The sequence below is a fragment of the Variovorax sp. WS11 genome, from assembly GCF_010499245.1.
GTDB lineage: Bacteria > Pseudomonadota > Gammaproteobacteria > Burkholderiales > Burkholderiaceae_C > Variovorax.
Genome location: NZ_JAAGOW010000001.1, coordinates 1,320,956 through 1,377,340, shown reverse-complemented (window position 1 = coordinate 1,377,340; position 56,385 = coordinate 1,320,956). Strand labels below are relative to the sequence as shown.

Annotated in this window: 49 protein-coding genes, 3 tRNA genes and 3 rRNA genes (1 of these 55 running past the window's edge); 39 read left to right on the top strand and 16 right to left on the bottom strand. The window is 65.6% G+C overall.

Features of this window, described 5'->3' with window-relative positions:
* Positions 1-325: 325 nt before the first annotated feature.
* Positions 326-571 (bottom strand): DUF1653 domain-containing protein, encoded by a 246-nt coding sequence (locus tag GXN78_RS07005; protein WP_106557866.1) that lies wholly within the window; start codon positions 569-571, stop codon positions 326-328.
* A 26-nt stretch (positions 572-597) separates the two neighbouring features.
* Here GXN78_RS07005 and GXN78_RS07000 point away from each other — a divergent pair, with 26 nt between their 5' ends.
* The 3 genes from GXN78_RS07000 (at position 598) to GXN78_RS06990 (ending at position 5,084) form a co-directional block, all read left to right on the top strand.
* Positions 598-2,454 (top strand): M48 family metallopeptidase, encoded by a 1,857-nt coding sequence (locus GXN78_RS07000; RefSeq protein ID WP_106557865.1) that lies wholly within the window; start codon positions 598-600, stop codon positions 2,452-2,454.
* Positions 2,455-2,466: 12 nt separating this feature from the next.
* The gene (locus GXN78_RS06995; RefSeq protein WP_106557864.1) at positions 2,467-3,738 is read left to right on the top strand and encodes an RsmB/NOP family class I SAM-dependent RNA methyltransferase; all 1,272 of its coding nucleotides are present in this window, start codon (positions 2,467-2,469) and stop codon (positions 3,736-3,738) included.
* 131 nt (positions 3,739-3,869) lie between these two features.
* Positions 3,870-5,084: a fatty acid desaturase gene (locus tag GXN78_RS06990; RefSeq protein WP_106557863.1), complete on the top strand. Its 1,215-nt coding sequence runs from the start codon at positions 3,870-3,872 to the stop codon at positions 5,082-5,084.
* 142 nt (positions 5,085-5,226) lie between these two features.
* Here the strand turns inward: GXN78_RS06990 and rpmG are convergent, their stop codons facing one another.
* The 3 genes from rpmG to trxB all read right to left on the bottom strand — a co-directional run bounded on the left by rpmG (position 5,227) and on the right by trxB (position 6,784).
* The gene (rpmG, locus tag GXN78_RS06985; protein ID WP_007830291.1) at positions 5,227-5,400 is read right to left on the bottom strand and encodes a 50S ribosomal protein L33; all 174 of its coding nucleotides are present in this window, start codon (positions 5,398-5,400) and stop codon (positions 5,227-5,229) included.
* Between the two features lie 11 nt (positions 5,401-5,411).
* Positions 5,412-5,645: a 50S ribosomal protein L28 gene (gene rpmB / locus GXN78_RS06980; RefSeq protein WP_086925294.1), complete on the bottom strand. Its 234-nt coding sequence runs from the start codon at positions 5,643-5,645 to the stop codon at positions 5,412-5,414.
* A 176-nt stretch (positions 5,646-5,821) separates the two neighbouring features.
* Entirely contained in the window at positions 5,822-6,784 is a 963-nt protein-coding gene (gene trxB / locus GXN78_RS06975; RefSeq protein ID WP_106557862.1) for a thioredoxin-disulfide reductase, read from the bottom strand.
* A gap of 163 nt (positions 6,785-6,947) precedes the next feature.
* Here trxB and GXN78_RS06970 point away from each other — a divergent pair, with 163 nt between their 5' ends.
* The 8 genes from GXN78_RS06970 (at position 6,948) to GXN78_RS06935 (ending at position 16,043) form a co-directional block, all read left to right on the top strand.
* Positions 6,948-7,622, top strand: coding sequence for a Crp/Fnr family transcriptional regulator (locus GXN78_RS06970; RefSeq protein ID WP_068681431.1), 675 nt, complete (start codon positions 6,948-6,950; stop codon positions 7,620-7,622).
* Between the two features lie 133 nt (positions 7,623-7,755).
* Positions 7,756-10,140, top strand: coding sequence for a DNA translocase FtsK (locus GXN78_RS06965; RefSeq protein ID WP_106557861.1), 2,385 nt, complete (start codon positions 7,756-7,758; stop codon positions 10,138-10,140).
* 16 nt (positions 10,141-10,156) lie between these two features.
* The gene (gene lolA, locus GXN78_RS06960; protein ID WP_106557922.1) at positions 10,157-10,795 is read left to right on the top strand and encodes an outer membrane lipoprotein chaperone LolA; all 639 of its coding nucleotides are present in this window, start codon (positions 10,157-10,159) and stop codon (positions 10,793-10,795) included.
* A gap of 81 nt (positions 10,796-10,876) precedes the next feature.
* Positions 10,877-12,172: a replication-associated recombination protein A gene (locus GXN78_RS06955; RefSeq protein WP_106557860.1), complete on the top strand. Its 1,296-nt coding sequence runs from the start codon at positions 10,877-10,879 to the stop codon at positions 12,170-12,172.
* Between the two features lie 232 nt (positions 12,173-12,404).
* Positions 12,405-13,334 carry a branched-chain amino acid ABC transporter permease gene (locus GXN78_RS06950; protein WP_106557859.1) on the top strand — a complete coding sequence of 310 codons (930 nt, stop codon included), beginning with the start codon at positions 12,405-12,407 and terminating at the stop codon, positions 13,332-13,334.
* A gap of 13 nt (positions 13,335-13,347) precedes the next feature.
* Positions 13,348-14,538, top strand: coding sequence for an ABC transporter ATP-binding protein (locus GXN78_RS06945; protein ID WP_106557858.1), 1,191 nt, complete (start codon positions 13,348-13,350; stop codon positions 14,536-14,538).
* Positions 14,539-14,554: 16 nt separating this feature from the next.
* A complete protein-coding gene (locus GXN78_RS06940) occupies positions 14,555-15,325 on the top strand; it encodes an ABC transporter ATP-binding protein (protein WP_106557857.1) in 771 nt (256 codons plus the stop codon).
* 1 nt (position 15,326) lies between these two features.
* The gene (locus GXN78_RS06935) at positions 15,327-16,043 is read left to right on the top strand and encodes an ABC transporter ATP-binding protein (RefSeq protein WP_106557856.1); all 717 of its coding nucleotides are present in this window, start codon (positions 15,327-15,329) and stop codon (positions 16,041-16,043) included.
* Positions 16,044-16,070: 27 nt separating this feature from the next.
* On the opposite strand, the gene GXN78_RS06930 is transcribed toward GXN78_RS06935, so the two are convergent.
* A complete protein-coding gene (locus tag GXN78_RS06930) occupies positions 16,071-17,048 on the bottom strand; it encodes a tripartite tricarboxylate transporter substrate binding protein (RefSeq protein WP_106557855.1) in 978 nt (325 codons plus the stop codon).
* A 35-nt stretch (positions 17,049-17,083) separates the two neighbouring features.
* Entirely contained in the window at positions 17,084-18,148 is a 1,065-nt protein-coding gene (locus GXN78_RS06925; protein WP_106557854.1) for a CDP-6-deoxy-delta-3,4-glucoseen reductase, read from the bottom strand.
* A 41-nt stretch (positions 18,149-18,189) separates the two neighbouring features.
* Here GXN78_RS06925 and GXN78_RS06920 point away from each other — a divergent pair, with 41 nt between their 5' ends.
* The gene (locus GXN78_RS06920; protein ID WP_106557853.1) at positions 18,190-19,113 is read left to right on the top strand and encodes an SDR family oxidoreductase; all 924 of its coding nucleotides are present in this window, start codon (positions 18,190-18,192) and stop codon (positions 19,111-19,113) included.
* Positions 19,114-19,155: 42 nt separating this feature from the next.
* Positions 19,156-19,716, top strand: a complete 561-nt coding sequence (locus GXN78_RS06915) for a GNAT family N-acetyltransferase (protein WP_239142633.1) — start codon at positions 19,156-19,158, stop codon at positions 19,714-19,716.
* Positions 19,717-19,774: 58 nt separating this feature from the next.
* Here GXN78_RS06915 and GXN78_RS06910 read toward each other — a convergent pair whose 3' ends face one another.
* Complete coding sequence (locus GXN78_RS06910; protein ID WP_106557851.1) at positions 19,775-20,125, bottom strand: alpha/beta hydrolase; 351 nt, start codon at positions 20,123-20,125, stop codon at positions 19,775-19,777.
* 193 nt (positions 20,126-20,318) lie between these two features.
* Between GXN78_RS06910 and GXN78_RS06905 the strand changes: the two genes are divergently transcribed.
* The 3 genes from GXN78_RS06905 to GXN78_RS06895 are packed head-to-tail and all read left to right on the top strand — an operon-like array spanning position 20,319 to position 22,084.
* On the top strand, positions 20,319-21,206 hold the full coding sequence (locus GXN78_RS06905) for a S1C family serine protease (RefSeq protein WP_106557850.1): 888 nt from the start codon (positions 20,319-20,321) through the stop codon (positions 21,204-21,206).
* 20 nt (positions 21,207-21,226) lie between these two features.
* A complete protein-coding gene (locus tag GXN78_RS06900; protein WP_106557921.1) occupies positions 21,227-21,589 on the top strand; it encodes a helix-turn-helix transcriptional regulator in 363 nt (120 codons plus the stop codon).
* Between the two features lie 24 nt (positions 21,590-21,613).
* Complete coding sequence (locus GXN78_RS06895) at positions 21,614-22,084, top strand: group II truncated hemoglobin (RefSeq protein WP_106557849.1); 471 nt, start codon at positions 21,614-21,616, stop codon at positions 22,082-22,084.
* A gap of 176 nt (positions 22,085-22,260) precedes the next feature.
* Here the strand turns inward: GXN78_RS06895 and GXN78_RS06890 are convergent, their stop codons facing one another.
* Both GXN78_RS06890 and GXN78_RS06885 read right to left on the bottom strand, forming a co-directional pair.
* Positions 22,261-22,416: a hypothetical protein gene (locus GXN78_RS06890; protein ID WP_164255379.1), complete on the bottom strand. Its 156-nt coding sequence runs from the start codon at positions 22,414-22,416 to the stop codon at positions 22,261-22,263.
* Positions 22,417-22,561: 145 nt separating this feature from the next.
* Positions 22,562-24,046, bottom strand: coding sequence for a PLP-dependent aminotransferase family protein (locus tag GXN78_RS06885; protein WP_106557848.1), 1,485 nt, complete (start codon positions 24,044-24,046; stop codon positions 22,562-22,564).
* Between the two features lie 98 nt (positions 24,047-24,144).
* On the opposite strand from GXN78_RS06885, the gene gabT reads away from it, so the two are divergent.
* The 10 genes from gabT to GXN78_RS06835 all read left to right on the top strand — a co-directional run bounded on the left by gabT (position 24,145) and on the right by GXN78_RS06835 (position 36,746).
* Positions 24,145-25,449, top strand: coding sequence for a 4-aminobutyrate--2-oxoglutarate transaminase (gabT, locus tag GXN78_RS06880; RefSeq protein ID WP_106557847.1), 1,305 nt, complete (start codon positions 24,145-24,147; stop codon positions 25,447-25,449).
* A gap of 21 nt (positions 25,450-25,470) precedes the next feature.
* Positions 25,471-26,934: an NAD-dependent succinate-semialdehyde dehydrogenase gene (locus GXN78_RS06875; RefSeq protein WP_106557846.1), complete on the top strand. Its 1,464-nt coding sequence runs from the start codon at positions 25,471-25,473 to the stop codon at positions 26,932-26,934.
* Entirely contained in the window at positions 26,931-27,824 is an 894-nt protein-coding gene (locus GXN78_RS06870) for a carbon-nitrogen hydrolase family protein (protein WP_106557845.1), read from the top strand. The genes GXN78_RS06875 and GXN78_RS06870 overlap by 4 nt, the downstream gene beginning before the upstream one ends.
* A gap of 73 nt (positions 27,825-27,897) precedes the next feature.
* Positions 27,898-30,786, top strand: a complete 2,889-nt coding sequence (locus GXN78_RS06865; RefSeq protein ID WP_239142632.1) for an aminotransferase class I/II-fold pyridoxal phosphate-dependent enzyme — start codon at positions 27,898-27,900, stop codon at positions 30,784-30,786.
* Positions 30,783-32,240, top strand: a complete 1,458-nt coding sequence (locus tag GXN78_RS06860; RefSeq protein WP_106557844.1) for a biotin carboxylase — start codon at positions 30,783-30,785, stop codon at positions 32,238-32,240. The genes GXN78_RS06865 and GXN78_RS06860 overlap by 4 nt, the downstream gene beginning before the upstream one ends.
* Positions 32,237-33,310 carry a C45 family peptidase gene (locus GXN78_RS06855; protein WP_239142631.1) on the top strand — a complete coding sequence of 358 codons (1,074 nt, stop codon included), beginning with the start codon at positions 32,237-32,239 and terminating at the stop codon, positions 33,308-33,310. The genes GXN78_RS06860 and GXN78_RS06855 overlap by 4 nt, the downstream gene beginning before the upstream one ends.
* Before the next feature lie 37 nt (positions 33,311-33,347).
* Positions 33,348-34,670: a dicarboxylate/amino acid:cation symporter gene (locus tag GXN78_RS06850; RefSeq protein ID WP_106557843.1), complete on the top strand. Its 1,323-nt coding sequence runs from the start codon at positions 33,348-33,350 to the stop codon at positions 34,668-34,670.
* Positions 34,671-34,683: 13 nt separating this feature from the next.
* Positions 34,684-35,613: an amino acid ABC transporter substrate-binding protein gene (locus GXN78_RS06845; protein ID WP_106557842.1), complete on the top strand. Its 930-nt coding sequence runs from the start codon at positions 34,684-34,686 to the stop codon at positions 35,611-35,613.
* 147 nt (positions 35,614-35,760) lie between these two features.
* Positions 35,761-36,039: a hypothetical protein gene (locus GXN78_RS06840; protein ID WP_106557841.1), complete on the top strand. Its 279-nt coding sequence runs from the start codon at positions 35,761-35,763 to the stop codon at positions 36,037-36,039.
* 224 nt (positions 36,040-36,263) lie between these two features.
* Positions 36,264-36,746, top strand: coding sequence for an RNA-binding protein (locus GXN78_RS06835; RefSeq protein WP_164255378.1), 483 nt, complete (start codon positions 36,264-36,266; stop codon positions 36,744-36,746).
* Here the strand turns inward: GXN78_RS06835 and GXN78_RS06830 are convergent.
* The 3 genes from GXN78_RS06830 to GXN78_RS06825 form a co-directional block, all read right to left on the bottom strand.
* The gene (locus GXN78_RS06830) at positions 36,725-37,330 is read right to left on the bottom strand and encodes a transposase (protein WP_275407560.1); all 606 of its coding nucleotides are present in this window, start codon (positions 37,328-37,330) and stop codon (positions 36,725-36,727) included. The two genes, GXN78_RS06835 and GXN78_RS06830, sit on opposite strands and share 22 nt — an antisense overlap.
* A 127-nt stretch (positions 37,331-37,457) precedes the next feature.
* Positions 37,458-37,964: a hypothetical protein gene (locus tag GXN78_RS41075; protein ID WP_239142630.1), complete on the bottom strand. Its 507-nt coding sequence runs from the start codon at positions 37,962-37,964 to the stop codon at positions 37,458-37,460.
* A gap of 115 nt (positions 37,965-38,079) precedes the next feature.
* Positions 38,080-38,164: transfer RNA gene (locus GXN78_RS06825), tRNA-Leu, on the bottom strand.
* A gap of 51 nt (positions 38,165-38,215) precedes the next feature.
* Here GXN78_RS06825 and cysM point away from each other — a divergent pair.
* The 4 genes from cysM to GXN78_RS06805 are packed head-to-tail and all read left to right on the top strand — an operon-like array spanning position 38,216 to position 41,078.
* Positions 38,216-39,118 carry a cysteine synthase CysM gene (cysM, locus tag GXN78_RS06820; protein WP_106558652.1) on the top strand — a complete coding sequence of 301 codons (903 nt, stop codon included), beginning with the start codon at positions 38,216-38,218 and terminating at the stop codon, positions 39,116-39,118.
* A gap of 5 nt (positions 39,119-39,123) precedes the next feature.
* Positions 39,124-39,681: an NUDIX hydrolase gene (locus GXN78_RS06815; protein ID WP_106558653.1), complete on the top strand. Its 558-nt coding sequence runs from the start codon at positions 39,124-39,126 to the stop codon at positions 39,679-39,681.
* A gap of 40 nt (positions 39,682-39,721) precedes the next feature.
* A complete protein-coding gene (locus GXN78_RS06810; RefSeq protein ID WP_106558597.1) occupies positions 39,722-39,949 on the top strand; it encodes a sulfurtransferase TusA family protein in 228 nt (75 codons plus the stop codon).
* A 10-nt stretch (positions 39,950-39,959) separates the two neighbouring features.
* Positions 39,960-41,078, top strand: a complete 1,119-nt coding sequence (locus GXN78_RS06805) for an SGNH/GDSL hydrolase family protein (RefSeq protein ID WP_106558598.1) — start codon at positions 39,960-39,962, stop codon at positions 41,076-41,078.
* Here the strand turns inward: GXN78_RS06805 and galU are convergent.
* From galU to GXN78_RS06790, 3 genes are all read right to left on the bottom strand, one after another.
* On the bottom strand, positions 41,059-41,949 hold the full coding sequence (gene galU / locus GXN78_RS06800) for a UTP--glucose-1-phosphate uridylyltransferase GalU (RefSeq protein WP_106558599.1): 891 nt from the start codon (positions 41,947-41,949) through the stop codon (positions 41,059-41,061). The two genes, GXN78_RS06805 and galU, sit on opposite strands and share 20 nt — an antisense overlap.
* 89 nt (positions 41,950-42,038) lie before the next feature.
* On the bottom strand, positions 42,039-44,945 hold the full coding sequence (locus GXN78_RS06795; protein ID WP_106558600.1) for a valine--tRNA ligase: 2,907 nt from the start codon (positions 44,943-44,945) through the stop codon (positions 42,039-42,041).
* 93 nt (positions 44,946-45,038) lie between these two features.
* Positions 45,039-46,013, bottom strand: a complete 975-nt coding sequence (locus tag GXN78_RS06790) for an MBL fold metallo-hydrolase (RefSeq protein WP_106558601.1) — start codon at positions 46,011-46,013, stop codon at positions 45,039-45,041.
* A gap of 87 nt (positions 46,014-46,100) precedes the next feature.
* Here GXN78_RS06790 and yaaA point away from each other — a divergent pair, with 87 nt between their 5' ends.
* From yaaA to rrf, 9 genes are all read left to right on the top strand, one after another.
* Entirely contained in the window at positions 46,101-46,886 is a 786-nt protein-coding gene (yaaA, locus tag GXN78_RS06785; protein WP_106558602.1) for a peroxide stress protein YaaA, read from the top strand.
* Positions 46,883-47,725 (top strand): 2OG-Fe(II) oxygenase, encoded by an 843-nt coding sequence (locus tag GXN78_RS06780; RefSeq protein ID WP_106558603.1) that lies wholly within the window; start codon positions 46,883-46,885, stop codon positions 47,723-47,725. Before yaaA ends, GXN78_RS06780 begins: the two co-directional genes overlap by 4 nt.
* A 37-nt stretch (positions 47,726-47,762) precedes the next feature.
* Entirely contained in the window at positions 47,763-48,656 is an 894-nt protein-coding gene (locus tag GXN78_RS06775; protein ID WP_106558604.1) for an alpha/beta fold hydrolase, read from the top strand.
* Entirely contained in the window at positions 48,653-49,510 is an 858-nt protein-coding gene (gene queF, locus GXN78_RS06770) for an NADPH-dependent 7-cyano-7-deazaguanine reductase QueF (protein ID WP_106558605.1), read from the top strand. Before GXN78_RS06775 ends, queF begins: the two co-directional genes overlap by 4 nt.
* Positions 49,511-50,011: 501 nt before the next feature.
* A 16S ribosomal RNA gene (locus tag GXN78_RS06765) occupies positions 50,012-51,546 on the top strand.
* Positions 51,547-51,619: 73 nt separating this feature from the next.
* Positions 51,620-51,696: transfer RNA gene (locus GXN78_RS06760), tRNA-Ile, on the top strand.
* 28 nt (positions 51,697-51,724) lie between these two features.
* Positions 51,725-51,800 (top strand) — tRNA-Ala (locus GXN78_RS06755).
* 319 nt (positions 51,801-52,119) lie between these two features.
* A 23S ribosomal RNA gene (locus tag GXN78_RS06750) occupies positions 52,120-54,990 on the top strand.
* Positions 54,991-55,108: 118 nt separating this feature from the next.
* Positions 55,109-55,221, top strand: a 5S ribosomal RNA gene (rrf, locus tag GXN78_RS06745).
* Together the 16S, 23S and 5S rRNA genes with 2 tRNA genes alongside form the textbook arrangement of a ribosomal RNA operon.
* Positions 55,222-55,296: 75 nt before the next feature.
* Here the strand turns inward: rrf and GXN78_RS06740 are convergent.
* Positions 55,297-56,385, bottom strand: the 3' portion of a protein-coding gene (locus tag GXN78_RS06740) for a DNA topoisomerase IB (protein ID WP_239142629.1). It continues 57 nt past the right edge of the window; the window shows 1,089 of its 1,146 coding nt (coding positions 58-1,146); its start codon lies beyond the right edge, outside the window; it ends in the stop codon at positions 55,297-55,299.

Sequence of the window (56,385 nt, the reverse complement as noted above, 5' to 3'; positions counted from 1 at the left end):
ATTGTTATCTGGCTGCGCTGCCCCTGCGACCGCGCCAGCGCCGGTCCCGGCTCCCGCTCCCGTGGCAGTCGCCCCGGCACCCGAGCCGCCGCCGCTATGCCGCGCCGACGATGCCAGGTTCGCGGTCGGCCAGCCGGCCGCACCGCAACTCGAGGCCGCGGCCCGCGTCCGCGCCGGGGCTCAGAGCGTGCGCACGCTGAAGCCCAACAGGCGGTCACGATGGCGTTCAACGGCGGCCGACTCAACCTCGTTGTCGATGCCCGCAACCGTGTGACGGCCGTGCGCTGCGGCTGAAGAAAGTCCGCGTTGCGCTGCCCCTCTGGCCCTATCCGATCCGTGCGAAGCGCGGCTGAGGCCGGCCGTCGATTTCAACCATCTCGCCGAACATGGCTGCGGGGCGCACCCACAGGCCCTGCGCGCCATAGAGCGCGCGATAAAGCGTCATCGGCTCCAGGGTCTCGCTGTGGCGAACGGTGCCCAGCACTTCGTATTCGCCGCCCTTGTAGTGGCGATAGCGGCCGGGCGGGGTCTCGATCAAGGGCGGCAGGTCGTCGTCGGTCGGGCTGGTCATGGGCTTCAAGCTTCTGAGGAGTCGGGATGGATCGCGCCGATTTTGTTCACCTCGTGCGCTTGAGCGAGCATGCCAGCGCGGACGACAGCCAGGGCTATCGCCGCGGGGTCGCGGTGTTCGCCGCGCTGGGCTACTTGTGGGTGATCGCGTGCATGGCGCTCGCGGTCGGCATCATCGCCTGGGTGCTGCTTTCGCTGGGGCATGGGCGCTTCAATTTCACGCGGGGCTGGCTGCTGCTATTCGCGCTCGGCCTGCTATGGGCCACGCTGCGGGCGCTCTGGGTTCGGCTGGACGAACCGCAGGGCGTGCGGCTGGCGCCCGAAGATGCGCCCCAGCTCTTCGAAGGACTGGACCGCATCCGCCGGAAGATCGACGGACCGCCGGTTCACCATGTCTACCTCGACGGCGAGTTCAACGCCAGCATCCGCCAGCTGCCGCGCTTCGGCCTCTTCGGCGGCGCGGTCAATTACCTGAGCGTGGGGCTGCCGCTGCTGATGGCGCTGGACCGGCGCCGGCTGCTGTCGGTGCTGGCCCATGAGTACGGTCACCTGCGCGGGAACCACGGCAAGCTGAGCGCCTGGATCTACCGCACGCGCCTGTCCTGGCTCAAGCTCGACGCCAACCTGCAGAACGACAGCGGCGTCATGGCGCTGGCCTCGCAGGCCTTCTTCCGCTGGTACTTCCCGCGCTTCGCCGCCAAGACCTTCGCGCTGGCGCGGCAGGACGAGTACGAGGCCGACCGCATCTCGGCCCGACTGCTCGGGCCGGACGTGGCGGCCGCCGCGCTGGCCGAGATTGCCGTCAAGAGCAGTTGGTACGCGAACGAATTCTGGCCCGCGCACTGGGCGCGCGCAGCCACGGAGGCGCTGCCGGCCGGCCCTTTCGCGGCGATGGAGGTGCAGTTGATCGCGCCCGTCGCGCCTGAGCTGGCGCGCGAGGCCTTGCGCGGCGCGCTGCGGCGCGTGAGCGATGTCGACGATACCCACCCGGTGCTGCGGGACCGGCTCGATGCTCTCGACGAGAAGGCGGTGCTGCCGGCTTGGTCGGCCAAGTCGGCACTCGGCCTGCTGGCCGACCGGGCGCGCTGGATCGGTCATTTCGATGCGGAATGGCGCCGCACTCACGCCAGCGACTGGAAGCAGCACCATGCCTACCTCCTGCGGGTGCGGCAACGGGCCACGGCCCTGGCCGCCGGCGCAGGGCGCAACAGCGCGGACGAAATGGTCGAATGGGCTGATTGCGAGCGCCGCCTGGATGCAAGGGCCGATGTGCGCGGGCACTACGAGCGTGCCTTGCAGGTCACGCCCGACCACGCTGGCGCACTGCGGGGCCTGGCGCAGACGCTGCCGGCGAAGGACCGCCCGGCCCGCCTCGCGGTGCTGGACCGGCTGCACGAGTCCAGCACCGCCACCCGCTGGTGGGCGGCCCGGAATGCGGTCGCGCTGCTCGAGGACACCGATGCCGGGCCGCACGACGAGGCCGCCCTCAAGCGCTGGCGGGAGCGGATGAAGACCGCGGAAGAGGCCGAGCAGCGCGCCTGGGAGGAGATCACGAGCACGCCCTTCTTCAGCCAGATCGCCCACCACGACCTGAACGACTTCGAGCTGGGCGAGCTGCGGGCGGACCTGGTGCGCTGCAAGGCCGTCGCGCGGGCTTGGCTGGTGCGCAAGAACCTGCGCGAGTTTCCGTGGCGCCGCGCCTACGTGGTGTTCCTCGAGCTGCCGGGCCTGTCCGACGAGGAGCGCTGGAACCTGTGTCGCGAGCTGGAGCAGACGCTGAGCCTGCCGGGCGCCGCCCTGGTGCTGTGGGCCGGGCATTCGCCGACGCTGGCGGAGATCGAGCAGCAGGCCTTCGCGCTGATCTGGGCTCGCACGGCAGGCTGAGACAATCGGGGCATGCATCCCCGAGCCCTCCTCGATTCCTGCGCCGAACTGGTCGGCCTGGCCCTCAAATTCGATCATCCGGCCGACCAGGTCGTCTCCCGTTACTTTCGCGAGCACCGCGAGCTGGGGCCGCGCGAGCGCGCCACGCTGGCCGAGACGGTCTACACCGTGCTGCGCAAGAAGCTGCTGTTCGACCACATGTCGCCATCCGGCAGCGGGCCGAAGGAGCGGCGCATGGCCATCCTCGGCTTCCACGGTCCGCGCGATTTCCTCAAGAGCGCGCTCAGCGACATAGAGAAGCGCTGGCTTGACCAGTGCGATGCGGTCAAGTCCGAAGACCTGCTGGAACGCCATCGCCACAACCTGCCTGAATGGCTGGTGGCGCCGCTGAAGGCGCAGCTGGGCGAGGGTTTCTGGCCACTGGTGCAAAGCCTGCAGCAGCCCGCGCCGCTCGATCTGCGGGTCAACGCGCTGACCGACAAGCGCCCGGATGTGCAAAAGGAGCTGGGCCTCGCGGGCATCCCGGCCGCCCCCACGCCTTTCTCTCCCTGGGGCCTGCGCGTCGATGGAAAGCCGGCGCTCGCCAGGCTCGACGCCTTCGCCCGCGGCGCGGTCGAGGTGCAGGACGAAGGCTCGCAGCTGCTGGCCCTGCTGCTCGACGCCAAACGTGGCGAGATGGTGGTCGATTTCTGCGCCGGCGCGGGCGGCAAGACGCTCGCGATCGGTGCCACCATGCGCAACACAGGGCGGCTCTATGCCTTCGACACCTCGGCGCACCGGCTCGATGCCCTCAAGCCGCGGTTGGCGCGCAGCAAGCTGTCGAACGTGCATCCGGCGGCCATCGCTCACGAGCGCGACGAGCGCATCAAGCGCCTGGCGGGCAAGATCGACCGCGTGCTGGTGGACGCGCCGTGTTCGGGCCTGGGCACGCTGCGCCGCAATCCGGACCTCAAGTGGCGGCAGTCGCCCAAGGCCATCGAGGAACTGATCGCCAAGCAGGCTGCGATCCTGCAGAGCGCCGCGCGCCTGGTGAAGCCGGGAGGGCGCTTGGTCTATGCCACCTGCAGCGTGCTGCCGGAGGAGAACGAAGCCATTGCCGAGGCCTTTGGCGCGGCCCATCCGGATTTCGAGGTCCTGGATGTCGCGCCGCTGCTGGGCGCCCTGAAGGTGGCCGGTCCCGAAAACCTCTGCGCGGGCGGCGACGCCGGGGCGCGGTATCTGCGGCTTTGGCCGCACCGTCATTCCACCGACGGCTTCTTTGCCGCGGTTTGGCAGAAGAAATAGGGCGAAACCCTCAAAGAAGGGCGATTACTTGTTACAGATCAAGGATTTAGCCCCTTTTTGAGGAGCCGCCCTTTAAAATCGCTGGTTACCTGAAGGCTGCACCTTCGTGCGGCCATGGAGTACCGAATTCAATGTTGCTTCCTGACTCTGCCATCCTGAGCGCGGCCATCGACTGGCTCGGGAACGGCCTGTGGGATCTCACGTGGTGGCAGGTCGTGCTGTACACGCTGGTCACCACGCACATCACGATCGCTGCGGTCACGATCTTCCTGCACCGCACCCAGACGCATCGGGCCATGGATCTGGGCCCGATCCCTTCTCACTTCTTCCGCTTCTGGCTCTGGCTCGGCACCGGCATGGTGACCAAGGAGTGGGTGGCGATCCATCGCAAGCACCACGCCAAATGCGAGACCGAGGAAGACCCGCACAGCCCGCAGGTCAAGGGCATCGACGAGGTGCTGTGGCGCGGCGCCGAGCTCTACCGCGCCGAGTCGAAGAACAAGGAGACGATGGAGCGCTACGGCCACGGCACGCCGGACGACTGGCTCGAGCGCAACCTCTATTCGCGCTACAGCTGGCAGGGCGTGGGCCTCATGCTGGTAATCAACCTGGCGCTCTTCGGCACGCTCGGCATGGCGGTCTGGGCGGTCCAGATGCTGTGGATCCCGATCACTGCGGCCGGCGTCATCAACGGCATCGGCCACTACTGGGGCTATCGCAACTTCGAGGCGCCCGACGCCAGCCGCAACATCATGCCCTGGGGCCTGATCATCGGCGGTGAGGAGCTGCACAACAACCACCATACCTACCCGACCTCGGCCAAGTTCTCGGTCAAGAAGTACGAGTTCGACATCGGCTGGATCTACATCAGCCTGATGCAGAAGATCGGCTGGGCCAAGGTCAAGAAGGTGCCGCCGAAGATGCTGTTGGGCGACATCCAGCCGGTGGCCGACCAGAAAACGCTGGAAGCCGTCATCGCCAACCGCTACGAAGTGATGGCGGGCTACGCCCGCGAGATGCGCCGCGCCACCAAGCAGGAACTGGCGCAGCTCAAGGCCAAGGGGGCCGACCTGTCGGCGTTGAAGGCTGCCAAGCGCTGGCTGCATCGCGACGAGGACAAGGTGCCGGCCACCATGCGTTCGAACCTGGTGCAGGCCCGTGCGGCCCACCCGGTGCTCGACAAGATGGTGACGATGCGCGAGGAGTTGCGCCAGCTCTGGCTCAACACCTCGCAGTCGCGCGAGCAGCTGGCCGCCGATCTGGCCGCCTGGTGCCATCGCGCGGAGGCCAGCGGGATCGCGGGGCTGCGTGACTTCTCCACGCGCCTACGCGCTGCGCGCGCCTGACGGATTCATCGGGGCCTTGAGTGAGCCCCCCCAATAAAAAGCCGGCCTTCGAGCCGGCTTTTTATTTGCCCGCATTGGGCGAATAAAGGGCAATAAAAAACCCGCTGGATCACAGCGGGTTTTCATCCAGAAATCGGCCGAATCACTTCAGCTTGATTTCCTTGTATTCGACGTGCTTGCGTGCCTTCGGGTCGAACTTCATGATCGACATCTTTTCGGGCATCGTCTTCTTGTTCTTGCTGGTGGTGTAGAAATGGCCGGTACCCGCGGTGGATTCCAGCTTGATCTTCTCGCGTCCGCCTTTGCTCGTTGCCATGATTCAGCTCCTTAGGCTTGGCCGCGCGCACGCAGGTCTGCGAGCACGGCATCGATGCCCTTCTTGTCGATCAGGCGCAGCGCGGCGCCCGAAACACGCAGGCGCACCCAGCGGTTTTCGCTCTCGACAAAGAAACGGCGGTATTGCAGGTTCGGCAGGAACCGGCGCTTGGTTTTGTTGTTGGCGTGGGAAACGTTGTTTCCGACCATCGGGCCCTTGCCCGTGACTTCGCATACGCGTGCCATGTGGAACTCTTTCTTGAACAGCTGGCACCCGGCGCAAGGATTGCGGGGGTGGGTTGCAGCTTGACCTCGCCAGAAACGGGTGGCGGTATCCCGGCTTGCCGACCAGGCTCTGCCCCTTGAAGAGGGCGCCGAATTCGGCAAAGCCTTGGATTATAGCCCCAACACCCGCTCCTGGCTCAAAGCGTGCCGTCTTGCTCCAGGAAGCGCTGAGCATCCAGCGCCGCCATGCAGCCGGTGCCGGCGCTGGTGATGGCCTGGCGGTACACGTGGTCCTGCACGTCGCCGGCCGCGAAGACGCCCGGAATGCTGGTCATGGTCGCGAAGCCCTGAAGGCCCGAACGGGTGAGGATGTAGCCGTCCTTCATCTCCAACTGGCCCTGGAAGATGTCGGTATTTGGATGGTGGCCGATCGCGATGAAACAGCCCTTGAGGTCCACCTGCTCGGTCGCCCCGGTCTGGGTGTTCTTCAGGCGGACGCCGGTCACGCCCGAATCGTCTCCCAGCACCTGGTCCAGCGTGCTGTGCAGCTTGAGCTCGATCTTGCCTTCCTTGACCTTCTCGTGGAGCTTGTCGATCAGGATCGGCTCGGCGCGGAACTTGTCGCGGCGGTGCACCAGCGTGACCTTGCTCGCGATGTTCGAGAGGTAGAGCGCCTCCTCGACCGCGGTGTTGCCGCCGCCGATCACGCAGACCTCCTGTTCGCGATAGAAGAAGCCGTCGCAGGTCGCGCAGCCGGAGACGCCGCGCCCCATGAAGTGCTGCTCGGACTCCAGCCCCAGGTACTTGGCCGAGGCGCCGGTGGCGATCACCAGTGAGTCGCAGGTGTAGGTGCCGCTGTCGCCGGTCAGCGTGAACGGGCGCTTGCTCAGGTCCACCTTGTTGATGTGATCGAACACGATCTCGGTTTTGAAGCGCTCTGCGTGTTCCAGGAAGCGCTGCATCAGATCGGGCCCCTGGACGCCATGCACGTCGGCCGGCCAGTTGTCGACGTCGGTGGTCGTCATCAGTTGGCCGCCCTGGGCGATGCCGGTGATGAGCATGGGCTGCAAATTGGCGCGCGCCGCATAGACGGCAGCGGTATATCCGGCAGGGCCGGAGCCCAGAATGAGTACCTTGGCGTGGCGTGGAGAGGACGACATGAGTAGAAAACCTAGGTTTGACGCTGCATCAGCGTGTACATTTTCAAGGGTAGATATGGAGTATCACCGTTCGGTTCAAGACCGGGCGTGGGGTGTTTTCAATGCGTGCGATTGTATTAATGCATGGGCTTTTCAATCGCGCGGTAGATCCGGGGATTGATGAATGTCGATGCTGTCCAATCTTGAATTGCTCCGCCGCGTGCCGCTGTTCGCCGCGCTCACGCCGGCCCAGTCGGCGAGCATCGCCGATGCGATCGTCAAGAAGCGTTTCAAGCGCGCCGAGGTGGTGGTCGAGCAGGGCAAGAAGTCGGATGCGCTCTACATCATCCTGACCGGGCGCGCCCGCGTGATGAGTACCGATAGCCGTGGCCGCGAGGTCATCCTGGCGACGCTGCATCCGGGCGACTACATCGGCGAGATGAGCATGATCGACGACGAGCCGCACTCAGCCACGGTGCGCACCGAGGTCCAGACCGACGTTTTGATGCTCGGCCGCGAGGCCTTCGCACGCTGCCTGCCCGAGAACTCCTCGATGTCCTATAACATCATGCGCGGCCTGGTCTCGCGGCTGCGCCACGCCGACCGCAAGATCGAATCGCTGGCGCTGATGGACGTCTATGGCCGCGTGGCGCGCTCGCTGCTCGAGTTCGCGGTGGACGATGGCGCAGGCAACCTCAAGGTGCGCGACAAGATCTCGCGGCAAGACCTGGCCAAGATGGTCGGGGCCTCGCGCGAGATGGTCAGCCGCGTCATGAAGGACCTCGAGGAGCGCGGCTTCGTCCAGACGCAGCCCGATGGCTCCATGATCGTCAAGGAACGGCTCTCATCGCTCGCCTGACCTTCCGGCCGGCGGCCTCGCGGCCGGCCGGCCTTCGCATCGCCGGCCCCGATGACAACGCGGCCGCGATGGTGTTCGTTGTAGTTTCCGTGCGTTGCTCGCCCGCTTACGCGGGCCGGCGGCCGTGCCTTCCATGACCTATTCGCTCAATACCCTTCAATCCTCCGCGTCGGGCGATGCGCAGCCCGTGCGGGCCCGCGCGATGCGCTTCGCGCACGAGATCACGCTGATCGCCGGTTTCGTCGCGTTGCTGTTCTGGCTGCTTGCCATGCTGAGCTTCACGCCCTCGGACGCCGCTTGGTCCACCTCGGGCACCGGTGGCGAGATCAAGAACTGGGGTGGCCGCATCGGCGCCTGGCTGGCTGATGCCAGCTATTTTCTGGCCGGCTACTCCGTCTGGTGGTGCCTCGCGGCCGGGCTGCGCGTGTGGCTGTCCTCGCTGGCCGGCTGGATGCGCGGCGGCGAAGCGGCCGCGGCCGAACAACCTCCACGCGGTCGCTTCAACCGCAGCCGCCTGGCCTTCTGGTTCGGCCTGGTGCTGCTGTTGTGCGCCAGCGTGGTGCTCGAGTGGTCGCGCCTCTACCGGCTCGAAGCGCACCTGCCGGGCCATGGCGGCGGCGTGCTCGGCTACCTGGTGGGGCCTGCGAGCGTCAAGTGGATGGGCTTTACCGGCTCGGCGCTCATCGCCATCGCCGCCGGCGTGATCGGCTCGGCCCTGGTGTTTCGCTTCTCCTGGAGCCAGATCGCCGAGCGCATCGGCGCGCGCCTCTATTCGCTGTTCGAATCGCGCCGCGAGAAGCGCGAGATCGCCGAGGACATCGCGATGGGCAAGAAGGCCATGCGCGAGCGTGAGGAGCTGGCGTCGGTGGAGCAGGGCGACGAGCCCGATTCGCCCGAAGAGGAATTGCGCATCGTGCCGCGCCCCAAGCGCCGGCCGCCTGCGCCGCCGGTGCAGATCGAGCCCGCCCTGACCGAGGTGCCCAAGAGCGACCGCGTCGCCAAGGAGCGCCAGAAGCCGCTGTTCCGCGAACTGCCCGACAGCAAGCTGCCGCAGGTGGATTTGCTCGATGCCGCGCAGGGACGCCAGGAAACGGTGTCGGCCGACACGCTGGAGATGACCTCACGCCTGATCGAGAAGAAGCTCAAGGACTTCGGCGTGGAGGTCCGCGTGGTGCTGGCCTCGCCCGGCCCGGTGATCACGCGCTACGAGATCGAGCCGGCCACCGGCGTCAAGGGCTCGCAGATCGTCAACCTCGCCAAGGACCTCGCGCGCTCGCTGTCGCTGGTCTCCATCCGCGTGGTCGAGACCATCCCCGGCAAGAACTACATGGCGCTCGAGCTGCCGAACGCCAAGCGGCAGTCGATCAAGCTCAGCGAGATCCTGGGCTCGCAGGTCTACAACGAGGGCAAGTCCATGCTCACCATGGGCCTGGGCAAGGACATCATCGGCAACCCCGTGGTCGCCGACCTCGCGAAGATGCCGCACGTGCTGGTGGCCGGTACCACCGGCTCTGGCAAGTCGGTGGGTATCAACGCGATGATCCTGAGCCTGCTCTACAAGGCCGAGGCCCGCGACGTGCGGCTGCTCATGATCGACCCGAAGATGCTCGAGATGTCGGTCTACGAGGGCATCCCGCATCTGCTTGCGCCGGTGGTCACCGACATGCGCCAGGCCGCCCACGGCCTCAACTGGTGCGTCGCCGAGATGGAGCGCCGCTACAAGCTGATGAGCAAGCTGGGCGTGCGCAACCTCGCGGGCTACAACACCAAGATCGACGAGGCCAAGGCGCGCGAAGAGTTCATCTACAACCCCTTCAGCCTGACGCCGGACGACCCCGAACCGCTCAAGCGCGAGCCGCACATCGTGGTGGTCATCGACGAGCTCGCCGACCTGATGATGGTGGTGGGCAAGAAGATCGAGGAGCTGATCGCCCGGCTGGCGCAGAAGGCGCGCGCCGCCGGCATCCACCTGATCCTCGCCACGCAGCGGCCCAGCGTGGACGTGATCACGGGCCTGATCAAGGCCAACATTCCCACCCGCATCGCCTTCCAAGTGTCGAGCAAGATCGACTCGCGCACCATCCTCGACCAGATGGGCGCCGAGGCGCTGCTGGGCATGGGCGACATGCTTTACATGGCGAGCGGCACCGGCCTGCCGGTGCGCGTGCACGGCGCCTTCGTGAGCGACGATGAGGTGCACCGTGTCGTCGCCTACCTCAAGTCACAAGGGGAACCGGACTACATCGAAGGGGTGCTCGAAGGTGGAACCGTCGACGGTGAAGGCGATCTACTCGGTGAAGGCGGCGGCGAAGGCGGCGAGAAGGACCCGATGTACGACCAGGCGGTCGAAGTCGTGCTCAAGAACCGCAAGGCCAGCATCTCGCTGGTGCAGCGCCACCTGAAGATCGGCTACAACCGCGCCGCGCGGCTGGTCGAGGACATGGAACAGGCGGGGCTGGTCAGCGCGATGAGCGGCAGCGGCCAGCGCGAGATTCTGGTGCCAGCGCGCGCCGAATGACGGAACACAAGGGATGATGCTGTTGAAGAAATTGTTTGCAACCCTCGGCCTCGCCGCCTTCGCGAGCGGCGCCTGGGCCGGCGGCATGGAAAGCCTCGAGGCCTTCGTGAAGAACACGAAGTCGGGCCGCGCGGAGTTCACCCAGACCGTGACTGCACCCGCCAAGGAGGGGCAGCCTTCGCGCGCCAAGGTGTCGAGCGGCACCTTCGAATTCCAGCGCCCGGGCAAGTTCAAGTTCGACTACAAGAAGCCCTTCGCCCAGAGCATCGTGGCCGACGGCGAGACGCTCTGGCTCTACGACACCGACCTGAACCAGGTCACCCAGCGCAAGCAATCGCAGGCCCTGGGCTCGACGCCCGCCGCGCTGATCGCCTCCGCGGCCGACTTGCGCGCCCTGAAGGCCGATTTCACGCTCGAGGGAGCCCCAGAACGCGATGGCCTGCAATGGGTCAAGGCCAGTCCGAAGAGCAAGGACGGGCAACTGCAGAACGTGCAGGTCGGCTTCCAGGGCGAGGCCCTGGCATCGCTGGAGATCCTCGACAGCTTCGGCCAGCGCTCGGTGCTGAAGTTCAGCAAGGTCGAGGTCAACCCGGCCCTGCCTGCGAGCACTTTCCAGTTCAAGGCGCCGGCCGGCGCGGACGTGATCCGCCAATAGCGCGGCGGCGCGGCCGCCGCCCCTCGATGCCCCGGCTTCCCGCCGGGGGGCGCGCGACGCATGCGCGACACTACGCCTTCCATGGCCCCTACCTCCCATCAACCCCTGGCCGAGCGCCTGCGCCCCAAGACCCTGGGCGAGGTCATCGGCCAGCAGCATCTGCTCGGCCCGGGCATGCCGCTGCGCATCGCGTTCGAGTCTGGCCAGCCGCATTCCTGCATTCTTTGGGGCCCGCCCGGCACCGGCAAGACCACCATCGCGCGGCTGATGGCCGATGCCTTCGACGCCCAGTTCCTCAGCATCAGCGCGGTGCTCGGCGGCGTGAAGGACATCCGCGAAGCGGTCGAGCGCGCGACCACCGCGCGCGACGGGTTGGAGCAGCGCCGCACCATCGTTTTCGTCGACGAGGTGCACCGCTTCAACAAGAGCCAGCAGGACGCCTTCCTGCCGCATGTGGAGTCGGGCCTGTTCACCTTCATCGGCGCCACCACGGAGAACCCCTCCTTCGAGGTGAACTCGGCGCTGCTGTCGCGCGCCGCCGTGTACGTGCTGAAGTCGCTGACCGAGGACGACCTGCGCCAGATCGTCACGCGGGCCCAGGACATCCAGGCCGTGCCCGCCATCGAGGCGAAGGCTGTGGAGCGCCTCGTGGCCTATGCCGACGGCGACGCGCGCCGGCTGCTCAACACGCTCGAGACCCTTTCCGTCGCGGCCACCGCCGAGAAGCGCGGCGACATCGGCGACGAGTGGCTCCTGCGCGTGCTCGGCGAGCGCATGCGCCGCTACGACAAGGGCGGCGAGCAGTTCTACGACACCATCTCCGCGCTCCACAAGTCGGTGCGCGGCAGCGATCCCGACGCCGCGCTCTACTGGTTCGTGCGCATGCTCGATGGTGGCGCCGACCCGCGCTACATGGCGCGCCGCCTGGTGCGCATGGCCAGCGAGGACATCGGCCTGGCCGACCCGCGCGCGCTGCGCCTGGCCCTCGACGCGGCCGAGGTCTACGAGCGCCTGGGCTCGCCCGAGGGCGAACTGGCGCTGGCCGAATGCGTGGTCTACCTCGCGATCGCGCCCAAGTCGAACGCGGTCTACCAGGCCTACAACGAGGTCCGCGCTTTGGTCCAGCAGGACAGTACGCGCCCGGTGCCCCTGCACCTGCGCAACGCGCCGACGCGGCTCATGAAGCAGCTCGACTACGGCAAGGGCTACCGCTACGCGCATGACGAGGAGGGCGGCTTCGCTGCCGGCGAGCGCTACCTGCCCGACGGCGTCGAGCCGCCGCAGCCCTTTTATCGGCCGGTGGAGCGTGGCCTGGAAATCCGCATCGCGGAGAAGCTGCGGGAGCTGCGCAAGCGCAACGAGGGCGCGGATCGCTGATACGCGATGTATCGCCGCTGATACGGCCTGGCCCCGGATACGCCGCACCAGCGGGAAAACCCCGGTCGCCGCGCACCGAAATGGCGATCCGGCGTGACTACAATCCCGGCCACAAACCCGCCGTCGATACATGCTGGCGGGTTTTTTGCTAAGCGAAGCCAGGGCGCCGAACCGGTGCATCTGGTACGTCGGGCGCCAACCAAGGGCGTCTAATACAAAAAAGGGATCCGCTATGGACATCTTGCTGCAACAGATCATCAACGGTCTGGTCCTCGGCAGCATGTACGCCTTGATAGCCTTGGGCTATACCATGGTGTACGGCATCATCAACCTCATCAATTTCGCGCACGGCGAGGTCCTCATGGTCGGGGCGCTGACCAGCTGGACCATCATCGGCTGGATGCAGACCGCGATGCCCGGCACCCCCGGGTGGATCATCCTCATCATCGCGCTCATCATTGCCTGCGTGGTCGCCGCCACGCTCAACTTCACGATCGAGAAAGTGGCCTACCGGCCGCTGCGCAACAGCCCCAAGCTGGCGCCGCTGATCACCGCCATCGGCATGTCGATCCTGCTGCAGACCATCGCGATGATCATCTGGAAGCCCACCAACAAGGCTTATCCCACGCTGCTGCCCAGCACACCCATCAATGTCGGCGGCGCGGTGATCTCGCCGACCCAGGTCATGATCCTCAGCGTCACCGCCTTCTGCCTGGTGGTGCTGATGTGGCTGGTCAACTACACCAAGCTCGGCCGCGCGATGCGCGCCACCGCCGAAAACCCGCGGGTCGCGGCGCTGATGGGCATCCGCCCCGACATGGTGATCTCGGCCACCTTCATCATCGGCGCGGTGCTGGCGGCGGTCGCCGGCGTGATGTACGCCTCCAACTACGGCATCGCGCAGCATGCGATGGGCTTCATCCCGGGCCTCAAGGCCTTCACCGCGGCGGTGTTCGGGGGCATCGGCAACCTCGCGGGCGCGGTGGTCGGCGGCATCCTGCTGGGGCTGATCGAGGCCATCGGCTCGGGCTACATCGGGGCGCTCACCGGCGACATCCTCGGCAGCCACTACAGCGACATCTTCGCGTTCATCGTGCTGATCATCATGCTCACGCTGCGGCCCTCGGGCCTGCTCGGCGAGCGGGTGGCGGACCGGGCCTGAAGGAGGACGCGCCATGAAAGACACCAAAAAGATCGTCTACATCGCGATCGCCGCCATCGGCCTGCTGGTGCTGCCGCTGCTGCTGCAGAGCCAGGGCAACGCCTGGGTGCGCATCGCCGACATCGCACTGCTCTACGTGCTGCTGGCACTGGGCCTGAACATCGTGGTCGGCTATGCCGGCCTGCTGGACCTGGGCTACGTCGCCTTCTTCGCCATCGGCGCCTACATGTTCGCGCTGCTGGGGTCGCCGCACCTGACCGACACCTTCCCGGCGATGAAGGCCATGTTCCCCAACGGGATGCACAGCTCGCTGCTGCTCATCATCCCCGCGGCCTTCGGGATCGCCGCCCTTTTCGGCGTGCTTCTCGGCGCGCCCACGCTGAAGCTGCGCGGCGACTACCTCGCGATCGTGACCCTCGGCTTCGGGGAGATCATCCGCGTGTTCCTCAACAACCTGGACCACCCCTTCAACCTCACGAACGGGCCCAAGGGCATCACCGCCATCGACCCGGTGCATTTCTGGGGCCTCAACCTCGGCAAGGCGCTCAAGCTCGGCGACTACACGATCTCCTCGGTCTCGCTGTACTACTACCTCTTCCTCGCGCTGGTGCTCATCACCATCCTGATCTCGCACCGGCTGCAGCTCTCGCGCATCGGCCGCGCCTGGATGGCGATCCGCGAGGACGAGATCGCCGCCAAGGCCATGGGCATCAACACCCGCAACATGAAGCTGCTGGCCTTCGGCATGGGCGCGAGCTTCGGCGGCGTCTCCGGCGCCATGTTCGCGGCCTTCCAGGGCTTCGTCTCGCCCGAGTCCTTCAGCCTGATGGAGTCGGTGATGATCGTCGCCATGGTGGTGCTGGGCGGCATCGGGCATCTGCCGGGCGTGATCCTGGGCGCGGTGCTGCTGGCGGCGCTGCCCGAGGTGCTGCGCTACGTGGCCGCGCCGCTGCAGGCCATGACCGACGGCCGGCTGGATGCTTCCATCCTGCGCCAGCTCTTCATCGCGCTGGCCATGATCATCATCATGCTGGTGCGCCCGCGCGGCCTCTGGCCCACGCCGGAGCACGGCAAGTCGCTGCAGCGCAAGGGCGTGCCGCCTTCGCCGGTGCCGGGCTCGACGCAGGCCCACGCACCCGGCGTGCCGACGCCGGCCGACGAGATGCCGGGCGAAGCCTCGCGTCCGATGTCCATCAATCCGTGAACGAGGGAGTACCAGCATGACTGAAACCGTCCTCGACGTTCGCGGCATTTCCAAGCGCTTCGGCGGCCTGCAGGCGCTGTCCGACGTGGGCATCAAGATCACCCGCGGCCAGGTCTACGGCCTGATCGGCCCCAACGGCGCCGGCAAGACTACCTTCTTCAACGTCATTACCGGCCTCTACACACCCGACAGCGGCAGCTTCGAGCTGGGCGGCAAGCCCTACCAGCCCACCGCTGTGCACGAAGTGGCCAAGGCGGGCATCGCGCGCACCTTCCAGAACATCCGGCTGTTCGCGGAAATGACCGCGCTGGAAAACGTGATGGTGGGCCGCCACGTGCGCACGCATTCTGGCGTGCTGGGCGCCATGTTCCGCACCGGCGGCTTCAAGGCCGAGGAGGAGGCGATCGCCAAGCGCGCGCAGGAACTGCTCGACTACGTGGGCATCGGCAAGTACGCTGACTACAAGGCGCGCACCTTGAGCTACGGCGACCAGCGCCGGCTCGAGATCGCCCGCGCGCTCGCCACCGACCCCCAGCTGATCGCGCTCGACGAGCCCGCGGCCGGCATGAACGCCACCGAGAAGGTGCTCCTGCGGGAACTGATCGACCGCATCCGCAAGGACGACCGCACCATCCTGCTGATCGAGCACGACGTGAAGCTGGTGATGGGCCTGTGCGACCGCGTGACGGTGCTCGATTACGGCAAGCAGATCGCCGAAGGCACGCCGGCGGACGTTCAGAAAAACGAGAAGGTGATCGAGGCCTACCTCGGCACGGGAGGACATTGAGATGGCACAAACTCTTTTGAAGGTGAGCGGCCTGAAGGTCGCCTACGGCGGCATCCAGGCGGTGAAGGGCATCGACTTCGAGGTGCGCGAAGGGGAGCTGGTCTCGCTGATCGGCTCCAACGGCGCCGGCAAGACCACCACCATGAAGGCCATCACCGGCACCTTGCCCTTTGCCGCCGGGAGCATCGAGTTCCTCGGCAAGAGCATCAAGGGTCGCGGCGCCTGGGACCTGGTGGGCGAGGGCCTGGTGATGGTGCCCGAGGGGCGCGGCGTGTTCACGCGCATGACCATCACCGAGAACCTGCAGATCGGCGCCTACATCCGCAAGGACAAGGCCGAGATCGCGAAGGACATGGACCGCGTGTTCGCCACCTTCCCGCGCCTGAAGGAACGCGCCACGCAGCTGGCCGGCACCATGTCGGGCGGCGAGCAGCAGATGCTGGCGATGGGCCGCGCGCTGATGGCGCGCCCCAAAGTGCTGCTGCTCGACGAGCCCTCAATGGGCCTGTCGCCGATCATGGTCGACAAGATCTTCGAGGTGGTGAAGCAGGTCTACGGCCAGGGCGTCACCGTGCTGCTGGTGGAGCAGAACGCCAGCCGCGCGCTGCAGCTGGCCGATCGCGGCTACGTGATGGAGTCGGGGCTGATCACCATGAGCGGGGACGCCAAGGTGATGCTGAGCGATCCGAAGGTGCGCGCGGCCTACCTGGGCGAATGAACACAGCGGCCGTCGCGGCCGCTGCCCTCAATCGACTTTTGCGCCGGTGGCCTTGACCACCTTCTCGTACTTCGCCAGCTCGCTCTTCATGAACGCGCCGAACTGATCCGGCGTGTTGGCGACCGGCTCCGCCAGCAGCGTGGCAAACCGGGTCTTCGTTTCCGGCGCGTTCAGCGCGGCGACGAAGGCGCGGTTGAGCTTGTCCAGCACCGGCGCGGGCGTGCCTGCAGGTGCCACCAGGCCCCACCAGGTATCGATCGAGAAGCCCTTGAGCGTGCCGGCCACCGTCGGCACCTCGGGCAGTGCGCTGCTGCGCTCGGCCGTGGTCACGGCGATCGCCTTGAGCTTGCCCGAGCGGATGTTCGGCGCCGCGGTCGCGAGGTTGTCGAAGTTGAAGTCCACCTGGCCCGACAGCAGCGCCAGCTGCGCCGGGTTGCCGCCGTTGTAGGGGATGTGCACGGCGAAGATGCCCGCTTCCTTCTTGAACATCTCGCCCGCCAGGTGGCCGGCGCTGCCGTTGCCGCCGCTGCCGTAGTTGAGCTTGCCGGGGTTGGCCTTGGCATAGGCGATCAGGTCGCGCAGGTTGGCGATCTTCAGGCGCTGCGCTGATTCGGCATTCATCACCAGCACGTTGGGCACGCGCACCATCTGCGTGATGGGCGCGAAGGCGGTGGCGGCGTCGAAAGGCATCTTGCTGTAGAGCCATGGATTGACCGCATTGGTGGCAGTCGCCGCGATGCCGATCGTGAGGCCGTCGGGCGCGGCCTTCGCCACCGCGTCGGCGCCGATGTTGCCGCCCGCGCCGGGCTTGTTGTCGATGATGACCGGGCCCAGCGAATCCTTCACGCGCTCGGCCAGCACGCGCGCCGTGACGTCGATCGGGCCGCCGGCGGCGTAGGGGACGACGAGGCGGATGGAATGCTGTGCGGATTGCGCGGAGGCCTGCGTTGTAGCGAGGAGGGCGGTGGAAGCGAGGAGGGTGAGGAGGAAGTCTCTGGTTTTCATGGTTTCGATTGTGCGTGGAGGCGAATCGCAAGACATCAGGGCACGGCCTTGTCGGCCTCGGTCGTGAACGCATCCGCGAAGAACTCGTCTTCCGGCAGTCCACGCTTCGCCACATAGTCGTGCTTCGCCGAGTCGACCACGATCGGCGCGCCGCAGGCATACACCTGGTGGCCGGACAGGTCCGCGAAGTCTTCCATCACCGCCCGATGCACGAAGCCCGTGCGCCCGCGCCAGTTGTCCTCGGGCACCGCGTTCGAGATCACCGGCACATAGCGCAGGTTCGGCATCTCGGCCATTGCAGAGCGCACCCAGCCGTCCATGTACAGGTCCTCCGGCCGGCGCCCGCCCCAGTACAGGGTCGCAGGCCGATCGATGCCCTTGAACTTCATGTGCTCCAAGAGCGCCTTGATCGGCGCGAAGCCCGTGCCGGATGCCAGCAGCACCATCGGCTTGGGGGAATCGTCGCGCAGGAAGAAGCTGCCGTAGGGCCCCTCGATGCGCAGGATCTCCTTCTCCTTCATCGCGCCGAACACATGGTCGGTGAACTTTCCCCCCGGCAGGTGTCGGATGTGCAGTTCGATGCCGGTGCCGGGCTCGCCCAGGGTGTGCGGCGCATTGGCCATGGAGTAGCTGCGCCTCGTGCCGTCGCGCAGGATGAATTCGATGTACTGCCCGGCATGGAACTGCAGCGGCTCGCCCGCCGGCAGCTGCAGGCGCAGCATCACCACGTCGTGCGACTTCTTCGAGATGGACTGCACGCGCACCGGCATCTTGCGGATCGGGAAGGCATTGGCGTCGGTGACCTGGCGCGATTCGAGCACCACGTCGCTCTGCGGCGTTGCGCAGCAGGTCAGCACGTAGCCGGCCGCTTCCTCCTCGGCGCTCAGCGCCTTGCTCTGATGCAGGCGCAGCGTGACCTCGCCCGAGAGCTTCTTGCACTTGCAGGAGCCGCAGGCCCCGTCCTTGCAGCCGTAGGGCAGGCCGATGCCCTGGCGGATTCCGGCCGCGAGGATGGTCTCGTCGGCATGCGCGGTGAAATGCCGTCCACTCGGCTCGACCGTGATGTGGAAGCCCGCCTCGTCAGGCGCTGCGCTCGTCATGGGTATTCTTCGACTCTTGTTCAGCAAAAAGGACACCGATTTTGCCCGGATTCAACAGCCCGTTCGGCAGCAGGCCTACACGCTTTCGTCGCGAGCGGGTGCTCGTGGTCGGCTGCGGCGACGTCGGCCTCCGGGCGGCGCGCGCGCTGCGCGGCCGCGTGCGCCTCATCGCGCTGACCTCCTCGCCCGAGCGGGTGGCTGCCCTGCGGCAGGCCGGCCTCACGCCGATCGTGGCCGATCTCGACGATGCCGCCACGCTGCGCCGCCTCTCCGGCCTGGCCACGCGCGTGCTGCACCTCGCACCGCCCGCGCGCGCGGAAGGTGCGCGCTGGTGGCGCGATGAGCGCACCGCCGCGCTGGTGCGCGCCCTGCGTCTGCGCACGCTGCCGGCCGCGCTGGTCTACGGCTCGACCAGCGGCGTCTATGGGGACTGCGGCGGCGCGCGCATCGACGAGACGCGCGCCGTGCGGCCCGACACGCCCCGCGCACATCGCCGCGTCGATGCCGAGCGCGCCGTGCGCTGGCTGGGACGCGGCGGCGTGGCGACGCGCATCCTGCGCATTCCCGGCATTTATGCGCCCGACCGCGAAGGCGGCACTCCGCGGGAGCGGCTGCACAAGCGCACGCCGGTGCTGCGTGCCGAGGACGACGTCTACACCAACCACATCCATGCCGACGACCTGGCACGCGCCTGCGTGGCCGCGCTGTGGCGCGGCGGGCCGCAGCGCGTCTTCCATGTGAGCGACGACAGCGAGCTCAGGATCGGCGACTACATCGACCTCGCGGCCGATCTCTACGGCCTGCCGCGCCCGCCGCGCATTTCGCGCGAGGAGGCCCAGGCGCAGCTGCCCGTGGCGCAGATGAGCTTCATGGGCGAGTCTCGGCGGCTGGACAATACGCGGCTCAAGCGCGAGTTGCGCGTGCGCCTGCTTCATCCGACCGTCGCCACGGGGCTGGTGCCCTGATCTGCTTCGAGGCACACCATGTGGACCCCATCGGCGCCGCGTTTGAGCACTTCGCGACTGATCCTGCGTCCCTGGCGTGAAGAAGACCTCGAGCCTTTCGCCCGCCTGAATGCGGACGAGCGCGCGACGCAGTACCTGCTGCATCGGTTGAACCGTGAGCAGAGCGACGCGCTGGTCGCGCGCATCGGCGCGCATTTCGAGCGCGAGGGCTTCGGGCTGTGGGCGGTGGAAGCGCCGGGTGTCGCGCCCTTCATCGGCGCGGTGGGCCTGGTGGTCCCGGGTTTCTCGGCGGCATTCACGCCCTGCGTCGAGATCGGCTGGCGCCTGGCGCCGGACTTCTGGGGACGCGGCTTCGCGAGCGAGGCGGCACGTGCGGCGCTGGCCTTCGGTTTCGAGACGGCCGGCCTCGACGAGATCGTCTCCTTCACGGTGCCGGCCAACACGCGCTCGCAAGCTGTGGTGCAGCGGCTCGGCATGACGCACTCACCCGCTGACGACTTCGATCATCCGCTGGTGCCCGCGGGCCATCCCCTTCTACGGCATGTGCTCTACAGGTTGTCGAAGGATGCGTGGCCGGCCTCCACGGCGACAGCAGACGACTGATCAAAGAAAAACGGGCCGCGAGGCCCGTCTTTCTTCTTGCTTTTGTCTTGTCCGGAACTCAGAGCCCGGCTTGGCGCGTGAACGACATCTTGGGCTTCTTGTACGCCTCGGGCACCTGGTCGCGATAGAAGGCGCGGCGGTCCAGGCTTGCGAACGGATCGTGCGCCTTCGCGACGGCTTCCTGGTACACCTGTGCACGATCGACCGTCGAGTTGATGGCGACGGCGCCGGCGCCGGCCACATCGCTGTAGGCATTGCCGGCACGCGCGGCCGCGACGGCTTCGCTGGCGACTTCGGCCCGGGTGGCGCCGGAGGTCAGGGGATGCACGCCTTCATAGGTTTCGGCCTGTGCCCCGGCGACAGCCAGAAGCGAGAAGGCAGCTGCGGTAAGGATCTTCGAGGCTTTCATTTCGGGTTCCTTGAAAGGGGTTGATCGATGAAATCAAGTCTGATTGCAAACGCCTCCTTCAAACCGCTGCTGTTGGAACCACGGTGTTTTCAGGCTGGAAACAATCGAGCGCTGTGAACGCAGCCCTGCCCAACCGGGCAGTAGCCGAGCGCGCGCGGCCTTTCGACAATGCAAGCCAAGCCCAGGAGTTGCGATGTCGAACACTTCTTCTTCTTTCTCTGCCTTCGAACAGTTCTCGGCCGCGATGGCTGATGCGGTGAGCGCCGCAGCGCCCGGCGTGCTCGCCATCCAGACGCGCCATGCGCGCGCCAGCGGATTCGTCTGGCAGCCCGGATGGATCGTGAGTTCCGATGAAGGACTGCCGGAGGACGAGGAGGCTGAGCTCGTGCTGCCCGGCGGCACGACCGTCGCGGCCAAGGTGGCGGGCCGCGATCCCACCACCGACGTGCTGCTGCTGCGCTGCGAAGGCGCGACCGCTGCGCCGGTGGTCTTCGATGCCGCACCGCTGCGTGCCGGCGAGATGGTGATCGCGCTCGGCGCACGCGAAGGCCTGCCGCTGGTGGCGGGCGGGCTGGTCTCGCTGGCCGGGCCGGCATGGCGCAGCCTGCGCGGCGGCGAGATCGACGCACGCATCGAGCTCGACCTGCGGCTGCGGCTCGGCGCCGAGGGCGGCATCGTGCTCAACGCGAGGGGCCGGGCCGCGGGCATGGCGGTGTTCGGCCCCAGGCGGCGTGTGCTGGTCATCCCCGCGGCCACGATCGAGCGCGTGGCGACGCAGCTCATGAAGCACGGCCGCATGCCGCGCGGCTACCTGGGCCTGAGCCTGCAGCCGGTGCGCGTGGATGCGTGCAGCGTCGGCGCAATGGTGATGGGCGTGGCGGAGCAGGGGCCCGGCGCGGCGGCCGGCATTCGCCAGGGCGACATCATCGTGGCGATGAACGGCCAGCCCATCCGCAGCGTGCCGCTGCTGCTGCGCGCACTGGGTCCGGCGAGCGTGGGCACGGTGCTCGCGCTCTCGCTGCGGCGCGCCGGCGAAGCAGTGGAAGTGCAGCTCACGGTGGGCGAGAGGCCGGCCGATTGAGCGCGGTCCACAATGGCGCGATGAAGCCGATCGTGGTCGCGCTGGAGATCGAGGACGAGGCCTTGTCGCAGCGCCTCTTCGCCGCGCTGGCTGCGGCGCCGGACATCCGCGTGGCCGAGCGCGGCGAAGCCGCCGACGTGGCCCTGGTCCTGCCCGAGGCGGCGCAGCATGCCGAGGCGACGGACTCGACCCTGACCCGGCGCGAGCTGGAGGTGCTGGCCCTGGTTGCCGAGGGCGCATCGAACAAGCTCATCGCGCGGCGCCTGGGCATCTCGGTGCACACGGCGAAGTTCCATGTGGGCTCGCTCATCGACAAGCTCGACGCGACGGGCCGCACTGATGCCGTCGCGCAGGCGGCGCGGCTCGGCGTCATCCATCTTTGAACGAACGAGAACGAAAGGAAGCCCATGGCCTCACCCCCCGTTCCCAGCCTTTACGAATGGGTCGGCGGCATCGATGCGCTGGAGCGCCTCACCGCGCGCTTCTACGAGCAGGTGCGCGCCGACGAGCTGCTGGCGCCGGTGTTCGCGCACATGGGCGGCGACCATCCGGCGCATGTGGCGGCCTTCCTGGGCGAGGTGCTGGGCGGACCGGCTGCATATTCGCAGCGGCACGGCGGCCATCCGCACATGATCCGACAGCACCTGGGCCGCCAGCTCACGCAGGCGCAGCGGCGGCGCTGGGTGGGCCTGTTGCTGGAAACGGCCGACGCGCTGGACATGCCCGAGGATCCCGAGTTCCGCTCGTCGCTGGTGGGTTACCTGGAATGGGGCTCGCGCCTCGCGGTCATCAATTCACAGCCCGGTGCCACGGTCGACGCCGAGGCGCAGATGCCGAAGTGGGGCTGGGGCGAGGTCAAGGGGCCGTACACAGGCTGATGCACGGCCGGCCGCGCTCATTCCTGCCGCAGCGGGCAGAAGGGGCGGCCTTCGACGGCTGCCCAGATGCAGGCACGGATGCAAGCGATCACCAAGCGCGCGTCCTGCGCGCGGGGCACGGTTCTCATGACGATAAGCATGGCTTGTTCTCTTTCTTGAAAGCGATGCGCGTCGCTTCACGCCGCCCAATGCGAATAGTGGAGCACCACGTAGCCGAGCGAATGCCAGAAGCAGGCCTCCGCGTGGCTGCGGGTCAGGATGCGCGAGCCGTTCAGTCCTAGGCATTCATAGCCGCGGCCATCGCCCGCTGAATCCAGAATGATCTTGTCCATGACGCGTCTCCTATGTTGCAGGTATAGGCGCGAGCGGCTTCCGGGGCCAGCGGCTGGCGGCGCGGTGCTTCGTCGGCTGCCGGGCGCAGCGCTTGTCCGCCGCATCCGGGCGGCGGGCGTCGGCATTGACTGACAGGACCGCCGTTCAGAGGTGCGCGCGCAGCACGCCGGCCAGGCGCGCGAAGCTGGGGCCGATCTCCTCTTCGCGCACCGCGCCATAGCCGAGCAACAGGCCGCTTTCGGCGGCTGCCGGGCGCACGTAGTACATCGACAGCGGCCGCGTCGCGATGCCGGCGCGCTCGGCGTCCTGCGCGACGGCCTGGTCGTCCACGCCCTGCGGCAGGCCCAGCACCAGATGCAGGCCGGCATCGCCACCAATCACCGGCAGCGCATCGCCGAACTGCTGCCGGATGGCATGGATCAATGCATCGTGGCGCGCGCCGTACACCGCCCGCATGCGGCGGATGTGGCTCGCATAGTGGCCCTCGGCCAGGAAGCGCGCGAGCACCGCCTGCTGCAAGGTCTGGCCTTCGCGGAACAGCTCGTTGAGCGCGCGCGCGAAGCGCTCCACCAGGTCCGGCGGCAGCACCAGGTAGGCCACGCGCAGGGAGGGGAACAGCGTCTTCGAGAAGGTGCCCAGGTAAATCACGCGCCCCTGCTCGTCGAGGCCCTGGAGCGCCGGGAGCGGCCGGGTGCCGTAGCGGAATTCGCTGTCGTAGTCGTCCTCCACCACCCACACGCCCTGCGCCGCCGCATAGTCGAGCAACTGGCGGCGCCGCCGCTGGCTCATCAACGCGCCGGTGGGGTACTGGTGCGAGGGCGACACGAACATCAGCCGCGGCGGCCGGCGCAGCTGCTGGGACGTGGGCGCGAGGCCCTCGGCATCCACCCCCACGGGCAGCAGCTTCAGGCCCATCGCGCGGAACATGCTGCGTGCCCCCCAGTAGCCGGGGTCCTCGAGCCAGACGGTGTCGCCCGGGTCGGCCAGCAGCTGTGCCACCAGCAGCAGCGACTGCTGCGTGCCGTTGGTGATCACCACCTGCTCGCTCGTGCAGGCCACGCCGCGCGTGCCCTGCAGGTACTCGGCGATGGCCTGGCGCAGGCCGGCATCGCCGGGACCGGTCGCGTAGGTCAGCTGCTCGGGCGCCGCCCGGCGCCAAAGCCCGCTCTGCAGGCGGTTCCAGACTTGCGCGGGAAACAGCCGCACCTCGGGCACGCCGGGCGCGAAGGCGCCCCATTGCAGGCGCGCGGCGCCCGCATGCTCGACCAGGTCCTCGCCGCGCCGCGAGAGCAGCACGCGGCGCGCCGCACGCGGCGCCGGGTCGGCCGGTCGCAGGCCCAGCTGCGCCACGTAGGTGCCGCGGCCCACGCCGGCCTGCACGTAGCCCTCCAGCGCCAGCTGCTCGTAGACATGGACCACGGTGTTGCGCGCGATGCCGAGCGAGCGCGCCATCTCCCGCGTGGGCGGCAACTTCAGCCCGGCCTGCAGCGCCGACTGGCGGATGCCGGTCTGCAGGATGCGGTAGAGCTGCAGGTGGTCGTAGTCGTCGGACTGCCGGTCGAAGTGGCGCAGCACGAAGTCGGGCAGGGCCGAGGTTCCGAGCTGCGGAGCACCTTGGTTTGGTTCCATGAGATCGAGATTACTTGGTTCTGTTTATAGGATCAATACTTGCATAGACTGGCGCGGTCCACAGCTACGCGGGCCTTCCAGCGCTCGCACGGAACGCCATGAGCACTGTCACTGTCGCCCCTTCCGCCGCCGCCGCCCGGCCCAGCAATGCCAGGATCGACGAGCGCCGCGTCGCCGCCACGCCGCGCGGCGTCGGCATCGGCTTTCCCTTCTATGCCGAGCGCGCCCGCAACGCCGAGCTGTGGGACGTGGAAGGGCGCCGGTTCATCGACTTCGGCTCGGGCATCGCGGTGCTCAACACCGGCCACTGTCATCCGCGCGTGATGGAGGCGGTGCGCAGCCAGCTCGATCGCTTCACCCACACCGCCTACCAGGTCGTGCCCTATGAGAGCGCGGTCGCGCTGGCCGAGCGGCTCAACCGCATCACCCCCGGCAACCATCCCAAGAAAACCGCCTTCTTCACCACCGGTGCCGAGGCGGTGGAGAACGCGATCAAGATCGCGCGCTGCGCCACGCGCCGCCCGGGCGTGATCGCGCTCAGCGGCGCCTTCCATGGCCGCACCTTCATGGGCATGGCACTCACCGGCAAGGTCGCGCCCTACAAGAGCGGCTTCGGTCCCTTCCCGGGCAGCATCTACCATGTGCCGGCACCGGTGGCGCTGCACGGCGTCTCGGTCGAGGATTCGCTGGCTGCGATCGACCGGCTCTTCAAGGCCGACATCGATCCCGAGCAGGTCGCGGCGATCATCCTCGAGCCGGTGCAGGGGGAGGGCGGCTTCTACGTCCAGCCGCCGGAGTTCATGCGCGGGGTGCGCGAGATCTGCGACCGCCACGGCATCCTGATGATCGCCGACGAGATCCAGACCGGCTTCGGCCGCACCGGCAGCCTGTTTGCGATGGACCACTACGACGTGGTGCCCGACCTCATGACCGTCGCCAAGAGCCTGGCCGGCGGCCTGCCGCTGTCGGGCGTGGTGGGCCGCGCCGAGATCATGGACGCGCCGGCGCCCGGCGGCCTGGGCGGCACCTATGCCGGCAATGCGCTGGCGATCGCCGCCGCGCATGCGGTGCTCGACGTGATCGAAGACGAGCAGCTCGCACCACGCGCCGAGCGCCTGGGCCAGCGCCTGAAGGCGCGGCTGGGCGCCCTGCGTGCGAGCGTGCCGCAGATTTCCGACGTGCGCGGCCTGGGCGCCATGGTGGCCGTGGAGTTCGTCGGCAAGGACGGCAAGCCCGACCCCGATTTCACCAAGCAGGTCCAGGCCCGCGCCCGCGATGCCGGCCTGCTGCTGCTGACCTGCGGCGTGTACGCCAACGTGATCCGCTTCCTGTTCCCGCTGACCATCGAGGAATCGGTGCTCGAGGAGGGCCTCGACATCCTGGCCGCCGCGATGCAAGCTTGAGACAGGAGGCATTCGACCGATATGACACTCAATCTGAAAGACCCCTCCCTCCTGCGCCAGCAGGTCTTCCTGGCCGGCGAATGGATCGACGCGGATACGCGCGAGACCGTCCCTGTCATCAACCCGGCCAACGGCGAGCGGATCGGCACCGTGCCGATGTGCGGCGCCGAAGAGACGCAGCGCGCCATTGCCGCGGCCGAAGCCGCGCAGCGCGACTGGGCCCGGCGCCCCGCCAAGGAGCGCACTGCGATCCTGCGCCGGCTCAACGACCTGATGCTGGCCAACCAGGACGACCTGGCGCTCATCATGACCACCGAGCAAGGCAAGCCGCTGGCGGAGAGCAAGGGCGAGATCGCCTATGCGGCCTCCTTCATCGACTGGTTCGCCGACGAGGCGCGGCGCGTCTACGGCGACACCATCCCCGCGCCCTCGGCCGACCGCCGCATCCTCGCGCTCAAGCAGCCGATCGGCGTGACGGCGGCGATCACGCCCTGGAATTTCCCGACCGCCATGCTGACGCGCAAGGCCGGCCCGGCACTGGCCGCCGGCTGCGCGATGGTGGTCAAGCCTGCGACGCAGACGCCTTTCTCGGCGCTGGCCTTCGCGGAGCTGGCCCAGCGCGCAGGGCTGCCCAAGGGGCTGCTGTCGGTGCTCACCGGCTCGGCCTCGAAGATCGGCGGCGAGATGACGCGCAACCCCGTCGTGCGCAAGCTCACCTTCACCGGCTCCACCGAGGTCGGGCGCATGCTGATGAAGCAGTCGGCCGACACCATCAAGAAGCTCTCGCTCGAGCTCGGCGGCAACGCGCCCTTCATCGTGTTCGACGATGCCGACCTCGACGCAGCAGTCGAAGGCGCGATGGTCTCCAAGTACCGCAACACCGGCCAGACCTGCGTCTGCGCCAACCGCATCTACGTGCAGAAGGGCGTGCTGGCCGCCTTCACCGACAAGCTGGTGGAGCGGGTGCGCGCGCTCAAGGTCGGCAATGGCGTGGAGCCGGGCGTCACCCAGGGCCCGCTGATCGACGACAAGGCGGTGGCCAAGATCGAGGAGCATGTGGCCGATGCCGTGGCCAAGGGCGGCAAGGTGCTCACCGGCGGCAAGCGCCATGCGCTGGGCGGCCGCTTCTACGAGCCCACCGTGGTGGCCGGCGCCACGCCCGACATGCTGGTCGCGCACGAAGAAACCTTCGGGCCGCTGGCGCCCGTCTTTGCCTTCGACACAGAGGCCGAGGCCATCGCGCTGGCGAACGACACCGAGTTCGGCCTGGCCTCGTACTTCTACAGCCGCGACATCGGCCGCATCATGCGCGTGGCCGAGCAGCTCGAATCCGGCATGGTGGGCGTGAACACCGGGCTGATCTCCACCGCCGAGGCGCCCTTCGGCGGCGTCAAGCAGTCGGGGCTGGGGCGCGAGGGCTCGAAGTACGGGCTCGACGAGTTCCTCGAGATCAAGTACGTCTGTCTGGCGGGGCTGGACAAATGAATCTTGCCTCCGCGCCCGGGTCTGCCGCCACCACCTTCGGCGTGGCCGGCGTGCAGATGAACGTCTCGGCCTTCGAGAGCAATGTGGAGCGCATGGGCAACTACCTGCGCCACATCCGCACGCGCTTTCCCTGGGTGCGCATGGTGCTGTTCTCCGAGCTCGCCGCGCTGGGTCCCAAGCACGACAAGGCCGAGCCTCTGCCCGGGCCGACCGAGGCGCGGCTGGCGGAGCTGGCGCGCGAGACCGGCCTGTGGCTCATCCCCGGCTCGCTGTTCGAAAGGGCGCAGGGGCCCGCCGGGCCGGTGGTCTACAACACCACGCCAGTCATCAACCCGCAGGGCGAGGTCGTCACGCGCTTCCGCAAGCTCTTCCCCTTCCGCCCCTACGAGCGCGACGTGGCGGGCGGCACCGGCTTCTGCGTGTTCGACGTGCCCGGCGCCGGCCGCTTCGGCGTCTCGATCTGCTACGACATGTGGTTCCCCGAGACCACGCGCACGCTGGCGGCCATGGGTGCCGAGGTGATCCTGCACCCGACCATGACCGACACCATCGATCGCGACGTCGAGCTGGCCATCGCGCGTGCCTCGGCCGTGACCAACCAGCTCTACTTCTTCGACGTGAACGGCGTCGGCGACGGCGGGGTGGGGCGCTCCATCATCTGCGACCCCTCGGGCTACGTGCTGCACCAGGCCGACGGCGGCGCCGAGATCATGGCCATCGACGTGGACTTCGCCCGCGTGCGCCGCGAGCGCGAGCGGGGCTTGCGCAGCAACCTGGGGCAGCCGCTCAAGAGCTTTCGCGACCGCGACTGCGATTTCGACGTCTACCGCAAGGACGCCGGCGCCTACCCATATTTGCAGACCCTGGGGCCGTTGGTGAAGCCCGACTGAAATAGTTCCTCTCGCTGTCGCACACCACAACAACGGGCCGGACACCGAGGACAACGGCCCAGAGGAGACAAAGATGAAGCCAGGAAGTGCATCGGAAAAGAACGGCCGGGCATCGCTGAGCCGGCACCGCAGCGTGTGGGAAATGCGCTCGGACGGCTGGATCAGCCTGGTCGACGACCTCAGCCGGCTGGCCATCCTGCCGCCGGAACACCCCGAGCGCGAGCGCCGCCTCGCCCATGTGCGGGCGATCGTGGAGCAGCTGGCCCCGGTCGAGAGCTACTGGGCCTTCCCGGGCGGGCGGGTGTTCAGCGAGCTGGCCCAATGGATCGAGCGCGACGAGTTGGCGCGCGCGCACCAGGCGGCACGGCGCATCCACCGCGTGCTGGCCGCGCGCACCTACCGGCACGACATCAACACGCTGGACAGCGACAACGAGCTGCCCTCGCAGATCGAGACCGACAGCGAGCGCCAGGCGCAGCTGGCGCGCCCCTACTTCGAGGTGCTGATCGTCGACGAGATGTCGGCCAGCGAGGAAGACGCGCTGCGCCGCCGCGTGCAGCGCAAGCGCAACGCCGAAGACGACTTCATCTTCGACGTGGTGGTAGTGCCCAGCTTCGAGGACGCGCTGATCGCCACGCTGGTCAACTTCAACCTGCAGGCGGTGGTGATCCGGCACGGCTTCCCCTTCCGCTCGGTCAACCACAACGACATGCTGCGCCGCTTCCTCGACGGCATGGACGAGGGCATCGAGAAGATGGCCGAGTTCGAGCGCGGGCCGCTCCTGGGCCGGCAGATCGCACAAATCCGCCCCGAGCTCGACCTGTACCTGGTAACCGACGTCAACGTCGAGGCCATCGCCGCGCAGGTGGGCGAAGTCTTCAAGCGCATCTTCTTCGGCGAGGAAGACCACATCGAGCTCTACAGCTCGATCATGAAAGGCGTCGGCGAGCGGCACCGCACGCCCTTCTTCAATGCCCTGCGCGACTACGCCAAGCAGCCCACCGGCGTGTTCCACGCGCTGCCGCTGGCGCGCGGCAAGTCGATCATGAACTCCAACTGGATCGGCGACCTGGCGCAGTTCTACGGCATGAACCTCTTCATGGCCGAGACCTCCGCCACCTCGGGCGGGCTCGATTCGCTGCTCGATCCGGTGGGGCCGCTGAAGACCGCGCAGGAGTACGCAGCGCGCGCCTTCGGCGCCCGGCGCACCTACTTCGCGACCAACGGCACCTCCACCTGCAACAAGATCGTGGTGCAGGCGCTGGTGCGGCCCGACGACATCGTGCTGGTCGACCGCAACTGCCACAAGTCGCACCACTACGGCCTGGTGCTGGCGGGCGCGCAGGTGGCCTACCTCGACTCCTACCCGCTCGACCAATACTCGATGTACGGCGCGGTGCCGATCCGGCACATCAAGCAGACCCTGCTCGACTTCCGCCGCGCCGGCACCCTGGACCGGGTGCGCATGGTGCTGCTGACCAACTGCACCTTCGACGGCATCGTCTACGACGTCGAGCGAGTGATGATGGAATGCCTGGCGATCAAGCCCGACCTGGTGTTCCTCTGGGACGAGGCCTGGTTCGCCTTCGCGCGCTGCCACCCGATCTACCGCCAGCGCACCGGCATGGCCAGCGCCGCCAGGCTGTGCGAGACGCTCAAGGACCCGGCCTATGCGAAGCGCTACGCTGCGTTCAGCGAAGGCTTCGACTGGGACGACGAGCAGCGCGTGCTCGACACCCGGCTGCTGCCCGACCCGGCGAAAACGCGCGTGCGGGTCTACGCCACGCACTCCACGCACAAGACGCTGACCGCGCTGCGCCAGGGCTCGATGATTCACGTGTGGGACCAGGACTTCAAGGACAAGGCCGAGGAGGCTTTCCACGAGGCCTACATGACCCACACCTCGACCTCGCCCAACTACCAGATCCTGGCCTCGCTGGACGTCGGCCGCCGCCAGGTCGAGCTCGAGGGCTACGAGCTGATCCAGCGGCAGCTGGAGTTGGCGATGAGCCTGCGCGAGCAGGTGCTGCACCATCCGCTGCTCAAGCGCTACTTCCGCTTCCTGCGCGTGAGCGACGTGGTGCCGACGGAGTACCGCGAGTCGGGCGTCGAGTCCTACTACAACGACGAGAGCGGCTGGAACAACCTCGAGGCGGCCTGGCGCACCGACGAGTTCGCGCTCGACCCGACGCGCGCCACGCTCACCATCGGCGCCACCGGCATGGACGGCGACACCTTCAAGAACAAGGAGCTGATGGACCGCTACGGCATCCAGATCAACAAGACCTCGCGCAACACGGTGCTGTTCATGACCAACATCGGCACCACCCGTTCGGCGGTGGCCTACCTGATCGAGGTGCTGGTGAAGATCGCGCGCGACGTCGACCAACGCGTCTCCGACATGAGCGCCATCGAGCGCCGCATCCACGAGAAGCGGGTGCGCTCGCTGACGCTGGAGCAGCCGCCGCTGCCGGACTTCTCGAGCTTCCATTTCGCCTTCCGCGGGCGCAGCGTGGAGGGCCGCGCCGGTACGCGCGACGGCGACATCCGCAGCGCCTTCTTCCTGTCCTACGACGACGCCAACTGCGAGTACATAGACATGGCCGAGGCCGCCAAGGCAATCCAGGCCGGGCGCGACCTGGTGTCGGCGCTGTTCGTCATTCCCTATCCGCCGGGCTTCCCGATCCTGGTGCCGGGGCAGGTGATCAGCGCCGAGATCCTGCAGTTCATGGCTGCGCTGGACGTGCGCGAGATCCACGGCTTCCGGCCCGAGCTGGGCTTCCGCATCTTCAACGACGCCGCGCTCTCGCGCGCCGCCCAGGCCACCGCGGCGCGCGCGGCGCTCGCGCTCTCGGGCCGGGCCGCGCAGCCGCAGGAGAAGGACGGCGAGATCAAGGCGGCCACGACCACGACAGCCGCCGAAGCGGCCCGAGCCAGTTCAACCACGAGGAGCGAAGAATGACGACCAAGGTCCAGAGCATTGCCGATCTGCTGCTGATGTTCCACCGCAACGAGCGGCCGATCTACTTCATCAGTGCGACCAACTTCAACCTGCTGGGCATGGACCGCTGGGTCAACCGCTTTCGCTACATCAACTACATCGACTGCTTCGACGGGCGCCACCCCAACGTGTTCGTGCCGACCGAGTCGCCGCACGAGGAGTTCCAGTCCATCGAGGACATCAACAACTACCTGCTGCAGCACAAGGAGGTGATCGACCTGATCGAGCGTCGCGGCGGCAAGCCGGTCGCCACCTTCCTGATGTTCGACGAGAAGACCGAGGCCCTGGCCAAGGAGCTCGGCATGGAGGTGTGGTTCCCGCCGGCCAAGCTGCGCACCCGCTGCGACAACAAGATGGAGACCGTGCGCATCGGCAACAAGGCCGGCGTGTTCTCGGTGCCCAACGCGCTGGAGAAGGTCGACAGCTTCGAGCACCTGATGCAGATCGCCGAGCGCAACGGCCTGAGCCGCGACCTGGTGGTGCAGTCGGCCTTCGGCGACTCCGGCCACACCACCTTCTTCATCGCGAGTGAGGACGATTTCAACAAGCACAAGGATGAGATCGTCAACGACCCCGAGGTCAAGATCATGAAGCGCATCAACTGCCGCGGCGCCACGCTGGAAGCCTGCGCCACGCAGTCGGGCACGCTGGTCGGGCCGCTGCTCACCGAGGTGGTGGGCGCCAAGGAGCTCACGCCCTACAAGGGCGGCTGGAGCGGCAACGAGGTGTTCCCCGGCGCCTTCTCGGAGGAGGTGCGCGCCAAGGCCCGCGACATGGCCGAGCGCTTCGGCAACCAGTTGCTGTCGGAGGGCTATCGGGGCTACTTCGACCTCGACTTCCTGATCGACCAGGACAACGGCGAGGTCTATCTGGGCGAGCTGAACCCGCGCATCTGCGGCGCGAGCCCGATGACCAACCACGCCGCCTTCGCCTACGCGGATGCGCCGCTGTTCCTGTTCCACCTGCTCGAGTTCTCGGGCGTGCCCTTCGACCTGAACGTGCGCGAGATCAACGAGCGCTGGGCGCAGCCGCACTTCATCGACTCCTGGTCGCAGGTGGTGCTCAAGTGCACCGACGACAAGGTGGACCAGGTGACCCATGCACCGGGCACCGGCATCTATCGCATGGGCGAGGACGGCAGCGTGGCCTACCAGCGCTTCGACTACGACCGCCGCGCCATCGACAGCGAGCGCGAGGCCTTCTTCCTGCGCATCACCGGCCCGGGCGACTACCGCTACGAGGGCGCCGACCTGGGCATCCTGATCACGCGGGGCCGCTCGATGGACGACAACTTCAAGCTGAACATCCGCGCCCGCGACTGGATCCGCGGCATCAAGAACTACTACGCGGGCAAGCCGATCGTGACCACCCAGCACGAAGCGGCGCCGGCGCCCGGGTCCTTCAAGATCCTTTGAACCCCGCCGGCGGCACCATGGCGATCCAGATCGGCTTCGAGACGCTCGTCGAAGACCTGCCGGGCCCGCGCTGGCAGGCGCTCTTCGCGCGCCTGTGGCCGGGCTACCGCGCCTGGTTCCTGCGCAGCGGGGCGGTGGCGCGGCCGAGCTACCTGGAGAGCCGGCGCGCGCTGCGCCAGCACATGCCCGAGCTGGTGCCGACCTGGCAGCGCCTGGTCGAGCTGGCCGGGGGCGGCGACGTGGAGGCGCGTTTCCTATCGCTGTGGTGCCCGCCGCCCTACATCGTCGGCTGCTCGCAGGCCGTGTGGATCGACCCGGCCGGCAAGGAAGAGCCCGCGCTGCTGCGCAACTACGACTTCGCGCCCGCGCTGCTCGAAGGCAGCTGGCTGGCCACGCGCTGGCAAGGCCAGCGGGTCTCGGCCATGGGCGACAGCATCTGGGGTGCGCTCGACGGCCAGAACGAGGCCGGCGTCGCGGCCTCGCTGTCCTTCGGCGGCAGCACCGTCTCGGGCACCGGCTTCGGCATCCCGCTGGTGCTGCGCTATGTGCTGGAGATTGCGCAGAGCACAGCCGAGGCGGTGGCCCTGCTGCAGCGCGTGCCGGTCAGCATGCCCTACAGCATCACCGTGCTCGACCGCCGGGCCGATTGGGCCACGGTGTTCGTGGGTCCGGACCGTCCGGCAGAGGTCACGCGCCGCAAGGCCGTCACGAATTTCCAGCACCGCATCGAATGGCCCGAGCATGCGCGCGCGACGCATGCGGCCGAGCGGCTGGAGCGGCTGCAGAAGCAGGTCGACGGACCCGGCACCCTGGAGGACGCGATCGGCGCCTTGCTGCAGCCGCCGCTCTACCAGTCGGCCTACCTGCGCGGCTACGGCACGCTCTACGGCGTGGCGTACCGGCCGGCCAGCGGCCGCATGGAATTGTTGTGGCCGGGCGTGCGCTGGCCGCAGACACTCGCTACATTCGCCGAAGGCCGGCGCGACATCGTCTACACGCCGGGCGCCGAGGCACCGCCGGACCCGGACGAGGCCGCCCTTGCGCAGCTGCTGACCGAATCACGGAGTTGAGAAGTTCGAATGCTCATCTTTTGAGGAGAAACGTCCCATGAACAGCCCCGCCCAGAAGAAAGGCCTGCCCCCGGCAGCCTGGATCATGATCGCGATGGTGATCGGCATCGTGATCGGTTACATGATCTTCATCAACTTCCCGGACAAGAAGGCCGCCGCGCAGATCGCCGGCTACATCTCCATCATGTCGGACGTGTTCCTGCGGCTGATCAAGATGCTGATCGGCCCGCTGGTGTTCTCCACGCTGGTGGTGGGCATCGCCCACATGGGCGACGCGGCCTCGGTGGGCCGCGTCTTCGGCAAGGCCCTGGGCTGGTTCATTACCGCCTCGCTGGTCTCGCTGGTGCTGGGCCTGATCATGGCCAACCTGCTGCAGCCCGGCCACAACCTCGGGCTGCCGCTGCCCGACATCGGCTCCTCGGCCAACCTGGCCACTTCCAAGTTCACCCTGAAGGACTTCGTGAGCCACTTGGTGCCCAAGAGCTTCGCGGAGGCCATGGCCAACAACGAGATCCTGCAGATCGTCGTGTTCTCGATGTTCTTCGGCGTCGCGCTGGCTTCGCTGGGCGACAAGGCGAAGACTCTGGTCAACGCCATCGACGAGCTGTCGCATGCCATGCTGAAGATCACCGGCTACGTCATGAAGCTCGCGCCGCTGGCGGTGATGGCTGCGATGGCCGCCACGGTGGCCGTCAACGGGCTGGAGATCCTGCTCAAGTTCGCCGTCTTCATGGGCGACTTCTATCTGGGCCTGTTCGTGCTGTGGGGGTTCCTGATTCTGGCCGGCTTCCTCTTCCTCGGCCCGCGGATCATCAAGCTGCTGGTGCTGATCAAGGAGGCCTTCCTGCTGTCCTTCGCCACGGCCAGCTCCGAGGCGGCCTATCCCAAGATCCTCGACGCGCTGGACCGCTTCGGCGTCAAGCGCAAGATCTCCAGCTTCGTCATGCCCATGGGCTATTCCTTCAACCTGGATGGCTCCATGATGTATTGCACCTTCGCGGTGCTGTTCATCGCGCAGGCCTACGACATCCACCTGTCCCTGGGCACCCAGATCACCATGCTGCTGATCCTGATGCTGACTTCCAAGGGCATGGCCGGCGTGCCGCGGGCCTCGCTGGTGGTCATTGCAGCGACGCTGAACCAGTTCAACATCCCGGAGGCGGGCCTGCTGCTGATCCTGGGGGTGGACACCTTCCTCGACATGGGCCGCTCGGCCACCAATGCGGTAGGCAACTCCATCGCCACGGCGGTGGTGGCCAAGTGGGAGGGCGAGCTCCTGTCCGAGAGCGACGCCGCGGCCAACGAGAAGGCGCTGGATGCCGAGAGTGCGGCCACGCTGGCGCATCCGGTGCACGCCTGAAGGAGCAAGGGCCATGAAGCCGAAACCTTCGCGCTCGTTGTCGCTGCTGCTGGCCGCGGTCCTGTTCGCGACGCTGGCCCAGGCCCAGACCGAGCCCGCGCCCAGCGCGCCTGCAGCGCTCACCGGCACCCTGGCCAAGGTGCGCGACGCCGGCGCCATCACGCTGGGCTACCGGGAGTCGTCCGTCCCGTTCTCTTACCTCTCGTCGCGCAACGAGCCCATCGGCTATTCCGTCGAGCTGTGCAAGTCGCTGGTGACCGCCATCGAGGAAGCGGTGCACAAGAGCCTGGCGATCAAGTGGGCGCCGGTGACCTCCGAGTCGCGCATCGACGCTGTGGAGAAGGGCCAGGTGGATCTCGAATGCGGCTCCACCACCAGCAACCTGGAGCGCCAGAAGCGCGTGGCCTTCTCGCCCACGATCTTCGTCTCGGGCACGAAGGTGCTGGTGAAGAAGGGCTCGCCGATCCGCGACTTCAAGGACCTGGCGGGCAAGAAGGTGGCCGTCACGCGCGGCACCACCAACGAGCAGACCATGCAGGCGCTGTCGCAGAAGTTCAAGCTCAACCTGAACCTGCTGGTGCAGCGCGACCATGCGGAGTCCTTCGCGCAGGTGGTCAATGGCGCCGCCGATGCCTTTGCAACGGACGACGTGCTGCTTTACGGGCTGATCGCGCAGAACAAGGGCAAAGTCCAGGGGGACTATCAGGTGGTGGGCGACTTCCTGTCCTACGACCCCTACGGGATCATGTACCGCAGGAACGACCCGCAGCTGGCCAAGGTGGTCAACGACACCTTCCAGTTCCTGGCGCAGGACGGGGAGATCGAGCGCCAGTACAAGCGCTGGTTCCTGCGCAAGCTGCCCCTGAGCACCACCAGCATCGACCTGCCCATGAGCCCGCAGCTGGAAACCATCCTCCAAACCATGGCCGTGAAGGCGGAGTAACTCTTTTGGAGGATGGCGGCCGGCGAGATTTCGGTAAAACTGAGAACTAATTCATGACTTAAAAACAACAAGAGCGCTTGCACCTACAGCGCCGCCCGGTCGACTGAAGCTAAAAAGAGTGCCTGTTGGCTTCCGATGGAGGGTCCGATGTTCAGTTTTTTCCAGCCCAATCGAAACGGCCATTTGCGCCGCGTCATGGCCCTGCTCGAGGAGGCGCACCTCGCGCGCATCGAGCACCAGGCGGCCGCCGAGCACCATGGTGCCCTGGCCCGCATGTACTCCGAGCGTGCGAAGCGACTGGAGCGTGAGCTCTACGGCTCGGCACAGCTGCCGATCGGGGAGGGGTCGGGCAAGAACCAGGACGAGAAGGCCGTGCTCTACGCGCTGGATGCCAACCGCCGGTTGGAGGCGCAGGCCAAGGGCTGAAGAAACGCGAGTTTGCGGGCCCGCCGGCAGGTGTTTTGAGGACTTAGGTTTTTCCCTTGCTCAGAATTTCGACCAGGCCCACAAATGTGAGAGACAATGCCGGGGCGTCGCCGCTTGCGGCTTCGTATCGGTAATCGGTTCAGTTTCGCGCCACTGCGCATCCTTGCTTGTTGTGACCCTGGGACTCCATCGATTGTTTTTTTGGTTTGATTAGGAGTCCCTCAATGGGCAAGAAACTTTACGTAGGCAACCTGGCCTACTCCGTCCGCGACGAAACCCTGACACAGGCCTTTAGCGCCTACGGTAACGTTGCTAGTGCCAAGGTCATGATGGAACGCGACAGCGGTCGCTCCAAGGGCTTCGGCTTCGTCGAAATGAGCAGCGATTCGGAAGCGCTCGCAGCCATCGAAGGCCTGAACGGCCAAGCGCTCGAAGGCCGCGCCCTGACCGTCAATGAGGCCCGTCCGATGGAGCCCCGTTCGGGCGGCTTCGGCGGCGGCGGTGGCCGCAGCGGTGGTGGCGGCGGCTACGGCGGTGGCGGTGGCGGCTACGGTGGTGGTGGTGGCGGCGGCCGCAGCGGCGGTGGTGGTGGCTACGGCGGCGGTGGCCGCGGGCGGCTACCGATCGCCGCAGGCATCAGCACAAAAAGGCTCCCTCGGGAGCCTTTTTTAGGCTCTGTTGAAAATCAAGTGGGTTGCCCAGCGTGAGGGTTGATGGCTTGGAAGTCGAGCTTGCCGGCGATCAGGAAGATGACCGTCTTGATAGTGGACAGGCGCACGAAGCCGCGGGCGCGACGCTTGGCAGCCTGGAACAGGCCGTTGATGGCCTCGAGAAAGCCGTTGGTCTGACGCGTCTGCGACCAGGCCACGATGCCGTCCATGTGGCGGCGCACGAGCGCGGCAACTTCTTTCATCGGCTGGACCTTCGAGCGCATGACGCAGGTGCTCCAGTACCGAAGCATGGGCGCATCACGTTGACCTGCCTGCGCTCCAGGATCTCTCGCAGCTGCTCTCCTGGGAGCCAAGCTCGGGCCGTGCGTTTGAGGCTCGGCTGTGTGATCAATGCGTAGAGATCGGCGGCGGCCTCGGGCGTGAGGCTGTAGCTGCGCTGCCTTGAGCAGCGTCCAGCGCATGCCCTTGAGGGACCTGTCGGTACGCTGTTCGATGCGCCGTGTCTTGTCCACTGCGGTGTTGGCGTGCCAGATGACGTGGAACTTGTCGAACGTGATCTGAGCGTTGGGCAACTCCTCGCTCACGCCCTTGATGAAGGCCGGGGACATGTCGATGCTCACCGAGCTGATCTGCTGCGGCGGACAGCCATGAGCCTCGAGATCGCAGGCCAGTGCCGCGCTATGGCTTGGGCGTCGCGGCCCTCGGTGACGAAGAGCACTCGGCGGGCGACTGCGTCGGCGGCCAAGGTCACGTAGTCGTGCCCCCGGGCACGCGAGGTCTCGTCGATGGCCAGCGCAGTGACATCGCTGAAGTCGGCCAGCCCCAACGCCATCTCGACGTAGCGATTGCAAACTTCCATGACCCGATAGGCGGACTCGCCCACGATGCGTGCAACCGCCGCAAAGGCATCTGCTGCGCCAGCATCAGGACAAGTGCCTCGAACAGCAGCGTAGAAGCCCGACAGGCGTCCGGCGAAATCGGCTCGACCAGGCGAACCGAGCCGTTGGGCAGCTTGACGCGTGGCGTGCGCACGTGCAGGTGGCACTCGTGCTGGAAGAAGTTCAGGTGTCGATAGGTCTTTGCCACCGTGTCATGCACGGGGTGCGTACCCTCATACCCGGCAACTGCGAAGTGGGTTCCGGGTTCGAAGTCGACCAACACGGTCAGCAGCTTGGCGCCTTCGTCGAACTCAACCGAATTCACCGACCAGGGCGCAGCAATCCCGAGCGCCGCTTCGAACAGCTTGGCAGTCATCGCACAACCCCTCGCAGAGTTCAGCCAGGCGAAATCTTACCCACTCGAAATTCAAGAGAGGCCTTTTTTACTTGGTGCTGTGTTCTCAGGGAAAGCGACAGGTGCCAGCGTCGCTTGGTGCCCGGGGCCGGAATCGAACCGGCACGCCTTGCGGCGGGGGATTTTGAGTCCCCTGCGTCTACCAATTTCACCACCCGGGCAGGGGAAGGAAGGGAGCTCAAAATTATGGCACAGTGCCTGGCATGGCAAACGTGAACTACCCGACGATCGAGGATGCGATCGGCAAGACGCCGCTGGTCGCGCTGCAGCGCATCGATGCGGCCGAGAACTCGAAGCGCGGCAATGTGATCCTGGGCAAGCTGGAAGGCAACAACCCGGCCGGATCGGTCAAGGACCGGCCGGCACTCTCGATGATCAAGCGCGCCGAGGAGCGCGGCGAGATCAAGCCCGGCGACACGCTGATCGAGGCCACCTCGGGCAACACCGGCATCGCGCTCGCGATGGCCGCTGCCATCAAGGGCTATCGCATGGTGCTGATCATGCCGGAGGACCTTTCGGTCGAGCGCGCCCAGACGATGAAGGCCTTCGGCGCCGAGCTGCTGCTCACGCCCAAGAGCGGCGGCATGGAGTACGCCCGAGATCTGGCGGAGCAGATGGTGGCGCAAGGCAAGGGCCGCGTGCTCGACCAGTTCGCCAACGCCGACAACCCGCGCATCCACTACGAGACCACCGGGCCCGAGATCTGGGCCGATACGGGCGGGCGCATCACGCACTTCGTGAGCGCGATGGGCACCACGGGCACGATCACCGGCGTCTCGCATTTCCTCAAGGAGAAGAACCCGGCGGTGCACATCATCGGCGCGCAGCCCGAGGAGGGTTCGCGCATCCCGGGCATCCGCAAATGGCCCGAAGAGTATCTGCCCAAGATCTACGAGCCCAGCCGCGTCGACCAGCTGGTCCACGTGAACCAGGACCAGGCCGAGGAGATGTGCCGGCGCCTCGCGCGCGAGGAGGGCATCTTCGCTGGCATCTCGTCGGCCGGCGCGCTGTGGGTGGCGCTCGAGATCGCGAAGAAGGTGGAGAACGCGACCATCGTCTTCGTGGTCTGCGACCGCGGCGATCGTTATCTGTCGACCGGCGTGTTCCCGGCGTGAGCGCCATGCTCGATCCCAAGTTCTGCACGACCTGCGCCACGCCGCTCGCGCGCATCGAGCTGGCCGAGGACGGCGGGCCGAAGTCGCGCCTGCGCTGTCCGGCCTGCGGTTGGACGCACTGGAACAACCCGACGCCGGTGCTGGCCGCGATCATCGAGTACCGCGGCCAGGTGCTGTTGGCGCGCAACGCCGCGTGGCCGCACAAGACGTATGCGCTGATCACCGGCTTCATGGAGGCCGGTGAAACGCCGCAGGAAGGCATCGCGCGCGAGATCAAGGAAGAGACGAACCTCGATGCCAGTGCGCTGAACCTCGTCGGCGTCTACGACTTCCAGCGCATGAATCAGGTGATCATCGCCTACCACGCGGTGGCAGACGGCGACGTGCGGCTGTCGCCCGAGCTGGTCGACTACCGGCTCTACGACCTGGCTGCCTTGCGCTGCTGGCCGGCAGGGACCGGCTACGCGCTGGCCGACTGGCTGCGCACGCGAGGGCACGAGCCGCAATTCATGGAATGGCCACGACCGGCAACCCCCGCGCCCGACGCGGCGGCAGCCTCCTAGAATTTCGGCAGCGTCCGGCAGCCCGGTAGAAGGAACATCGATGGACATCCACAAAGAACTCGACACCCGCGGACTCAACTGCCCGCTGCCCATCCTGAAAGCCAAGAAGTCGCTCAACGAGATGGAGAGCGGCCAGCTGCTCAAGGTGGTGTCCACCGATCCGGGCTCGGTGCGCGACTTCCAGGCCTTTGCGCGACAGACCGGCAACGACTTGGTCGAGCAGCAAACCGTGGGAGACGACTTCATCCACGTCCTGCGCCGCCGCTGACGGTGCCGCCGTGAAGCGCAGCGCCCGCCTCGCTGCTGGTGCCCTGGCGCTGGCCTTGGCGGCTGGGGCGCTCACGCTGGGCTTGTGGAGCGACGGCATGCCGCACGACACATCCTCTCGTCCCGTTTCGTCCAGCGCGATCCCGCTCGCGGTGCTGGGCGATTCCAACAGCCACTCCTACCAGGACAACACCTGGTTTCCCGCCGACACCACCGAGCGCGGCGGCAGCCTGCGTTCGCGCACCTTTCAATGGATCGAGGTGCTGGCGCGCCTGCGCGGGCAGCAGCTGGATCCCGGCCCCTGGGTGCGCTGGGGTCGGCCCGGCGTGGTCGCGCTGGCGCGCGAATGGATGGGCTTGCCGGGAGGCCGCGCGCCGCGAAAAGAGGACTACCTCTACAACTTCGCCAACTCCGGCGCCGCCTGCAAGAACCTGATGGTCGGGCGCTTCCGGCAGGTGCCGCGCCTCGTCGCGCTGATGGACCAGGAGCCGGCGCGCTGGGCACGCGGCGTGGTGGTGATCCGCATCGGGCTCAACAACTGGGGCGGGCTGCTGGACCTGCAGGCGCGCGATCCGAATGCGCCCGAGCTGCGCGAGGCTACCGCCTATTGCGCGGGCGAGATTGGCGCGGCGGTCCGGCGGATCCATGCCTCGCACCCGGCGACGCGGATCCTGCTGGTGGGCATCGGCAACGAGGCGGACGATCCCGCCAACTTCGAGCGCTGGCAGTCGGCGGCCGAGACCCGCAACATCCGGACCGCGCTCGATGGCTTCAATGCCGCCATTCGCCATCTGGCCGAGGGCGACGCCCGGCTCGCCTACTTCGACGACCTGGCCTGGTTCCAGTCCCATTGGGGCTCACGCAATGCCGAGGGCAAGCCGGACTACAAGGCGGTCGAGATCGGCCCGGAACTGCGCGTGACCAACACGATCGGCGACGACCCGCGCAATGCGCTCCTCGCGGACCTGCATACGGGCCTGGTATGGAACGCGCTGTGGGCGCAGGCGCTGGTATCGCGCTTGCGCGAGGCCTTCGGCCTGCCGCTCACACCGATCGGCGACGAGGAGCTGCGTCGTTTCCTCGAGCCGCTGGTGGCGCCGGCTGAGCCGGCTAGAGCTCCAGGGTCTTGAGGTAGGCGCGGAACTGGGCGCCGACTTCCGGGTGCGCGAGCGCGAGCTCGACGCTGGCCTGCAGGAAGCCTTCTTTGCTGCCGCAGTCGTAGCGAACGCCCTGGTACGAATAGGCGTAGACGGCTTCCTTCTTCATCAACGAGGCGATGCCGTCGGTCAGCTGGATCTCGCCGCCGGCGCCCTTGGGCTGGTTGCGGATCTCGTCGAACACGCCCGGCGTCAGTATGTAGCGGCCTGCCACGCCGAGGCGCGAGGGCGCGTCCTCGGGCTTGGGTTTCTCGACCATGCGGTTGACCTTGACCAGGCCTTCCTCGATCGGGTCGCCGGCCACGATGCCGTAGCGCTTGACATGCTCCAGCGGCACTTCCTGCACCGCCAGCACCGAGCCGCCGAGCCGGGCGAAGACGCGCGTCATCTGGGCCAGCACGGGTTCGCCGTGCTCCGGGCCGACCATCAGGTCGTCGGCCAGCAGGACGGCAAAGGGTTCGTCGCCGACCAGGTGCTCGGCGCACAGCACCGCATGGCCCAGGCCGAGCATGCGCGGCTGGCGCACGTAGGAGCAGGTCATGTCGTCCGGCATCACCGAATGGGCGATCTTGAGCAGCTCCAGCTTGTTGCTGGCCTCGAGCTGGCTCTCGAGCTCGTAGGCGGTGTCGTAGTGGTCCTCGATGGCGCGCTTGTTGCGGCCGGTGACGAAGATCATGTCGCGGATGCCGGCGGCGTAGGCCTCTTCGACTGCGTACTGGATCAGCGGCTTGTCCACCACCGGCAGCATTTCCTTGGGTTGTGCCTTGGTAGCCGGCAGGAATCGGGTGCCGAACCCGGCGACGGGGAACACGGCCTTGCGGATGCGCTTGGTGGAAGTGGACATGGGCTTAGTGTCTGGTCGGATGAATTGGAGGATGGCGGCGCCCGGCGGCGCCGAGCTCGAATACTAAAGCTCTCCGTGTCCAGGATGTGTCAGCCGAGGCGCACAAGCTGGTCGCGCAGCCGCTCCAGGGTAGCGCTGAAGTCCGCCAGCCGCTTGCGCTCCTGCTCGATCACCGCGGCCGGCGCCTTGGCGACGAAGGCCTCGTTGCCGAGCTTGCCGTTGACCTTGGCGATCTCGCCCTCGATGCGCGCGATTTCCTTACCGAGGCGGGCTTTTTCCGCGGCCTTGTCGATTTCCATGTGCAGGCACAGGCGCACGTCGCCCACCACGGCGACGGGTGCCGCCTCGGCCGCTGCGGCCCACGCGGGCTCGTCGTCGAAGACCTTCACTTCCTTGAGCTTGGCCAAGGCCTGCAGCACCGCCGCGGCCTCGCGCACGAAGGCGTTGCCATCCGCCGTGTCGGCCACGGCATAGAGCGGCAGTCGCATGGCGGGCGAGACACTCATCTCGCCGCGCAGCGTGCGGCACGCATCGACCAGCGACTTGAGGCGCGCGACATGGGCCTCGGCCGCCTCGTCGATCTTCTCGGGCTGGCTTTGCGGGTAGGGCGCGATCATCACCGACTCGCCGGGGCGGCCGGCCACCGGTGCCACCTTCTGCCAGAGCGCCTCGGTGATGAAGGGGATCAGCGGATGTGCCAGGCGCAACAGCGCCTCGAGGGTGCGGATCAGCGTGCGGCGGGTGGCGCGCTGCTGTGCGGGTTCGCCCTGCTGGATCTGGACCTTGGCGATCTCCAGGTACCAGTCGCAGAACTCGTCCCAGGCGAACTGGTAGATCGCGTTGGCGACGTTGTCGAGCCGGTATTCTTCGAAGCCCTTGGCCACCTCGGCCTCGACCCGCTGCAGCTGCGAGGCGATCCAGCGGTCGGCCTGGCTGAACTTCAGGTAGCCGTGGGCCGGTCCCGCGGGAATGGTGAGGCCGCTCGCACTGTCTGTGCGAGCGGGTGCGCATTCCTCCTTGCTGTGCTCGCGCAGCCCGCAGTCCTGGCCTTCGCAATTCATCAGCACGAAGCGCGTCGCGTTCCACAGCTTGTTGCAGAAGTTGCGGTAGCCCTCGCAGCGCTTCGGGTCGAAGTTGATGTTGCGGCCCAGCGAGGCGAGCGAGGCAAAGGTGAAGCGCAGCGCATCGGCGCCGAACGCGGGAATCCCGTCGGGGAATTCCTTTTGCGTGTTCTTGCGCACGGTCGGCGCGGTCTCGGGGCGGCGCAGGCCCTGGGCACGCTTGTCGAGCAGTTCCGGCAGGGCGATGCCGTCGATCAGGTCCACCGGGTCCAGCACGTTGCCTTCGGACTTGCTCATCTTGTGGCCGTGCGAGTCGCGCACCAGGCCGTGGATGTAGACGTGCTTGAAGGGCACCCGGCCGGTGAAGTGCTTGGTCATCATGATCATCCGGGCGACCCAGAAGAAGATGATGTCGTAGCCGGTGACCAGCACGGTGGAGGGCAAGTACAGGTCGTAGTCCTGCGTCTTTTCGGGCCACCCGAGGGAAGAGAAGGGCACCAGTGCCGCCGAATACCAGGTGTCGAGCACGTCCTCGTCACGCGTGAGCGTCTTGCCGGGGGCCTGCGCCTGGGCCTCGGCTTCGTCGCGCGCGACGTACACCTTGCCTTCTGCGTCGTACCAGGCCGGGATCTGGTGGCCCCACCAGAGCTGGCGCGAGATGGTCCAGTCCTGGATGTTCTCCATCCAGTGGTTGTAGGTGTTGACCCAGTTCTCGGGCACGAAGCTCACTTCGCCCGAGCGCACCGCGTCGATGGCCTTCTGTGCGATCGACTGGCCCTTGGCGTCGGGCTTGGTCATGGCGACGAACCATTGGTCGGTCAGCATCGGCTCGACCACGGCGCCGGTGCGCGCGCAGCGAGGCACCATCAGCTTGTGCTTCTTGGTTTCGACCAGGAGGCCCAGGGCCTGCAGATCGGCCACCACCGACTTGCGCGCATCGAAGCGGTCGAGGGTGCGGTATTTCTCGGGCGCGTTGTCGTTGATGGTGGCATCCAGCGTCAGCACGCCGATGATGGGCAGGCCATGGCGCTGGCCCACTGCGTAGTCGTTGTGGTCGTGCGCGGGCGTGACCTTGACCACGCCGGTGCCGAACTCCTTGTCGACGTAGCTGTCGACGATCACCGGGATCAGGCGGTCGACCAGCGGCAGCTTGACCTTGCGGCCGATCAGCGCCTTGTAGCGCTCGTCCTCGGGGTGGACCATCACGGCGACGTCGCCCAGCATGGTCTCGGGCCGCGTGGTCGCGACCGTCAGCGATCCCGAGCCGTCCTCGAGCGGATAGGCGATGTGCCAGAGGAAGCCTTCCTCTTCCTCGCTCTCGACCTCGAGGTCGCTCACCGCGGTCTTGATCACCGGGTCCCAGTTGACCAGCCGCTTGCCGCGGTAGATCAGGCCTTCCTCGTAGAGCCGCACGAAGGTGTCGGTGACGACCTTAGAGAGCTTCTCGTCCATCGTGAAGTACTCGCGACTCCAGTCCACCGTGTCGCCCATGCGGCGCATCTGGTTGGTGATGGTGTTGCCCGACTGCTGCTTCCACTCCCACACGCGCGCCACGAAGTTCTTGCGGCCCAGGTCGTGGCGGCTGATCTTCTGTTCCTGCAGTTGGCGCTCGACCACGATCTGGGTCGCGATGCCGGCATGGTCGGTGCCCGGCACCCACAGCGTGTTGTCGCCCTTCATGCGGTGGTAGCGCGCCAGGCTGTCCATGATCGTCTGATTGAACGCATGGCCCATGTGCAGCGTGCCCGTGACGTTCGGCGGCGGCAGCTGGATCGCGAAGGAGGGCGAGCCCTCTTTCGGCTGGCCCGTGCCGCGAAAGCCTGCGACGGCGTAGCCGCGCCGCTCCCACTCGGGACCCCAGTGCGCCTCGAGGGCGGCGGGTTCGAAGGATTTGGACAGGCTCTCGAGGCCGGGCTGGGACAAGGTGTCGCTCATGGGGTGCAAAGACGAAAACGGCATCCCGCAGGATGCCGTTCGATGGGGTTGGGGGGAGCCCTCGATTTTATCGAGCGCGGCCGGTCCCGGGGTTCAGCGCCCGGGCGCGTAGTTGACCGGAATCCAGATGTAGCCGTTGCCTTGCGCGCGCAGCCGGCCTATGCCGGGGAAGGGGATGTGCGCGCCGGCCACCGGGTAGCCCTGGATAGCAGCCTCCGTATAGGCCTTTCGGCGCTGCGCGGCGGCCGGCCGCGAGTCGGTGTCGAACTGGATGGTGATCGACGGATTCTCGAACTGGACGGCGGCCACGTGCATCAGGTCGCCCCAGAACACCATCTTCTGCCCCTTGCTTTCAGCGACGTAGAGGCTGTGGCCCGGCGTGTGGCCGTAGGCGGCTTTGGCCTTGATGCCGGGCACCAGGTCGGTGTCGCCGTCGAAGGGCTTGAACTTGCCGGCGCTGACATAGGGGTTGAGCGAGCCCATGGCGCCCTTGAAGAAATCCTTGGCATCGGCAGGCGCCTTGTCCATGTTGGCCTGGCTCAGCCAGTAGTCGGCATCGCGCTTGTCGGCGCGCACCGTCGCGTTCGCGAAGACGGGCTTGCCGTCGGTGGCGAGGCCGCCCACGTGGTCGGGGTGCAGGTGGGTGATGTAGATCTCGTCGACCTGATCGGGCTGGTAGCCGGCCGCCTTGAGGTTGGCGGCCAGCTTGCCCAGCGTCGGTCCGAACAGGCCGCCGGCGCCGGTGTCGATGAGCACCAGCTTCTCGCCGGTGTTGACGAGGTAGGCATTCACCGAGGTCTCGAGCGGGCTCTGGAGATACGATCTGGCCAGCGTCTTCTTCACCTGCTCGGGCGTGGTGCGCGTCAGCAGCTTGTCCACCGGGAGCGCGACCGTGCCGTCCGACAGGGCCGTCACCTGGAAGTCGCCGACCATGACGCTGTAGAAGCCGGGGGCAGCTTCCTTGGCGAGGGGCGCCGCGGCTTGCGTCGTTGGCGCCCAGGCTGCGGCCCAGGCACAGGCGACGGCAAGAACGAGGGCGCGGGTTCGCGCCAGCGGGACAACCTTCATCGGGATCTCCTCGGGGTGGGTTGCAATGCAGGCCGGACTCTAACCCCCTTCGCGCCGCCTCGCTTCGGCCCCGCGGATAATTCGCGGATGCTGTTTTTGCTCTCCCCGGCCAAGTCGCTCGATTACGAAACCCCCGTGCCAGACACCCTGCCCGCCACCCAGCCGCACTTCGAGGGACCCCGAGGCCCCTCGGCCGAGCTGATCAAGATCCTGCGCGAGAAGTCGCCGCAGCAGATCGCCGAGCTCATGCGGCTGTCGGACAAGCTGTCGGCGCTGAACGTGGCGCGCTATGGAGCCTGGGCTTCCAAGGGCACGGTCGGCAACGCGAAGCAGGCCGCACTGGCCTTTGACGGCGACGTCTATGGCGGGCTCGACGCGAAGACGCTGAGCCCGGGCCAGCTCGGCTGGGCGCAGGAACGCATCTGCATCCTGAGCGGCCTCTATGGCGTGCTGCGCCCCTTGGACCGGCTGCAGCCCTACCGGCTCGAGATGGGCACGCAGTTGGCCAACCGGCACGGCAAGGATCTCTACGCCTTCTGGAATTCGCGCATTGCCGAGTACCTGAACCAGCGCCTGGCGGCGGACCGTACGCCGGTCGTGATCAACCTGGCCTCGCAGGAGTACTTCAGGTCGGTCGATCTGAGCGTGCTCAAGGCGCGCGTGGTGGAGTGCGTGTTCGAGGAATGGAAGAACGGCAAGTACAAGGTCATCAGCTTCTTCGCCAAGCGGGCCCGTGGCCTGATGGCGCGCTGGGCCGTGCTGCACAAGGCCTCCACGCCCAGGGTGCTGGAGAAGTTCGATCTCGAAGGCTATGTCTTCGACGCGAAGGCCTCGGCGCCGGAGCGCTTCGTTTTTCGAAGGAGATCAGCGTGACGGGTCAAGCCATCAGCCCCGAACTGCGGGAATGGGTCGTCGCCCAGCTTGCGGCCGGGCATTCCATCCCCAGCCTGCGCGCCTCGATGCGTGACGCGGGCTGGCACGACGATGCGGCGGATGCGGCGCTCGCAGAGGTCGAGGCGCAGGCCGCGGGCCTCGCTGCCGCCGCGCCTGCACGCGCCTCGATGCCAGGACCGGATCTGTCGAACGCGCCCTTGTACATCGATACCGGCGACCGCCGCGTGCAGGTGCTCCAGACCCTGCGCCATCCGCGGGTCCTGGTGTTCGGCGACTTGGTCTCGGACGAGGAATGCGAGGCCCTGATCCAGGCAGCGCGGCAGCGGCTCGCACGGTCCCTCACCGTCGAGACAAAGACGGGCGGCGAGGCGCTCAATGTCGATCGCACCAGCGATGGCATGTTCTTCGAGCGCGGGGAAAACCCCGTCGTCGCACGCCTGGAGCAGCGCATCGCCGCGCTGCTGCGCTGGCCGCTCGAGTTTGGGGAGGGCTTGCAGGTCTTGCGCTACGCGCCGGGCGCTCAATACCGGCCGCACTACGATTACTTCGACCCCGGCGAGCCCGGCACGCCCACCATCCTGCGCCGCGGGGGCCAACGCTTGGCCACGCTGGTGATGTACCTGCAGGAGCCCGAACTGGGCGGCGCCACGACTTTCCCCGACGTGGGCCTCGAAGTCGCGCCCAAGCGCGGCACCGGCGTCTTCTTCAGCTACGAGCGGCCGGATCCGGCGACGCACACCCTGCATGGTGGCGCCCCGGTGCTGGCGGGCGAGAAATGGGTGGCCACCAAGTGGTTGCGCGAGCGCGAGTTCCGCTAGGCACCGCGCCTGCTTGCAAGGAGCGGACCGCCAAGTCATGAAACTCACAGCCAACGGTATTCAGATCGAGGTCGAGGACAGCGGCGGCGAAGGCCGGCCGGTTGTCTTGCTGATCATGGGGCTGGGCATGCAACTGATCGCCTGGCCCGAGGACTTCGTGCGGACGCTGGTCGATGCCGGCTTTCGTGTCGTGCGCCACGACAACCGGGACATCGGACTGAGCCAGGGCTTCGACGAGGCCGGCGCCGGCAACCTCGTCTGGCAGAGCGTACGGCATCGCATCGGGCTGCCGGTGCGCTCAGCCTATTCGCTGCAGGACATGGCCGACGATGCACTCGGCGTACTCGATGCCCTGGGAATCCGGCGCGCCCATGTGGTGGGCGCATCGATGGGCGGCATGATCGCTCAGCGGCTGGCCATCGGCGCGCCGCGGCGCGCGGCGAGCCTGGTCAGCATCATGAGCTCGAGTGGTGCGCGCAACCTGCCGGGGCCGCGCCCCGACGTGGCTGCGGCGCTGATGCGCCGGCCGGCCAGCCGGACAGAGGCCGCGCTGATGGCGCACAGCCTCGGCGTCGTCCGGCTGATTGCCAGCCCCGCCTATCCACAGGACGAAAGGACCGTCACCGAGCGCATCGCCCGCGGCCTGCGCCGCGCCTACCGGCCGGGCGGAATCGTGCGGCAGATGCTGGCGATCGGGGCCGACATCGGCCGCCACGCGCTGCTGGGGCGCATCTCCAGTCCGACGCTCGTCCTGCATGGTGACGCGGATCCGCTGGTGCCCATCGCCTGCGGCCAGGACACGGCGCGTCGCATTCCGGGCGCGCAATTTGTTTCGGTACCGGGCATGGGCCACGACTTGCCGCCGCCGGTTTGCGACATCCTGCTGCGGCACATCATTCCTTTTATGCAGACCGCCGAGAAGCGTGCATGAGTCTCGACAACACACCTGAACAATCACAGCTGGGGCGCACCGCGACCTATGTCGATCGCTACGACCCTGGCCTTCTGTTTCCGATTCCGCGCGCCACGCAGCGCGAAGCCATGGGGATCGCGACCCGGCCGCTGCCGTTCTTCGGTGCGGACCTGTGGACGGCTTTCGAGCTGAGCTGGCTCAATCCGCGCGGCAAGCCGCAGCTGGCGATCGCGCATTTCACGGTGCCTTGCGAGACGCCCAACATCATCGAGAGCAAGTCCTTCAAGCTCTATCTCAACAGCTTCAACAGCACCGTCTTCGCCGATGCGGAGGCTGTGCGCGAGCGGCTGCGCGCCGATCTGAGCGAAGCGGTCTGGCGGGGCAGCGAGCGGGCGGAGGGCATCGGGGTCAAGCTGATGGCCCCCGAGATGTTCGAGCGCGAGCAGATCCATGAGCTCGATGGTCTCGATCTCGATCGCCTCGACATCGAGTGCATGCAGTACCAGCCTGCGCCCGAGCTACTGTCCAGCGACGCGACGCAGGTTCCTGTGACCGAGGCCCTGAGCAGCCGGCTGCTCAAGAGCAACTGCCTGGTGACGGGACAGCCCGACTGGGGCAGCGTTCAGATCCGCTACAGCGGGCCGCCGATCGACCAGGCGGGACTGCTGGCGTACATCGTGAGCTTTCGCAATCACAACGAATTCCATGAGCCTTGCGCCGAGCGCATGTTCTCGGACATCTGGCGCCGCTGCCAGCCGACGAAGCTGGCGGTCTATGCGCGCTACACGCGGCGCGGTGGCTTGGACATCAATCCGTTTCGCACGAGTTGGCCGCAGGCGTTGCCATCGAACAGTAGGATGGCGCGGCAATAGGAAGGTGGAGGGCGCAGTCCGGGTCTCGCGTCGTTGGGGTGTACGCGAAAAAGTTAAGCGACATTGCGCATCGGCTGAAAACCGTGTCATAATCGAGGGCTCCGCTCAAGACGGCAGGCAGTTGAAGCTCTCAGGGGTTTTGCTTGGCTGTGGTGGTGGGTGGGGTGAGGGGGTTTTGGCGGGGGGCCGAGTTGATCGAGAGGTTGGCGGGTTCTTAAAAAATAAAAAAACTTCAAAAAAGTTTGGTGGTTCTTCAAAAACCGTGTAATAATCTAAGGCTTCGCTGATCGCAGCGAGGTGAGCAAGAAAGGCACAGGGATGTGTCGGGCTTGCGGGGATCGTTAAAAATATACAGCCGATAAGCGTGGGCGTTTGAGGCGAATGGCCAAGTTCTTCGGAACGAAGCCTTTCAGGCTTTAAATGCTCATGAGAATAGAAGTGAAGTTCACTTCAATTCCGTTTTTATGAGTTTGTCTCGCGAGAGACGTTAAATTCAAGATCGAACTATAGAGTTTGATCCTGGCTCAGATTGAACGCTGGCGGCATGCCTTACACATGCAAGTCGAACGGCAGCACGGGAGCAATCCTGGTGGCGAGTGGCGAACGGGTGAGTAATACATCGGAACGTGCCCAATCGTGGGGGATAACGCAGCGAAAGCTGTGCTAATACCGCATGAGATCTACGGATGAAAGCAGGGGACCGCAAGGCCTTGCGCGAATGGAGCGGCCGATGGCAGATTAGGTAGTTGGTGAGGTAAAGGCTCACCAAGCCTGCGATCTGTAGCTGGTCTGAGAGGACGACCAGCCACACTGGGACTGAGACACGGCCCAGACTCCTACGGGAGGCAGCAGTGGGGAATTTTGGACAATGGGCGCAAGCCTGATCCAGCCATGCCGCGTGCAGGATGAAGGCCTTCGGGTTGTAAACTGCTTTTGTACGGAACGAAAAGGCTTTCTCTAATAAAGAGGGCTCATGACGGTACCGTAAGAATAAGCACCGGCTAACTACGTGCCAGCAGCCGCGGTAATACGTAGGGTGCAAGCGTTAATCGGAATTACTGGGCGTAAAGCGTGCGCAGGCGGTGATGTAAGACAGTTGTGAAATCCCCGGGCTCAACCTGGGAACTGCATCTGTGACTGCATTGCTGGAGTGCGGCAGAGGGGGATGGAATTCCGCGTGTAGCAGTGAAATGCGTAGATATGCGGAGGAACACCGATGGCGAAGGCAATCCCCTGGGCCTGCACTGACGCTCATGCACGAAAGCGTGGGGAGCAAACAGGATTAGATACCCTGGTAGTCCACGCCCTAAACGATGTCAACTGGTTGTTGGGTCTTCACTGACTCAGTAACGAAGCTAACGCGTGAAGTTGACCGCCTGGGGAGTACGGCCGCAAGGTTGAAACTCAAAGGAATTGACGGGGACCCGCACAAGCGGTGGATGATGTGGTTTAATTCGATGCAACGCGAAAAACCTTACCCACCTTTGACATGTACGGAATTTGCCAGAGATGGCTTAGTGCTCGAAAGAGAACCGTAACACAGGTGCTGCATGGCTGTCGTCAGCTCGTGTCGTGAGATGTTGGGTTAAGTCCCGCAACGAGCGCAACCCTTGTCATTAGTTGCTACATTTAGTTGGGCACTCTAATGAGACTGCCGGTGACAAACCGGAGGAAGGTGGGGATGACGTCAAGTCCTCATGGCCCTTATAGGTGGGGCTACACACGTCATACAATGGCTGGTACAAAGGGTTGCCAACCCGCGAGGGGGAGCTAATCCCATAAAACCAGTCGTAGTCCGGATCGCAGTCTGCAACTCGACTGCGTGAAGTCGGAATCGCTAGTAATCGTGGATCAGAATGTCACGGTGAATACGTTCCCGGGTCTTGTACACACCGCCCGTCACACCATGGGAGCGGGTTCTGCCAGAAGTAGTTAGCCTAACCGCAAGGAGGGCGATTACCACGGCAGGGTTCGTGACTGGGGTGAAGTCGTAACAAGGTAGCCGTATCGGAAGGTGCGGCTGGATCACCTCCTTTCTGGAAACAATGCCGTTCAAATTGAACGCCCACACTTATCGGTTGTTGGAAGAGGTCGAAACGTTTCGGCCATGGGTCTGTAGCTCAGCTGGTTAGAGCACCGTCTTGATAAGGCGGGGGTCGTTGGTTCGAGCCCAACTAGACCCACCATCTTCTGATATCCAAGTGAGAGGACATCGGGGGATTAGCTCAGCTGGGAGAGCACCTGCTTTGCAAGCAGGGGGTCGTCGGTTCGATCCCGTCATCCTCCACCAACACCGTGGTAGATATCCATTCAACACCAAAGCGGCCTTGTGCGAGAGTGCGAGGCTTCTTTGTTGTTGATCGAGATTGTTCGGTCAATCGGCTGTTCTTTAAAAATTCATAGAGTCGAATCAGCGTTGCTGATGGAAACTGCACATTCGTAAAGGTTTAGTGCGGACCGTGCCATCAGCAACAAGAATTTTTGATTGCGTCAAATGAACTTCACTTCGAAGCAATTCGAGCTGTGAAGACGGCATAACGCGTCAGGTGAAAGGCCTGACATATTCCTTGATGGGCTTTGGTTTCTGTGAAGAAACGTCAAAGTTATAGGGTCAAGTGAATAAGAGCATGTGGTGGATGCCTTGGCGATGATAGGCGACGAAGGACGTGATAGCCTGCGATAAGCTTCGGGGAGCTGGCAAATTAGCTTTGATCCGGAGATTTCCGAATGGGGAAACCCACCGAAAGGTATCGCATGATGAATACATAGTCATGCGAGGCGAACCGGGTGAACTGAAACATCTCAGTAGCTCGAGGAAAAGACATCAACCGAGATTCCGAAAGTAGTGGCGAGCGAAATCGGAAGAGCCTGTTAGTGATAGCACAAGACTTAACGGAACGGCTTGGAAAGGCCGGCCATAGTGGGTGACAGCCCCGTACGTGAAAAGACTTGTGTGGTACTGAGCTGACGAAAAGTAGGGCGGGACACGAGAAATCCTGTCTGAAGATGGGGGGACCATCCTCCAAGGCTAAATACTCATCATCGACCGATAGTGAACTAGTACCGTGAGGGAAAGGCGAAAAGAACCCCGGGAGGGGAGTGAAATAGATCCTGAAACCGCATGCTTACAAAAAGTCGGAGCCCGCAAGGGTGACGGCGTACCTTTTGTATAATGGGTCAGCGACTTACATTCAGTGGCAAGGTTAACCGAATAGGGAAGCCGTAGAGAAATCGAGTCCGAATAGGGCGTCCAGTCGCTGGGTGTAGACCCGAAACCAAGTGATCTATCCATGGCCAGGATGAAGGTGCCGTAACAGGTACTGGAGGTCCGAACCGACTAGTGTTGCAAAACTAGCGGATGAGCTGTGGATAGGGGTGAAAGGCTAAACAAACTTGGAAATAGCTGGTTCTCTCCGAAAACTATTTAGGTAGTGCCTCAAGTATTACCTTCGGGGGTAGAGCACTGTTTTGGCTAGGGGGTCATGGCGACTTACCAAACCAAGGCAAACTCCGAATACCGAAGAGTACAGCTTGGGAGACAGAGCACCGGGTGCTAACGTCCGGACTCAAGAGGGAAACAACCCAGACCGCCAGCTAAGGTCCCTAAAATTGGCTAAGTGGGAAACGAAGTGGGAAGGCTAAAACAGTCAGGATGTTGGCTTAGAAGCAGCCATCATTTAAAGAAAGCGTAATAGCTCACTGATCGAGTCGTCCTGCGCGGAAGATGTAACGGGGCTAAGCCAGTTACCGAAGCTGCGGATGCACAGTTTACTGTGCGTGGTAGGAGAGCGTTCTGTAAGCCTGTGAAGGTGCGTTGTAAAGCGTGCTGGAGGTATCAGAAGTGCGAATGCTGACATGAGTAGCGTTAAAGGGGGTGAAAAGCCCCCTCGCCGTAAGCGCAAGGTTTTCTACGCAACGTTCATCGGCGTAGAGTGAGTCGGCCCCTAAGGCGAGGCAGAGATGCGTAGCTGATGGGAAACAGGTCAATATTCCTGTACCGATGTGTAGTGCGATGTGGGGACGGATCTTAATAGGTCATCCGGGTGTTGGATATCCCGGTTTAGTTGGAAGTAGGCGTGCGTTAGGCAAATCCGGCGCACATATACCGAGGCCAACGATCGAGCCAGCTTGCTGGTGAAGTGACTGAACGAGGTTCCAGGAAAAGCCACTAAGCTTCAGCTGCACACGACCGTACCGCAAACCGACACTGGTGCGCGAGATGAGTATTCTAAGGCGCTTGAGAGAACTCAGGAGAAGGAACTCGGCAAATTGACACCGTAACTTCGGAAGAAGGTGTGCCCTATTAGTGTGAAGTGAACAACGGAGCATGAACGGGTTGCAAAAAATCGGTGGCTGCGACTGTTTATTAAAAACACAGCACTCTGCAAACACGAAAGTGGACGTATAGGGTGTGACGCCTGCCCGGTGCTGGAAGATTAAATGATGGGGTGCAAGCTCTTGATTGAAGTCCCAGTAAACGGCGGCCGTAACTATAACGGTCCTAAGGTAGCGAAATTCCTTGTCGGGTAAGTTCCGACCTGCACGAATGGCGTAACGATGGCCACACTGTCTCCTCCTGAGACTCAGCGAAGTTGAAATGTTTGTGATGATGCAATCTCCCCGCGGAAAGACGGAAAGACCCCATGAACCTTTACTGTAGCTTTGTATTGGACTTTGAACAGATCTGTGTAGGATAGGTGGGAGGCTTTGAAGTGCGGTCGCTAGATCGCATGGAGCCAACGTTGAAATACCACCCTGGTGTGTTTGAGGTTCTAACCTAGGTCCATTATCTGGATCGGGGACAGTGCATGGTAGGCAGTTTGACTGGGGCGGTCTCCTCCCAAAGCGTAACGGAGGAGTTCGAAGGTACGCTAGTTACGGTCGGACATCGTGACGATAGTGCAATGGCATAAGCGTGCTTAACTGCGAGACTGACAAGTCGAGCAGATGCGAAAGCAGGACATAGTGATCCGGTGGTTCTGTATGGAAGGGCCATCGCTCAACGGATAAAAGGTACTCTGGGGATAACAGGCTGATACCGCCCAAGAGTTCATATCGACGGCGGTGTTTGGCACCTCGATGTCGGCTCATCTCATCCTGGGGCTGTAGCCGGTCCCAAGGGTATGGCTGTTCGCCATTTAAAGAGGTACGTGAGCTGGGTTTAAAACGTCGTGAGACAGTTTGGTCCCTATCTTCCGTGGGCGCTGCAGATTTGAGGAAGCCTGCTCCTAGTACGAGAGGACCGGAGTGGACACACCTCTGGTGTATCGGTTGTCACGCCAGTGGCATTGCCGAGTAGCTAAGTGTGGAAGAGATAACCGCTGAAAGCATCTAAGCGGGAAACTCGTTTCAAGATGAGATCTGCCGGGGCCTCGAGCCCCCTGAAGAGTCGTTCTAGACCAGGACGTTGATAGGTCGGGTGTGGAAGCGCAGTAATGCGTTAAGCTAACCGATACTAATTGCTCGTGCGGCTTGACCCTATAACTTTGATCAGCATGATCAAGGTGTTATGCCAAGTGACGCAGTCAAAACCAAAAGCTGATTCCCAACTCTATGAATTCGTTGTGCTGACCAACCTCAGCACAGCAACCCTTTATGCCTGATGACCATAGCGAGGTGGTCCCACTCCTTCCCATCCCGAACAGGACAGTGAAACGCCTCAGCGCCGATGATAGTGCGGGTTCCCGTGTGAAAGTAGGTCATCGTCAGGCTCTTACAGCCCCAAAAAGCCCAACCAGACATGGTTGGGCTTTTTGCTTTTGGAATGCGAAGCGCCGTGCCGGGAGCTATTTGGCGGCTGCTCGCAAACGTCGGCTATTCGCTGCAACAGCCTTCTGGGCACGCCGTGCGTCGAGGCGATGACGCCGGAGAAAAGTGAGCAACCGTGCCTCTGCTGAGTGAAGCCGGCGCACACTTGCAGTCGCGGCAGTGAGTTCTTTCCAGATCTCGGTCATTGCACCTGAATCGGCTGCCAGCTTGGCGCCGAGCGCCAGCACTGCCGGATGAATGTAGGCCTTCTTGCAAACCGCCGGCGTATTGCCGAGTTGCTTGGCCACCGTAGTGAGAATTTCTTTGGCGCTGAAGCGGGGGCCTGCCGATTCGCCTACCGAATCGCTGCTGCAAGCAAGCCGCGTGAGTTCAAGCGCCTGCACCGTTCCGTGCCAAGTCCGGAAATCCTTGGCGCTGAAATTCTCTCCCGCGGCCTCGCGCAGGTAGTCGTTGACGTCGGTTGACGAAACGGTGCGCAGTTCGCCTTCCGAATCCTGGTACTGGAACAGCTCCTGACCCGGCAACTGTTGGCACCGCCGGATCACGCGCGTGACCTTCCGGTCGTCGACCCGCGCCTCATGCAACACACCGCTCTTGCCCCGAAAACGCAACTTGAGCGAGGCGCCGCGAACGTCCACATGCCGGGTGCGCAAGGTCGTGAGACCGTAGGAGCGATTGCTGCTCGCATATTCTTCGTTACCCACACGCAGGAAGGTGACGTCAAGGAGGCGCACGAGCGTCGCTAACACAGTCGCGCGCCCAGGCAGCGCCTCCCTCGCGCCTTCCCGAAGGTCGCGCGCCACACGCGCACGAATCTTCGGCAACGCGCGCCCGAACAGCTCGAGTCGCTCGAACTTGGTTTCGTCCTTCAACAGGCGCCATTCGGCGTGATAGCGGTACTGCTTGCGGCCGCGCGCATCGATTCCGGTTGCTTGCAGATGACCGTTAGGCAAGGGACAGATCCAGACATCGGTGTACGCCGGCGGAATGGCCAACAGCCTGATGCGAGAAATCTCATCGACGTCGCGCACCCATTGGCCCTTGGCATCCCGGTAGCGAAAGCTGCTGCCATGCCGCGCACGCGTGAGCCCTGGCATTTCGGCATT

Excerpts from the sequence above, each read along its gene's own strand:
- GXN78_RS07005 (WP_106557866.1), bottom strand. The coding sequence starts at position 571 with ATGACCAGCCCGACCGACGACGACCTGCCGCCCTTGATCGAGACCCCG.
- GXN78_RS07000 (WP_106557865.1), top strand. The coding sequence starts at position 598 with ATGGATCGCGCCGATTTTGTTCACCTCGTGCGCTTGAGCGAGCATGCC.
- GXN78_RS06995 (WP_106557864.1), top strand. The coding sequence starts at position 2,467 with ATGCATCCCCGAGCCCTCCTCGATTCCTGCGCCGAACTGGTCGGCCTG.
- GXN78_RS06990 (WP_106557863.1), top strand. The coding sequence starts at position 3,870 with ATGTTGCTTCCTGACTCTGCCATCCTGAGCGCGGCCATCGACTGGCTC.
- rpmG (WP_007830291.1), bottom strand. The coding sequence starts at position 5,400 with ATGGCAACGAGCAAAGGCGGACGCGAGAAGATCAAGCTGGAATCCACC.
- rpmB (WP_086925294.1), bottom strand. The coding sequence starts at position 5,645 with ATGGCACGCGTATGCGAAGTCACGGGCAAGGGCCCGATGGTCGGAAAC.
- trxB (WP_106557862.1), bottom strand. The coding sequence starts at position 6,784 with ATGTCGTCCTCTCCACGCCACGCCAAGGTACTCATTCTGGGCTCCGGC.
- GXN78_RS06970 (WP_068681431.1), top strand. The coding sequence starts at position 6,948 with ATGTCGATGCTGTCCAATCTTGAATTGCTCCGCCGCGTGCCGCTGTTC.
- GXN78_RS06965 (WP_106557861.1), top strand. The coding sequence starts at position 7,756 with ATGACCTATTCGCTCAATACCCTTCAATCCTCCGCGTCGGGCGATGCG.
- lolA (WP_106557922.1), top strand. The coding sequence starts at position 10,157 with ATGCTGTTGAAGAAATTGTTTGCAACCCTCGGCCTCGCCGCCTTCGCG.
- GXN78_RS06955 (WP_106557860.1), top strand. The coding sequence starts at position 10,877 with ATGGCCCCTACCTCCCATCAACCCCTGGCCGAGCGCCTGCGCCCCAAG.
- GXN78_RS06950 (WP_106557859.1), top strand. The coding sequence starts at position 12,405 with ATGGACATCTTGCTGCAACAGATCATCAACGGTCTGGTCCTCGGCAGC.
- GXN78_RS06945 (WP_106557858.1), top strand. The coding sequence starts at position 13,348 with ATGAAAGACACCAAAAAGATCGTCTACATCGCGATCGCCGCCATCGGC.
- GXN78_RS06940 (WP_106557857.1), top strand. The coding sequence starts at position 14,555 with ATGACTGAAACCGTCCTCGACGTTCGCGGCATTTCCAAGCGCTTCGGC.
- GXN78_RS06935 (WP_106557856.1), top strand. The coding sequence starts at position 15,327 with ATGGCACAAACTCTTTTGAAGGTGAGCGGCCTGAAGGTCGCCTACGGC.
- GXN78_RS06930 (WP_106557855.1), bottom strand. The coding sequence starts at position 17,048 with ATGAAAACCAGAGACTTCCTCCTCACCCTCCTCGCTTCCACCGCCCTC.
- GXN78_RS06925 (WP_106557854.1), bottom strand. The coding sequence starts at position 18,148 with ATGACGAGCGCAGCGCCTGACGAGGCGGGCTTCCACATCACGGTCGAG.
- GXN78_RS06910 (WP_106557851.1), bottom strand. The coding sequence starts at position 20,125 with ATGAAAGCCTCGAAGATCCTTACCGCAGCTGCCTTCTCGCTTCTGGCT.
- GXN78_RS06905 (WP_106557850.1), top strand. The coding sequence starts at position 20,319 with ATGTCGAACACTTCTTCTTCTTTCTCTGCCTTCGAACAGTTCTCGGCC.
- GXN78_RS06900 (WP_106557921.1), top strand. The coding sequence starts at position 21,227 with ATGAAGCCGATCGTGGTCGCGCTGGAGATCGAGGACGAGGCCTTGTCG.
- GXN78_RS06895 (WP_106557849.1), top strand. The coding sequence starts at position 21,614 with ATGGCCTCACCCCCCGTTCCCAGCCTTTACGAATGGGTCGGCGGCATC.
- GXN78_RS06890 (WP_164255379.1), bottom strand. The coding sequence starts at position 22,416 with ATGGACAAGATCATTCTGGATTCAGCGGGCGATGGCCGCGGCTATGAA.
- GXN78_RS06885 (WP_106557848.1), bottom strand. The coding sequence starts at position 24,046 with ATGGAACCAAACCAAGGTGCTCCGCAGCTCGGAACCTCGGCCCTGCCC.
- gabT (WP_106557847.1), top strand. The coding sequence starts at position 24,145 with ATGAGCACTGTCACTGTCGCCCCTTCCGCCGCCGCCGCCCGGCCCAGC.
- GXN78_RS06875 (WP_106557846.1), top strand. The coding sequence starts at position 25,471 with ATGACACTCAATCTGAAAGACCCCTCCCTCCTGCGCCAGCAGGTCTTC.
- GXN78_RS06870 (WP_106557845.1), top strand. The coding sequence starts at position 26,931 with ATGAATCTTGCCTCCGCGCCCGGGTCTGCCGCCACCACCTTCGGCGTG.
- GXN78_RS06865 (WP_239142632.1), top strand. The coding sequence starts at position 27,898 with ATGAAGCCAGGAAGTGCATCGGAAAAGAACGGCCGGGCATCGCTGAGC.
- GXN78_RS06860 (WP_106557844.1), top strand. The coding sequence starts at position 30,783 with ATGACGACCAAGGTCCAGAGCATTGCCGATCTGCTGCTGATGTTCCAC.
- GXN78_RS06850 (WP_106557843.1), top strand. The coding sequence starts at position 33,348 with ATGAACAGCCCCGCCCAGAAGAAAGGCCTGCCCCCGGCAGCCTGGATC.
- GXN78_RS06845 (WP_106557842.1), top strand. The coding sequence starts at position 34,684 with ATGAAGCCGAAACCTTCGCGCTCGTTGTCGCTGCTGCTGGCCGCGGTC.
- GXN78_RS06840 (WP_106557841.1), top strand. The coding sequence starts at position 35,761 with ATGTTCAGTTTTTTCCAGCCCAATCGAAACGGCCATTTGCGCCGCGTC.
- GXN78_RS06835 (WP_164255378.1), top strand. The coding sequence starts at position 36,264 with ATGGGCAAGAAACTTTACGTAGGCAACCTGGCCTACTCCGTCCGCGAC.
- GXN78_RS41075 (WP_239142630.1), bottom strand. The coding sequence starts at position 37,964 with ATGACTGCCAAGCTGTTCGAAGCGGCGCTCGGGATTGCTGCGCCCTGG.
- GXN78_RS06815 (WP_106558653.1), top strand. The coding sequence starts at position 39,124 with ATGCTCGATCCCAAGTTCTGCACGACCTGCGCCACGCCGCTCGCGCGC.
- GXN78_RS06810 (WP_106558597.1), top strand. The coding sequence starts at position 39,722 with ATGGACATCCACAAAGAACTCGACACCCGCGGACTCAACTGCCCGCTG.
- galU (WP_106558599.1), bottom strand. The coding sequence starts at position 41,949 with ATGTCCACTTCCACCAAGCGCATCCGCAAGGCCGTGTTCCCCGTCGCC.
- GXN78_RS06795 (WP_106558600.1), bottom strand. The coding sequence starts at position 44,945 with ATGAGCGACACCTTGTCCCAGCCCGGCCTCGAGAGCCTGTCCAAATCC.
- GXN78_RS06790 (WP_106558601.1), bottom strand. The coding sequence starts at position 46,013 with ATGAAGGTTGTCCCGCTGGCGCGAACCCGCGCCCTCGTTCTTGCCGTC.
- yaaA (WP_106558602.1), top strand. The coding sequence starts at position 46,101 with ATGCTGTTTTTGCTCTCCCCGGCCAAGTCGCTCGATTACGAAACCCCC.
- GXN78_RS06775 (WP_106558604.1), top strand. The coding sequence starts at position 47,763 with ATGAAACTCACAGCCAACGGTATTCAGATCGAGGTCGAGGACAGCGGC.
- queF (WP_106558605.1), top strand. The coding sequence starts at position 48,653 with ATGAGTCTCGACAACACACCTGAACAATCACAGCTGGGGCGCACCGCG.